46 protein-coding genes are annotated in these 47,651 nt (G+C 55.0%); 31 read left to right on the plus strand and 15 right to left on the minus strand.

All coding sequences use genetic code 11. The annotated features are described in order from the left end of the window. Positions 1-33 precede the first annotated feature (33 nt). The 8 genes from TX82_RS15055 (at position 34) to TX82_RS04440 (ending at position 10,120) form a co-directional block, all read left to right on the plus strand. Positions 34-672, plus strand: coding sequence for a type IV pilus inner membrane component PilO (locus TX82_RS15055; protein WP_005007481.1), 639 nt, complete (start codon positions 34-36; stop codon positions 670-672). Between the two features lie 21 nt (positions 673-693). Then, positions 694-2,247, plus strand: a complete 1,554-nt coding sequence (locus TX82_RS04410; protein ID WP_005007483.1) for a pilus assembly protein PilP — start codon at positions 694-696, stop codon at positions 2,245-2,247. A gap of 10 nt (positions 2,248-2,257) precedes the next feature. Continuing rightward, positions 2,258-4,114 (plus strand): type IV pilus secretin family protein, encoded by a 1,857-nt coding sequence (locus TX82_RS15060; RefSeq protein ID WP_187291906.1) that lies wholly within the window; start codon positions 2,258-2,260, stop codon positions 4,112-4,114. Positions 4,115-4,120: 6 nt separating this feature from the next. Then, positions 4,121-5,200, plus strand: a complete 1,080-nt coding sequence (gene aroB, locus TX82_RS04420) for a 3-dehydroquinate synthase (RefSeq protein WP_005007490.1) — start codon at positions 4,121-4,123, stop codon at positions 5,198-5,200. A gap of 224 nt (positions 5,201-5,424) precedes the next feature. Beyond that, positions 5,425-6,912: an aldehyde dehydrogenase family protein gene (locus tag TX82_RS04425; protein ID WP_005007492.1), complete on the plus strand. Its 1,488-nt coding sequence runs from the start codon at positions 5,425-5,427 to the stop codon at positions 6,910-6,912. A 234-nt stretch (positions 6,913-7,146) separates the two neighbouring features. Then, positions 7,147-7,968, plus strand: a complete 822-nt coding sequence (locus TX82_RS04430; protein ID WP_005007493.1) for an MBL fold metallo-hydrolase — start codon at positions 7,147-7,149, stop codon at positions 7,966-7,968. Positions 7,969-7,997: 29 nt separating this feature from the next. Then, entirely contained in the window at positions 7,998-9,326 is a 1,329-nt protein-coding gene (locus TX82_RS04435) for an ADP-ribosylglycohydrolase family protein (protein ID WP_005007494.1), read from the plus strand. A gap of 221 nt (positions 9,327-9,547) precedes the next feature. Then, positions 9,548-10,120: a hypothetical protein gene (locus tag TX82_RS04440; protein WP_005007496.1), complete on the plus strand. Its 573-nt coding sequence runs from the start codon at positions 9,548-9,550 to the stop codon at positions 10,118-10,120. A gap of 113 nt (positions 10,121-10,233) precedes the next feature. Here TX82_RS04440 and TX82_RS04445 read toward each other — a convergent pair whose 3' ends face one another. From TX82_RS04445 to TX82_RS15945, 5 genes are all read right to left on the minus strand, one after another. After that, complete coding sequence (locus TX82_RS04445) at positions 10,234-11,553, minus strand: tetratricopeptide repeat protein (RefSeq protein ID WP_005007499.1); 1,320 nt, start codon at positions 11,551-11,553, stop codon at positions 10,234-10,236. Positions 11,554-11,605: 52 nt separating this feature from the next. After that, positions 11,606-12,010: a TraR/DksA family transcriptional regulator gene (locus TX82_RS04450; protein ID WP_005007500.1), complete on the minus strand. Its 405-nt coding sequence runs from the start codon at positions 12,008-12,010 to the stop codon at positions 11,606-11,608. Between the two features lie 29 nt (positions 12,011-12,039). After that, the gene (rsfS, locus tag TX82_RS04455) at positions 12,040-12,393 is read right to left on the minus strand and encodes a ribosome silencing factor (RefSeq protein WP_005007501.1); all 354 of its coding nucleotides are present in this window, start codon (positions 12,391-12,393) and stop codon (positions 12,040-12,042) included. Continuing rightward, entirely contained in the window at positions 12,393-13,094 is a 702-nt protein-coding gene (gene nadD / locus TX82_RS04460; protein WP_005007502.1) for a nicotinate-nucleotide adenylyltransferase, read from the minus strand. The genes rsfS and nadD overlap by 1 nt, the downstream gene beginning before the upstream one ends. A 92-nt stretch (positions 13,095-13,186) precedes the next feature. Continuing rightward, on the minus strand, positions 13,187-13,519 hold the full coding sequence (locus TX82_RS15945; protein ID WP_144079080.1) for a hypothetical protein: 333 nt from the start codon (positions 13,517-13,519) through the stop codon (positions 13,187-13,189). Between the two features lie 96 nt (positions 13,520-13,615). On the opposite strand from TX82_RS15945, the gene TX82_RS16965 reads away from it, so the two are divergent. The 11 genes from TX82_RS16965 to TX82_RS15065 all read left to right on the plus strand — a co-directional run bounded on the left by TX82_RS16965 (position 13,616) and on the right by TX82_RS15065 (position 27,245). Next, complete coding sequence (locus tag TX82_RS16965; protein WP_005007504.1) at positions 13,616-13,975, plus strand: prepilin-type N-terminal cleavage/methylation domain-containing protein; 360 nt, start codon at positions 13,616-13,618, stop codon at positions 13,973-13,975. A 240-nt stretch (positions 13,976-14,215) separates the two neighbouring features. Further along, positions 14,216-15,625, plus strand: a complete 1,410-nt coding sequence (locus tag TX82_RS04470; protein ID WP_005007505.1) for a glycosyltransferase family protein — start codon at positions 14,216-14,218, stop codon at positions 15,623-15,625. After that, complete coding sequence (locus TX82_RS04475; protein WP_187291907.1) at positions 15,601-15,951, plus strand: hypothetical protein; 351 nt, start codon at positions 15,601-15,603, stop codon at positions 15,949-15,951. The genes TX82_RS04470 and TX82_RS04475 overlap by 25 nt, the downstream gene beginning before the upstream one ends. Positions 15,952-15,965: 14 nt before the next feature. Then, on the plus strand, positions 15,966-17,072 hold the full coding sequence (locus tag TX82_RS16160; protein ID WP_005007507.1) for a glycosyltransferase family protein: 1,107 nt from the start codon (positions 15,966-15,968) through the stop codon (positions 17,070-17,072). Beyond that, positions 17,069-18,244, plus strand: a complete 1,176-nt coding sequence (locus tag TX82_RS16165) for a YfhO family protein (protein ID WP_005007513.1) — start codon at positions 17,069-17,071, stop codon at positions 18,242-18,244. Before TX82_RS16160 ends, TX82_RS16165 begins: the two co-directional genes overlap by 4 nt. Before the next feature lie 14 nt (positions 18,245-18,258). Continuing rightward, entirely contained in the window at positions 18,259-20,580 is a 2,322-nt protein-coding gene (locus tag TX82_RS04490; RefSeq protein WP_005007514.1) for a YfhO family protein, read from the plus strand. A gap of 48 nt (positions 20,581-20,628) precedes the next feature. After that, a complete protein-coding gene (nadB, locus tag TX82_RS04495; RefSeq protein WP_005007516.1) occupies positions 20,629-22,293 on the plus strand; it encodes an L-aspartate oxidase in 1,665 nt (554 codons plus the stop codon). Continuing rightward, positions 22,290-24,755, plus strand: a complete 2,466-nt coding sequence (locus TX82_RS04500; RefSeq protein WP_005007518.1) for a DNA translocase FtsK — start codon at positions 22,290-22,292, stop codon at positions 24,753-24,755. Before nadB ends, TX82_RS04500 begins: the two co-directional genes overlap by 4 nt. Beyond that, positions 24,730-25,641 carry an aspartyl protease family protein gene (locus TX82_RS04505; RefSeq protein WP_005007520.1) on the plus strand — a complete coding sequence of 304 codons (912 nt, stop codon included), beginning with the start codon at positions 24,730-24,732 and terminating at the stop codon, positions 25,639-25,641. The genes TX82_RS04500 and TX82_RS04505 overlap by 26 nt, the downstream gene beginning before the upstream one ends. Before the next feature lie 2 nt (positions 25,642-25,643). Continuing rightward, positions 25,644-26,444 carry a hypothetical protein gene (locus tag TX82_RS04510; RefSeq protein ID WP_005007522.1) on the plus strand — a complete coding sequence of 267 codons (801 nt, stop codon included), beginning with the start codon at positions 25,644-25,646 and terminating at the stop codon, positions 26,442-26,444. Positions 26,445-26,516: 72 nt separating this feature from the next. Next, positions 26,517-27,245 carry a lysophospholipid acyltransferase family protein gene (locus tag TX82_RS15065; protein WP_187291908.1) on the plus strand — a complete coding sequence of 243 codons (729 nt, stop codon included), beginning with the start codon at positions 26,517-26,519 and terminating at the stop codon, positions 27,243-27,245. On the opposite strand, the gene TX82_RS04520 is transcribed toward TX82_RS15065, so the two are convergent. The 5 genes from TX82_RS04520 to TX82_RS04540 form a co-directional block, all read right to left on the minus strand. Continuing rightward, positions 27,214-28,797 carry a hypothetical protein gene (locus tag TX82_RS04520; RefSeq protein WP_144079082.1) on the minus strand — a complete coding sequence of 528 codons (1,584 nt, stop codon included), beginning with the start codon at positions 28,795-28,797 and terminating at the stop codon, positions 27,214-27,216. The two genes, TX82_RS15065 and TX82_RS04520, sit on opposite strands and share 32 nt — an antisense overlap. 319 nt (positions 28,798-29,116) lie before the next feature. Further along, the gene (locus TX82_RS04525) at positions 29,117-30,955 is read right to left on the minus strand and encodes a glycosyltransferase family 39 protein (RefSeq protein ID WP_005007530.1); all 1,839 of its coding nucleotides are present in this window, start codon (positions 30,953-30,955) and stop codon (positions 29,117-29,119) included. Positions 30,956-30,962: 7 nt separating this feature from the next. Beyond that, positions 30,963-32,861 carry a glycosyltransferase family protein gene (locus TX82_RS04530; RefSeq protein ID WP_005007537.1) on the minus strand — a complete coding sequence of 633 codons (1,899 nt, stop codon included), beginning with the start codon at positions 32,859-32,861 and terminating at the stop codon, positions 30,963-30,965. Beyond that, positions 32,858-34,747, minus strand: coding sequence for a glycosyltransferase family protein (locus TX82_RS04535; protein WP_005007538.1), 1,890 nt, complete (start codon positions 34,745-34,747; stop codon positions 32,858-32,860). Before TX82_RS04535 ends, TX82_RS04530 begins: the two co-directional genes overlap by 4 nt. Then, a complete protein-coding gene (locus TX82_RS04540) occupies positions 34,744-36,585 on the minus strand; it encodes a hypothetical protein (RefSeq protein WP_005007540.1) in 1,842 nt (613 codons plus the stop codon). Before TX82_RS04540 ends, TX82_RS04535 begins: the two co-directional genes overlap by 4 nt. 326 nt (positions 36,586-36,911) lie before the next feature. Between TX82_RS04540 and TX82_RS04545 the strand changes: the two genes are divergently transcribed. After that, complete coding sequence (locus TX82_RS04545) at positions 36,912-37,418, plus strand: gamma carbonic anhydrase family protein (protein WP_005007542.1); 507 nt, start codon at positions 36,912-36,914, stop codon at positions 37,416-37,418. A gap of 25 nt (positions 37,419-37,443) precedes the next feature. Continuing rightward, positions 37,444-38,319, plus strand: coding sequence for an MTAP family purine nucleoside phosphorylase (locus TX82_RS04550; RefSeq protein ID WP_005007545.1), 876 nt, complete (start codon positions 37,444-37,446; stop codon positions 38,317-38,319). A gap of 13 nt (positions 38,320-38,332) precedes the next feature. Here the strand turns inward: TX82_RS04550 and TX82_RS04555 are convergent, their stop codons facing one another. Further along, positions 38,333-39,838, minus strand: a complete 1,506-nt coding sequence (locus TX82_RS04555; RefSeq protein WP_187291909.1) for a hypothetical protein — start codon at positions 39,836-39,838, stop codon at positions 38,333-38,335. 228 nt (positions 39,839-40,066) lie between these two features. On the opposite strand from TX82_RS04555, the gene TX82_RS15955 reads away from it, so the two are divergent. After that, the gene (locus TX82_RS15955; RefSeq protein WP_005007549.1) at positions 40,067-40,603 is read left to right on the plus strand and encodes a YchJ family protein; all 537 of its coding nucleotides are present in this window, start codon (positions 40,067-40,069) and stop codon (positions 40,601-40,603) included. A gap of 14 nt (positions 40,604-40,617) precedes the next feature. Beyond that, complete coding sequence (locus TX82_RS04565; RefSeq protein WP_005007551.1) at positions 40,618-40,815, plus strand: hypothetical protein; 198 nt, start codon at positions 40,618-40,620, stop codon at positions 40,813-40,815. 36 nt (positions 40,816-40,851) lie between these two features. Here the strand turns inward: TX82_RS04565 and TX82_RS16170 are convergent, their stop codons facing one another. Continuing rightward, positions 40,852-41,025, minus strand: coding sequence for a hypothetical protein (locus TX82_RS16170; protein ID WP_005007553.1), 174 nt, complete (start codon positions 41,023-41,025; stop codon positions 40,852-40,854). A 455-nt stretch (positions 41,026-41,480) separates the two neighbouring features. Here TX82_RS16170 and TX82_RS04570 point away from each other — a divergent pair, with 455 nt between their 5' ends. The 5 genes from TX82_RS04570 to TX82_RS04590 all read left to right on the plus strand — a co-directional run bounded on the left by TX82_RS04570 (position 41,481) and on the right by TX82_RS04590 (position 44,590). Beyond that, positions 41,481-42,416, plus strand: a complete 936-nt coding sequence (locus TX82_RS04570) for a hypothetical protein (protein ID WP_005007557.1) — start codon at positions 41,481-41,483, stop codon at positions 42,414-42,416. 164 nt (positions 42,417-42,580) lie between these two features. After that, a complete protein-coding gene (gene bamE, locus TX82_RS04575; protein ID WP_005007559.1) occupies positions 42,581-42,982 on the plus strand; it encodes an outer membrane protein assembly factor BamE domain-containing protein in 402 nt (133 codons plus the stop codon). 34 nt (positions 42,983-43,016) lie between these two features. After that, positions 43,017-43,577: a hypothetical protein gene (locus TX82_RS04580; RefSeq protein WP_222822965.1), complete on the plus strand. Its 561-nt coding sequence runs from the start codon at positions 43,017-43,019 to the stop codon at positions 43,575-43,577. Positions 43,578-43,590: 13 nt separating this feature from the next. Continuing rightward, positions 43,591-44,025, plus strand: coding sequence for a hypothetical protein (locus tag TX82_RS04585; RefSeq protein ID WP_005007562.1), 435 nt, complete (start codon positions 43,591-43,593; stop codon positions 44,023-44,025). A gap of 4 nt (positions 44,026-44,029) precedes the next feature. Then, on the plus strand, positions 44,030-44,590 hold the full coding sequence (locus TX82_RS04590; RefSeq protein WP_005007564.1) for a hypothetical protein: 561 nt from the start codon (positions 44,030-44,032) through the stop codon (positions 44,588-44,590). A gap of 57 nt (positions 44,591-44,647) precedes the next feature. Here the strand turns inward: TX82_RS04590 and TX82_RS04595 are convergent, their stop codons facing one another. Next, positions 44,648-45,487 (minus strand): formylglycine-generating enzyme family protein, encoded by an 840-nt coding sequence (locus TX82_RS04595; RefSeq protein WP_005007565.1) that lies wholly within the window; start codon positions 45,485-45,487, stop codon positions 44,648-44,650. A gap of 187 nt (positions 45,488-45,674) precedes the next feature. Here TX82_RS04595 and TX82_RS04600 point away from each other — a divergent pair, with 187 nt between their 5' ends. Further along, positions 45,675-46,043, plus strand: coding sequence for a SpoIIAA family protein (locus TX82_RS04600; protein WP_005007567.1), 369 nt, complete (start codon positions 45,675-45,677; stop codon positions 46,041-46,043). 22 nt (positions 46,044-46,065) lie between these two features. Further along, complete coding sequence (locus tag TX82_RS04605; RefSeq protein ID WP_005007570.1) at positions 46,066-46,272, plus strand: DUF2905 domain-containing protein; 207 nt, start codon at positions 46,066-46,068, stop codon at positions 46,270-46,272. Positions 46,273-46,314: 42 nt separating this feature from the next. On the opposite strand, the gene TX82_RS04610 is transcribed toward TX82_RS04605, so the two are convergent. Further along, positions 46,315-46,605: a sll1863 family stress response protein gene (locus TX82_RS04610; protein ID WP_005007573.1), complete on the minus strand. Its 291-nt coding sequence runs from the start codon at positions 46,603-46,605 to the stop codon at positions 46,315-46,317. A gap of 216 nt (positions 46,606-46,821) precedes the next feature. On the opposite strand from TX82_RS04610, the gene TX82_RS04615 reads away from it, so the two are divergent. Next, positions 46,822-47,460, plus strand: coding sequence for a class I SAM-dependent methyltransferase (locus TX82_RS04615; RefSeq protein WP_005007575.1), 639 nt, complete (start codon positions 46,822-46,824; stop codon positions 47,458-47,460). A gap of 6 nt (positions 47,461-47,466) precedes the next feature. Here TX82_RS04615 and TX82_RS16480 read toward each other — a convergent pair. Continuing rightward, positions 47,467-47,651 (minus strand): hypothetical protein (locus TX82_RS16480; RefSeq protein ID WP_222822966.1); only part of this gene is annotated, 185 nt, incomplete at its 5' end.

Consider the following 47,651-nt stretch of genomic DNA (forward strand, 5'->3'; position numbering starts at 1 on the left):
CTCAAACTCGAGGCCCCGCAAAAGGGATGATCCATGGATAAAATTTTTGACAAGATTCCATACGACAAACTGGATCGGTTCCAGAAACCCCAGGCCATCATGGTGGGAGCGGCGCTGTGCTTCGGCATTTTTATTGCCTATTACCTTTTAATTTACAGTGCCTACCAGGATGAGTATCGCGAACTGGAAACCAAGTTGAGTAAAACTGAGGACAAGCTGAAACTGTACCAGCAGGAAGTGTCGCAGAAGGAATTGATCACCAAACAGGTCGCCACGCTTTCAGGTACGCTGGTTGAAAAGAAACGCCAGCTTCCGTTGGTTGAGCAATTGCCCACGCTTTTGAACAAAATTTCGGATGTGGGCCGGTTCCTGGACGTGAACATTGTGACGTTCCGGCTGGATGAAGCGTCCGAAAAGAAATTTTACAAGGAAATCCCCATCACAATGACCATCACCGGGGATTACTACCATACGGCCGGATTCTTTGACACGTTGCAGAGCCTGTTGCGCATGGTGAATATTTCCAAGCTCAAAATGGTTCGGGAGACCACTCAGGTTCCGGTGAAGGGTGAAATGGGTGAGGCCCAACGGAAGTCGGTCCTTTTGTTGAAGACGGACATTCAAGCGAAAACGTTTGCATACATTGAAGGCTCCGAGAAAGAGGGTGAATAAAGCCATATGTGGAACGCGACGATGAAAACGCAGACACAATATTTAAACGGATTCCCTGACACCCGCGGTGTGCGCTGGTTCGTGGCGGCCCTGATGGCGGCCTGGATGGTCCTTGCCGTCTGGGTCCCGGAACTCCAGGCGGCCAGAACGCAAAACAAGACTTCACTCGTTCGGCAGTTGTTCGTGCTAAGCGGATCCCAGAAGGAAAAGGCTCTGGTGGCGCGCATGACCATGGAACCTTCCGTGTTCACCAACCCGAACCTGCTGTCATCTTTGGGGCTTTCAAAAGAGCACATCACCCTCATCAATGAAGTGTACGAGGGAGCGTTCAACACCAACGAGTTTTACAATACCAAATTCCGGGCCCTTCGAGATGGTTTCAACCGAACGCACATCCGCCGGGCCATCCGGTTTTTCCGTTCGCCGCTGGGGCGCCGCATCGCTGCATTGGACTCCAGCTATGTGAAGCGATGGGGCGAATACGAAAGCTTTCTCAAGCGCATCACGGCACACCCTCCGGACAAAAAGCGCCTGGAGTTGATGGACCGCCTGGAGAAAGCCAAGTCGCAGGTAGATTACGATATCAAATTCAAGGCATCCATGCTTCGTACGGTGGCGCCGTTGAACGATTTCTTCGCCGTAGGCAGCGCCGAGAAGCTGGTCATGAAGTTGAAGATGGAACTGCGCGACCATCAGCGGTCCTTGCACATCATCGACAACCTTTTCCGCTACAAAGCTCTCAGTGATCGTGATGTCGAACGCATGGTCCGGTTTTATGAATCGCCCGAAGGGCGCTGGTACAACCGTAGGGACCAGGAGGGCAACGCCGCAGGTATCTCCAAAATGAATCGGCGGGCGGAAAGGGCCTTGAAGGAAGTGGTGCGCCGGCTCAAATCCACGAAAGAAGATTTTGACACTCTCAAAGCCGTGTTCGCTCCCGGTCTGCGCTACATGTTCACGGACAAACGGGATCCCTTTGTGCCTCAGATTGATGAAGTGAATATAGAAGCCATACAGAAGCAGATGCAGGAAGACAAGGACCGGCGGAAACGCATGAAGGAAAGAATGGAAGAGAAACAGTTGTTCCGAAGCCGTATGGACCAGGAACTGGGAACCCTTCCGTCGATTCCTTACGAGGTCTACCGCGCAGTCAAACGAACGGACCCGAGACTCCATTCCGACCTCGAATACTATGCGGCGCTGTTTAAAAACAAAAGAGAACTGCGGGACATGAGCAAGGATGAGATCGTAGAGGAAATCAGCAATTACAAGAATCTGATTGAAAAGGCCAGTGGGGTTGGGTCCATGCAGATCGGGTCCGACCTGCAGAATGAACTGGGTCAATTGAAACTGTCCGGTCTCATCTGGAACGGCCAGGAGACCGTTGCCCTGGTGGAGACTCCGGATACTTTTGGACATACCATCCGCGTCGGTTCTCTGCTTGGACCGCGTTATGGTGTGGTCGAAGCCATTGATCAGGAAAAGATCACCATTATTGAACGTATCCGCGATTATCAGGGCAACATCCGGACCCAAACCCGATATCTGGAGTTTACTAAACCGGCCGATGAATGAGGAGCGTGTTGTGAAAACCAAAAACATGAAAATTCATATCTCTTGTTTGACCGCCGTCGTGATGGCTGTGTGCCTGACGGCGTTCCCGGTTTTCGGCGCCACGGGGGACAAGGGCCACGCCTCCGTCAAGCCGGAAAACATGAAGGGGATTTCTGTCACCAAATCCGGGAAAACCATCAATGGAAAAAAAGGCAAGGTTTGGAATGTCGCCCAGATGACCGAAGAGGCGCCCGCTTCGACCATAAATGAAATTCAGAACCTGACCGCAGACCAGCAAGGCGACGAAACCTCCATTCAACTCCAGATCAGCGGCTCGGTGAATTACACTGCCTTCAAACTGGAAAACCCGCTCCGCCTGGTGCTCGACTTTCCGGGTACGTCCCAGGGCATGTTGAGCGGAGCCATCCAGGTCAACAAGGGAGTGGTCAATACGGTCACCCCGACGTACTTTGAAGAAGCCAAAGTGCTGCGCTTGGAGATCGGTCTCAACCAGACCGCCAGTTACGAAATCGTCAAAACCGGACCCAACAGCCTGGACGTCCGCATTCAGGCGGCTTCCATGGAAGCAGGAAACAAGGACACCCGCACGGCCTCCTCGTTTGAGGAAGAAATGGGCATGACCAGTGGGCAACAGGAAGGCTCCCTTTACGAATCGGGATCCAAGGCCAGCGTGGAAGATACCTGCGGCAACCTGCTGGGCGGACAGAAAGAACGCTATACCTTCGACTTCCAGGACGCGAGCCTGAAAAACATTTTCCGTATCATTTCCGATGTCAGCGGGTTCAACGTTGTGTTGTCTCCGGATGTGAGTGGAAACGTCAATGTCCGCCTGGTTGATGTCGGCTGGAATACAGCTCTTGAATTGATACTGGATAACTACGGGCTTGCACGCAAATGCCAGAAAAACATCATTCGCATTGCACCCAAAGCGGCGCTCGAGGAAGCCAAGAAATCCGAACCGCTGGTGACCGAAATGATCCGCATCAGTTACGCGGACATCGAGGAGATGGTGAAAAATCTGGAAAAAATCAAGTCGATTGACCGGGGTCAGATCTCTTCCGACACCCGGACCAACACGCTGATCCTCACCGACATTGAGGACAAGATCGAGGAAATGGTGTCGGTGATCCGGACGCTGGATATCCGAACCCCGCAGGTCATGATCGAGTCCCGTATCATCGAGATCGCCCGGTCGTTCACCCAGGACCTCGGACTGCAATGGACGTTGAACAACAACATCGACGTGGCCAACCCGGGATTCCCGACCACGCTGAACGGCGAATTCCTGGTGGACCTCGCCACTAACGTAGCCACGCCCGCGGGCTTGTACACGTTGACCATGAGCGATGCGGACCACCAGTTGCAGTTGATCCTGGCCGCCGCGGAGAGCGAGGGCAAGTCGCGCACCATCGCCAATCCCAAGGTGACGACACTGGATAACAAGGAAGCCAAGATCCGCAGTGGCCGGGAGATCCCGTATCAGACTTTCTCCGCGAACGAAGGTACCAAGATCGAGTTCGTCGATGCGGAAATCAACCTGACGGTCAAACCCCATATCACGGCGGAAGAGGACGTCTACATGAAGATAACCGCGACCCAGAACCAGGCCGACTTCGGTCAGCAGGTCAACGGCGTACCGACCATCATCACCAAGGAAGCCAATTCCGAAGTGCTGGTGGACAACGGTGCCACGGTGGTGCTGGGCGGCCTTTTCCAGCAGGAAATCAACGAAGCCCGCGTGCGGGTGCCTTACCTGCACCAGATTCCGATTCTCGGATACCTCTTCAAGAATCGTTCGCAAGATGATACCATCTCGGAATTACTGATTTTCGTTACGCCCACCATCGTGCGGGAAAACATCGAATAGGATTCAATGAAAGTTTTGAGGATAGATCTGGCCGACAGGAGTTACGACATCCTGATCGGCCAGAATCTATTTGGCACCCTTGGGGACCGCGTGCCTTCGCTTGCCGGTCTGCGCCGCGCGGTGATCGTCACGCATCCTTCCATCCGCGCTCTGTACGGGCCTGCGCTGGAGGCCGGGTTGAAGCAGGCGGGCATCGAAAGCCGCGTTGTTGAAATTCCGGAGGGCGAGGCGCACAAAACGCTGGCCAGCGCCGAAGTGGTTTATGATCACCTGATGAAGAGCGCCTACGACCGAAACACACTGATGGTCGCTCTGGGGGGCGGGGTGATCGGTGACCTCACCGGCTTCGTCGCCGCAACCTATCAACGGGGCGTGCCCTTCCTGCAGGTGCCCACGACCCTGCTGTCGCAGGTGGACAGCAGTGTCGGCGGCAAAACCGCCGTCAACCACCCGCTCGGCAAAAACATGATCGGCGCGTTCTACCAGCCGCGCGCCGTCATCATCGACCTCAACACCTTGAAGACCCTTCCTCCCGATGAATTCCGCGCCGGCATGGCCGAGATCATCAAGTATGGGGTCATCGAGGACCCGGATCTGTTCCAGTATCTGGAAGACAACGTGGATGCGATCCAGGCGCAGGACCCGCAAACGCTCACCCACATCATCGAAACTTCGTGTGCCATCAAGGCGCGGGTGGTGGAGAAAGACGAGCGCGAAAGCAATTACCGTATGGTTCTGAATTACGGCCACACCGTCGGCCATGCCGTGGAAGCCCTCACCGGATACACGCAATTCAAACACGGCGAGGCCGTGGCAATCGGCATGGTCGCCGCAGCGCGCCTGTCGCACCAGATGGGATACTGCGACGCCGCCACGGTGGAGCGGATCACCAAGCTCATTGACCGCTACGGCCTGCCCACGGCCCTTCCGGAATTTCCCGCCCGCGCTTACATCGAGTCCATGTACCGCGACAAAAAAGCGCGCGAAAAGAAAATCCGCTTCATCCTCGTCCACACACTGGGCAAAGTGGAAATCGTGGATGCCGTCCCCGAGCCGGAACTTGAAAAAGTTTTGATTTCGAAGTGATTCCTCCGCGCAGGGTGGGCCCCTGCCGGTCCGCTTGACTTCCCCCTGCCATTTACCTATATTCCAATTAAGCGGTGTTTTTACCGCATTTTCTTTTCCAGGTCCCGAATTTTCAGTGAACCTGGGTCTTCATCGGTCCCCGGAGGGTTCCGGTCTGTGTCAACGATCGATCTCCTTTCGCTCCGCCAGTCTTATCTCAATGCATTTCCATCCGGAGGTGTTGAATGACTAAGGAATACAAAAACTATATCAACGGCAAATGGGTGGCCTCGTCCAGCGGCGAGATTTTTGAAAACACCAACCCCGCCAACTGCAACGAGGTGCTGGGCCGTTTTCAGAAATCGAACAAGAAGGACGTGGACAAAGCTGTCGCCGCCGCGGCCAAGGCCAAGAAAATGTGGCGGGAAACCCCGGCGCCCAAACGTGGCGAAATCATGTACAAAGTCGCCGAGCTGTTGGTGAAGCACAAGGAATCGCTGGCGCAGGACATGACGAAGGAAATGGGAAAGATCATCGCCGAGACGCGTGGCGACGTGCAGGAGGCGATCGACCTCACCTACTTCGCCGCGGGCGAAGGCCGGCGCATGGCCGGGGAAACGGTTCCTTCCGAACTCAAAAACAAATTCGCCATGTCGGTGAGGATGCCCCTGGGCGTCGTCGCCTGCGTCACGCCGTGGAACTTTCCGCTCGCCATTCCGTCGTGGAAACTGATCCCGGCGCTCATCTGCGGCAACACCGCGGTCATCAAACCGGCGGAGGACACGCCGCTGACCGTGGTCAACTTCATGAACATTTTCGAGAAGGCGGGGCTGCCCCCCGGCGTGGTCAACATGGTCACGGGTTTCGGACCCGATGCGGGTGCGCCGCTGGTCGAGCACAAGGATGTGGACATGGTGTCGTTCACCGGTTCCACGCAGACCGGCGCGGGGATTGCCAGCGCCTGCGCCCAGAGGATGAAGCAGTACTCGCTGGAGATGGGCGGCAAGAACGCCATCATCATCATGGACGACGCCAACCTGAGCCTTGCGCTGGAAGGGGTGATGTTCGGAGCGTTCGGCACCACCGGTCAGCGTTGCACGGCCTGCAGCCGCGTGGTCATTCACAAGAAGGTGGCGAAGAAGTTCACCGACATGCTGGTCGAACGGGCCAAAAAGCTGAAACTGGGCAACGGTCTCGATGAGAAAGTGGACATGGGGCCGCTCATCAACGACAAGGCGCGCGAAAAGGTCCACCGCTATGTGCAGATTGGCAAGGACGAAGGTGCAAAACTGCTGACCGGCGGCAATTACGCCAACGGCAAGGTCCTCAAGAACGGCTGGTTCTACCAGCCCACGGTGTTTGCCGATGTCGATTCCAAAATGCGCATCGCGCAGGAGGAGATTTTCGGTCCTGTGGTCGGTGTCATCGCCTGCAGCAGTTTCGAGGAAGCGGTGGACATCGTCAACGATTCCTCCTACGGGCTGTCTTCGGCGATTTACACGCAGGACGTCAACCGGGCCTTCAAGGCCATCGAAACCCTGGAAACCGGGTTGACCTATGTCAACGCATCGACCATCGGTGCGGAAATCCAGCTCCCGTTTGGCGGCATCAAGGGAACGGGCAACGGCCACCGCGAGGTGGGTATCGCCGCGCTCGAAACCTTCTCGGAATGGAAGTCGGTGTTCGTTGATTACAGCGGCAAACTGCAGAAAGCCCAGATCGACCACGACTAACGGGCGTGGCCCGTGTCAGGTTGGGTAATGCCCGATGGACGGAACGATGGTCGGTGGGCCCAATTTCATGTGGCACACGTTTCCTCCGGACGTAGTCCAGGCGGGCGTGGCCCGCGACAAAAGGTAAACGCGTTTGCGCGGGAAACGTTTACCTGCTTTAATGGTCCCTCCTTGGTAATAAGGGGAAAACTGGAATTCAGAGGGGAATTCCTTTAAGAAAAGTTTTAAAGCGGGGTGACGAAACCACGCGTTTTCTCCGGACGCGGTCCGGGAAAGGGGAGGACCATTCTTAGATTTTCCGTTTTATCCAGCGGCAGCAAGGGCAACGCGCTGTTCGTCGAAAGCGACCGCGCCCGCATCCTCATCGACAACGGCCTGTCCCTGCGCGAATTGAAACTGCGCATGGAGGCGGTTCAGAGGAACGTGACTGACCTCGACGCGGTATTCATCACGCACGAGCATTCCGACCACATCCGCGGCATGAAGTTGCTGCTCAACAAACACGGCGTCCCCGTGTACGCGACCCAGGGCACGTTCGACGGCGCGCGCCGGCACCACGATCCGTTTGACAAGGCGCAGTGCATTGCGCGTGAGGACGAGGTGGCGGTGGGCGACCTGCGTATCGAATCGTTTCCCACCCCGCACGACGCCGCGGAGTCGGTGGCCTACGTCGTGCGGTGCGGATCGATGAAGCTGGGTCACGCCACCGACCTCGGTTCTTCCACGCCCACCGTCGAAGCGCGATTGAAAGGGGTGGACGTGTTGCTGATCGAGGCCAATCACGATCCCGACATGCTGCTCAACGGCTCGTACCCGTGGCCGCTCAAAAAGCGCGTCGCCAGCGACACGGGTCATCTTTCCAACCAGACCTGCGCCGAAATGTTGAGTGTCCTCAATCACGCCAACCTTCAGAAAGTGGTGCTGATGCATCTGAGCGAAAAAAACAACCGGCCGGAGCTGGCGCTGAACCACGCGCACCGTGCGCTCGCCGCTTCACCGGTGCCGGTGGAGGTGGCCAGGCAGGATCGGCCCACTCCCCTGTTTGCCATCCAGTAACCCCCCTCCGTTTTCATGGAACCTTCCGCATGAGTGCCTCCGATGACAAAGCCCTCGGCAGCTGGTACGGCATGGCCGTCGGCGACGCGCTCGGTCAGTCGGTGAAGGGCCTCAAACCCGAAACCGTCAAACAGTATTTCAAAACCGTCGATGCCTATCACGATGTGAAACCTTACATCGGAAAAGGCGTGAAGCGGTACCGCATGAAGGGATTGTACGGCGTGCAGACGCAGACGGCGCTGGCGCTGAGCGAGGTTTTGCTGACCACGAAAAAACCGGAGCCGGAAGCGGTCGCCGATGTGTTGATGCGCATGGGGGCGAACGGACCCGAAGGCTACTTCGGCGTGTTTCGCCGGCCGGAAGGGTGCTTTTACAAGACAGTCGAATCGTTTCCCAACCGCACGGCTGTGGCGAGGTCAAACGAACCGTACGCTTTCGGATCGACGTTCTCTGTCGCCGTACCGATCGCCGCGTACATGAAACGCAATTCCGTCACCTTCCGCAGTCAGTGCGTGGAAGCGGCGCGGCTGTTCAGCCGGCATCCATGGGAAATCGTCGGCACCGTGCTGACCGGGTTTCTGGTGACGCGTTGCCTTGATCTGCAACCCGCATCCAGTCCCGGTGCGTTACAGCATTTGTTTGGCGATGCCGCAGAGTTTTGCGAAGAAATCGAAGCGTTGTTGCAGGCGGAGCACGGCGACGTCTGGCATGCGGTGGAGAAAGACCCGCAGGTGTTCAGCAAAACGTTTCGCGAATTGGAAACGCGATACGAGCCGGGGCAGCGTGACGCACTCGGCAAATGGATCGCTGAGAATGCGTCGCACTTCACCGGTTTGGACATCGTGCACCCGACGCAGGGGCACGCGCTTTCCCTCCTGCCGTTTGGATTGCTGATGCTGGTGGAAATGACGGGTGGTTTCGAGGCGGTGCTCACCACCACACTCAATCATGGACGCGAAGCCGACAAGCTGGGCGCGCTGGTGGGCGCCTGGGCCGGAGCGTTGTACGGGTTCGACGCCATCCCCGACGCCTGGCGGAGCGGGCTGGTCAACGCGAAAGAGATCAAGGCACGCGGCGAAGCGCTGGCACGCCGGAAGAATATGAAAAGTGACAAGGACCTCATTGCGATGGAACTCGGCCTCACCAACAAGGAAGCCGAGGAGCGTAGAAAATTTCTGCCGAAGGAAACGAAGAAAGCGGGGAAGAAATCAACGCCGCTCGACGATCTGTGGATGGAAGAAGAGTCGCGCGATACCATCAGTCAACTGAAAGAGGACCCGTACAAGTGGCGGCAATTCGAACGCGACAAGGCGAAAAAGAAACGGGATCGGCGACGCAAACCGGGATTTTCGGATTAATTTTTGCCCGAATAGCCCCTTAAATTGGCAGTTTTTGGGGAAGTCATTGATTTTTTACAGGAAAATTCAATTATCCGCTTAACCTCGATGTGAAAATCGGCTATAATATTTGTCATAATCCATTGATAGATAAACTGTTATGAGGGGGACCGGGGCCGGTTCCAATCTGAAGGGTGCAGGATTTGACAAGATTAACGGGTCCACTTTTGTAGGAGAGAGTTGTGAAATCCGGAAACTATTTTTTGCTGGTCTTGAGCCTCGTATTTGCGGCGCATCCGGTATTTGCGCAGGACGCGCCCAAGCCTGCCCCGGCACCGGCGCCGGTGCAGGAACAGAAACAGGAGTGTGCGCCGCGCCCCGGTGAAACCCAACCGGCGGACATCGTGGTGGGCAAAAACCTGTCGGTGGACATGCCCCTGCAGGCAGCCGTCGACCTTCTCGGCATTCCCGAATTCATCAAGATCAATCGCGGTACGGATCCGGGTTTGGACAATATCGAGATCACTTATCCCAATCATGATCTCGTGATCCGTGCATTGACTGAAGGCAAGGTGGTGGAAGCCATTGAGATCGGCCCGAACTTCAAAGGCGCGTTCAGTCAGGGAGACATCCGCCTCGGTGCGAAATTCGAGGACGTGGTGGCGAGTTACGGGGTGCCGGCATCGCTGACGGCTCAGGTGGCGCGGTATCCGGACGAGGGTCTGTATTTTCTTTTCAGCGACCGGATTCTTTTGTCGGCGAAAACGTATTCCAAGAATACGCGTCTGCTCGATGCGCGGTTGATGAACCCGTAAGCGCCCGGGCAAAACAGCAAATCTCGCAGCACCGGCGCAATGCCGCAAGGTTATTTGGAGGAGGAGAAACATGGGTCTTCGGACCCATGTTTTTTTTGGCTGGAAGTCGCGAATTAAAGCGAGATTTCCACCTGCAACTGCAGGGTGTTCCAGGCATGGCATTCTGGACAAAAAGCATACCAGGCGTTCCCTTTGTGGTGGCAGGCCGAGCAGATGTACTGTTCGATGGCGATGGAGAGGCGGTTGTGGGTGGCGTGCATGATTTCGTCCACCTGCGCATAATCGTTACGATCCAAAAGGGCTTTGATCTTGTACATCTGCGTAGACAGCGAGGGGTGTTCGATATTGTTGAGCACTTCCATGGCGGTGTCTTTTTCTTCGTGGTGGAAGAGATGGTGTACGTAGAGCATGGAAAACAATTCGCGCCGGTTGTCGCTGGATGCTTTACTGATCGCCTCCTGGTACAGCTTGTAGCTGTCATGGACTTTGTCCATGTCCTCGTAGAGGTTCTGCAGGCGGATCAGGAAAATGGGTGACTGGGTGATGTCGAACCCGTCCTTCCAGAATTTGATCGCGGTTTTGGGGTTGTTGTTTTCCAGGTAAAGCTGGCCGAGGGTGAGGTAAGCGGGAAGACACCTGTTGTTCTCGCGAAGCGCGCGCTTGAGCTCCACAATTGCCGGCTCGATTTTCTTTTCCTGGTAGAGCTGGTAGCCCTTCGAATACGTGATCTGGCTGAACAGCTCCTGTTCCTGCGCGAGCTCGCGGGCGTCGTGGATGAGGGGCATGACGGCCTTCTGCATCTGGTACGCCTGGTCCGGGTTGCCCGCTTTCAAAAACGCATCCCGCAACTGGCGCAGGGTCGGAAGGGAGTTGGGATTGCGGCTGCGGATTTCCTTCAGGGTGGCGATTTCATTTTCCACGTTGCCCAGAGCGGCGTAGTCCTTTGCCAGCGCGAACCGGACCGGCAGGTTGTCCGGGTCCAGCTTGATGGCCCGTTGGTGCATGGTGACGGCGCGTTCGGGGTCGCCTTCCTCCCGCAATTGATCGCCCAGGTGAGCGAGCGCTTCAAAATGCTCCGGCGCCTGGTTCAGGATTTTTTCCAACAGGGCGATGCCTTTGGCCCGCTGTCCACTGGTGATCTCGTTGATCGCTTTCTGGAAAAGTTCTTCCCATTTACGGTGCAGCTTTTCCTGTTTCCGGACCACCCGCTGCCTGCCGTACTGTCGAAGCGAGTTGCGGAACTGCTGGAGCCCCGTCGCCAGCGCCGTGCACACCACTCCGACCAGGATCGAACCCAGCATGAACACCACGATGGGCATTTTCAGGGAAAAGTGCTGGGTGAAATAAACCTCGACGTCGCTGGGATTGAGAAACGTGAAGTAAACGATCAGCAGGACAAAAACGATCAGGGTTGAGATCAGTTTTAAGGTCACGTCGTGTATTCAGGTTGTGAAGTTGTTGATCAAACAGTTTGTGTCGCGGATTTCAGGAAATGGATCCCGGATCGTCTCCGAAGGATTCCATCCGCCTGTTGAGTTTTTCTTCCTTTTCCAGTTTTTCCAGGCATTTTACACAATACCGGGTGAACGGCACCACCTGAAGACGGGCCTCGGGAATTTTACCTTCACATTCCGAGCACACACCGTATTCACCCGCGGTGATTTTTTCGAGCGCCTCTTCCACCAGTTTCAGTTTTTGCCGTTCCTGTTCACCCAGGTTGAGCAGCATCTGCCGGGAGGAGGAACGCGCCGCGTCGTCGGACACATCCGAGACAAGCTTGGTGAATTCTTCATCCTGGCTGGATTTTATGTTTTTTTCCAAGTCTCCCAGAATTTCCGATCGGATCTGGATCAACTGGGACTTCAACTCGGAAACTTTCTTCTTGTCCATGGTTCCGGAATCTCCTCACGTTCACTCGTTCATTCGCTCATCGCTGCAATCACGGGGACATCTCCCCAAAGCCGCTCCAGGTCGAAATGCGTCCGGACTTCCTGCAAAAATATATGAACTATCATGTCTCCAAGATCGAGGATCACCCAGTTGCCCTGCTGGTACCCTTCCTGTGCGACCGCGTCGTAGGGAGTGCCGGAGGTTTTTTCGAGGATGTTGTCCGCGATGGCCTGAACCTGGACTTTGGAATTCCCACTGCATATCAGGAAATAATCCGTCAGGTCCGTGCGGTTTCTCAGATCCAGAAGAATGATATTGGAAGCTTTTTTTTCGGTGGCCGCGTCAACCACCAATTGTTGGAGTTCGCTTAAAGACTCTCTCATCAAGACATCGGATGGGGGTGTGCTTGGTATAAACGATGCGTCATGATATACCCTGATACGGCAGGTGGCAACATCTTTTTGACCGCGTCACCCCGCCTCAATGCATCCCGGATTTCCGTTGAGGATACGGCTTCCGGAGGGATTGGAAAGAGTGCGATGCGGCGTCCGGTTTGCCTGCAGAAAAACGTCCGCCGTGTGTGGTCGGAATCCTCCGGCCGATAGGAAAACGGCAGGTCGGAGATCAGGGTTTTCATGTCTTCGGCGGCTTCGTCGAGCGTGTGGCCGGGGCGTGACGCCACCAGGATGTGACTCGCTTTCAACACGCGGTCGTACTGCTTCCAGGTTGAAAAGTCGCGAAACGTGTCGGCACCCATTATTAAAGAAATCTGGGCGTTGGGCCATCGACTTTGCAGTTCTTCCAACGTGTCCCGCGTGTAAGACACTCCCCCCCTTTCGATTTCAATTTCCGAAATTTCGAATCCGTTTTCATTCTCCAGTGCGCGGCGGAGCATCTCCAGACGGTGGTGCGTCGGAGTGATATCCCGGTCTCGTTTATGCGGGGGAATGGCTGCGGGAATGAACAGCACCCGGTCCAGGGAAAAAGTGGCCCGTGCCTCCCGTGCCAGGCCCAGGTGGCCGTTGTGCACGGGGTCGAAACTGCCGCCCAATATTCCGATTTGTTCGTGGGATGGTGTGTTCATGAAATCGAGTCGGGAAAATGGATGCCGGCCAGAGGAATGTGCCGCTGCCTGCAGCCCCTGTTAATACCGCCATCTTATCGGTTTGATTTCTTTTATTTAAGAAAAAAACGCAGGGGTCGAAAAGGGATAAATGCCCGGTTCTTCTGGCCAATTCTCTGAACGCCTGATTGGGGGTCAACTGGTCCGGTCTGCCCTTCCGGGTGGAGGTTTGGTAAAGGAATGGCACGGCATTCTAATGGAAGGGGACCGCAACCTCTAAAATCAAAAGGGTTTTCACAATTTTTGTCTCCGGGAGTGACAATAATTGTCTTTTTCAGGAGGGAAAGCGGTGAAATTTTTGTTGGACAAACTCCCCCTTTATTTTTTAAATTGTTGTTATTAAATGAATTATTAAAATTATGGAAGAATTTGGGTGTTTTCGGCATATAGCTTGCAATCTACGTGGGCAAACGAATACGACGAGTATCCCAGAAGTCAGGTTTTGTTCCAGAAACTGTTAACTCTCATCAGGAGGAGTAGTAATGATTAGTCGAAACGAAAAAGGTTTTACCTTGATCGAGCTGCTGATCGTAATCGCCATCATCGGTATCCTGGCGGCGATCGCGATTCCTCAGTTCAACCAGTATAAAGCTCGTGCCTACAACTCGGACTCCAAGTCCAACCTGCACAACCTGTACCTGGGTTGTAAAGCTTACTGGGCCGAGCAGGGTTCTTCCCAGGCGTGTAACGTAGCCACGGTTACCGCTGCGGAATACGGTTATGTTCAGTCCACCCGTGTCAGCATCCAGGGTTCCGGTAATGAAACCGGCTTTGCCGCTACGGCTCAGCACCTGGACAGCACGACCAGCTACACCATGGATGCGAACGGCAACATCAACTAATCCATGGGTGTCGTAAGACACACGGGTTTGTGTTGAACCAAACTCACCATCACGCTCCCACCCCGGAATCCGGGGTGGGAGTTTTTTTTGCCCAGACCTTGTCTGCAGGGCCGCATCTGATTGCCGGCCTGCAGGCAGGATTGACATGGGTTCGGTAAGGGAGTCCAATAGCAGGGGAAGTATGACTTCGTTTACCCTTACCGGTTTCGCTGCCTGTTCCTTCTAAACGAGAATCGACTGGTGCCCACCACTCCGAACGACGCCTCCAGACAATCCAGAGACCGCGCTCCTTTTACAGTGGCGTTGCTCAGTTTCCTGGTTTACATCCATTCGCTTCGCAACGGGTTCGTCAATTATGACGACATCGACGAGCGCATCCTGAAAAATCCCTTCATCAATACGCCCTGGGACTGGAGCTTCATCCCGCAGGCCTTCAGCCAGGCGACAGCGGGATATTACGATCCGGTTTATGTTCTTTCCTACGTCCTCGATTACAAGTTGTGGGGCATGAACCCAGCCGGGTTTCACTTCGGCAATCTGCTTCTGCACACCCTCAATTCGCTTCTGGTATTTCATCTGGTGAGGACCATGACGAAACGCCCCAACCTCGCCTGGGTGACAGGAATATTGTTCGCGGTCCATCCGGTGCACGTGGAGTCGGTGGCGTGGGCCACCAGCCGCAAGGACACGCTGTCCCTTTTCCTGGCGCTGCTGTCCATGCTGGTTTACTGGGTCGGAGCAGGGAAGGGCGTCCGGAAGTATGCGGTTTGCGCTGCGGGATCGATTGCCCTTTTGATGCTGGGCATGATGACCAAGCCAACGGTGGCGGTGGTACCCGGGATGATCCTGTTTGCGGAGCTGCTTTTGGGGCCGCGTCCGTTTTCCTGGCGTCGAATGGTTGGGTTCCAGTCCCTGGCATGGGGCGCGGTTCTGGTTTTCGTTGCGGCCACGTATTCAATGACCGTCGGCATCGCCGTCAAGGAAACCATCCACTTCACACCCCTCCAGCACATCGGCCTGTTCTTCGACCTGTATGCCTATTTCATTAAAATCATTCTTTTCCCGGTGAACCTGTGCGCTCTGTACCTGATCGAGGTGAAAGACCGTTTCGATCCATTAACTCTGGTATTGTTCATTCCCGGGTTGCTGTTCCTGGTCGGTTGGATGTTGGTGGAAATCAAACGGTGCGTGGTGGACGCTGACCGGGCTCGCCGGTATGGACCGGAAGTGTGGGGGGCGGTGGTGTTTTTTGCCGGACTCCTGCCCTACACCAACATCATGCCGCGCACCATTTACCTCGCCGACCGCTACCTGTACCTGCCGTCCATCGGCTTCTGTTTGATTGCGGCGTCCATTCTGCTTCGCATCCCTGTGGTGCGGTTGCGCCTGGCAGGCATTATAATGGTCGTGGTGCTGTACGGTGCGTTGACCGTGGGACGCGTCCCGGTGTGGCAGAACAGCGTCATTCTGTGGTCGGATGTCACGAAAAAACGGATATGGACGCAGACCGCCAACATGTTCTCATGGCGCGGGCCTATGGTTTCGAGGGACAGTGGGGAAAGGCGGTTCTGGAATACGAACAGGTGGGCCTGTCTGCGAAACCGGATCCCGGGTTGTGGATGGACGTGGCGAAAGCTTACGTCACCGTGAACCGGCTCGACCGCGCCCGCGGCGTATTGAAGCGCCTCGCCCGATCCTGCCCGCATTACACCATCCCGAGCCTGCGCCTTATCGCACTCGACATCGAACAGGACCGGCTGCAGGCGGCAAGGCAACACAAGCGAACCTTGAGCGAACGGTTGACCGGGGAAGAACGCGCTCTTTTGAATTCTGTCTTTCGGTTGCGTGCAGAAGGTCGAACGGAACCCATGTGGCGTGCGTTCTCACGACTGGACCAGCGTATTGAACAACGCATCGCTCCTCATAAACAGGAGTTGTTCAAACAGTGCAGTGAACAACTGCGCCAGAGGGATTGAAGAGGACTCATTGCATGGACGAAAAAAATAACGAAGGGTTCCGGATACACGCCCTGCCCCTCCTGCTTCTTGCGGGAGTGATGGCCTGGTATTTCCTGCCGGTGCTGTCCCTGGGCCATACGTTTTTTTTTCGCGATGTGATGAAATTCGGGTTGCCTGAAAAATGGTTTCAATGGCACACCTATCTGCAGGGCGCCATGCCCTACTGGAATCCCACCATCTTCAACGGGGTGCCGTTCCTTCCTCTGTTGCACCCCAACGCCGCATACCCGCTGAATATCCTGTTGTTCGCGGGTGACTTCCCTTACGGGTTCAACCTGTTCGTTGTGGTGCACCACGCTGTTCTGGTGTTTTCCGTGTACGCGTTGATGCGCTTCTGGGGGATGTCTGCGGGGGCCGCCACGGCTTCGGCCCTGGTGGCGGGACTGGGTGGTTACTTCCTTTCCATCGTTTCCCTGGGCAACCAACTGGTGTCCACGGTATGGACGCCCCTGGTTCTGCTGGCGGTGCAGAAGTACATGGTGCGGCCGCACTGGGGATGGCTGACAGCGGCGGTGATTTTTGTGGTCCTGCAGATCCTGGGAGGCAGTCCGGAAAGTTGTGTGATGTCCACACTGACGGTGTATTTTGCCTCCGTCTTCATCACCCCCGGGCGTGGCACGCACTGGAAACGTCCCACGCTCGCGGTGGCGGGGTTGTCATTGACGGCGATTGCGCTCACAGCGTTTCAACTTATTCCCACGTACCGGGTCATTCAGCGATCGGTTCGCACGTGGGATTTGGACTCGGCGTTCAACACGAAGTGGTCGCTGGAACCGGAAACCCTGCGTCACCTGTTCGCTGCGCGGAATTTCGACAGGTTCATGACGGCATCGTCGCTGGACGCAGTGCCATATTTCCCCTCGGTGTACATGGGCGTCATTCCGGCTCTGGCGCTGGTGTCGGCGGCGGTCCTGATTCGCCGACGGGAAGTGGTTTTCTGGACGGTCGTGTTTTTCGCAGGGCTTTTCTTTGCTCTGGGCGGAAACAATCCGGTTTACACGCAATTCTTGCCTTTCAATCCGCTTCTGCAGATGTTCCGCTACCCGGAGAAATTTTTCTTTTTTCCGCGTTCGCGATGACGTTCCTGACCGGGTATTTCATCGATCACCTGTTCCAGGCCCGGGCGCGCCATCGTTTGTCTCCCTTCATCCTCGCTTGTCTGATTTTCGGCACGATTCTCGCTTCGATAGCGGTGTACGTCCACGAAGATCGCATCGTTCTTTCCGCAGGCGTGTTTGCGGCGGTGGTGGCACTTGCGGTGATGGTGTTTACGGGGCGCATGGAGCCTCGCTGGGGCCGGGCTTTGCTGGTGCTCGTGGTGTTCATCGACTTATGGACAGCCCATAACCGGCTGGTGCCTTTTATCGACAAAAAGCTCGTCACTCAACCGCCGGAAGTGATGGCAGATCTGCCGGAGTCGCCTCCCCTTTACCGGGTGTACACCGGGGCCCTGGACCGCGAACGGTTTCGTTCCAAAAACCTGTTCCCTCAGGCACCCAATCTGGTGTTGAGCCATATTCTGGAAAAGGAAACCGCCAGTCCCAATCTCGGCACCGTGTTCGGACTCCATTACGCCGATGGGTTGATGGCCATCGAATTGGAAAACGTGTGGTTGTGGACGCAGATGTTCCGTAAGTCTTCCATTGAAAAGAAGCAACGCATGCTGGAGAGGAGCAACGTGCGCTACTGGGTCGCCGGGGGGGACCTGTTCGGACCTGAAAGCCGGTCACACCGTTTTGGTTCGGATTCCATCCGTGAATTTCAAAACGCCCTGCCGCGCGCCTTTCTCGTGCCTGCCATGCGGCAGGGACCGGAAATCAAACTCATCAACACGTTTTTCGCGAAAGACTTCGATCCACGAAAGGAAGTTCTGCTCGACCGACCGGTGGATTTTCAACCATCGGAACGATTCGACGGCACGGTGCAGTCGATCGAGTATTCACCCAACCACGTCACCTTGCGCACACGGCAGGAGGGCAACGGATTTCTGGTTTTACTGGATTCCTACTTTCCCGGTTGGACGGTGCATGTGGATGGCAAACCCGCACCCCTTCTCCGCGCCAACCATTTCTTTCGGGCGGTGCCATTGGAATCGGGCATGCATCTCCTGCAATTCAAGTATGTGCCCGAGGGGTTGGTTGAAGGGCAGGCCGTCACTTTTCTCATGGTTGTGATCTTCCTTGCGGTTTTGCTGGTTCGGGTATTTGCACGTCTCCCGGTCAACCGGTGGGATTCCCTTAAAACTTCCTGAGCCTAAAAGGTTCGATGACGACTCCAAACTCATCATTGCTGTCCCGGATACAAAGCGGTCTCGGGTTGTTGTTGCTCGGGGGCGGGCTGCTGTTTTTTTTCTGGCCCATGTTGTTTCAGGAAAAGGTGCCGTTTGACCGCGACTTCACCCTGGTGACCTATCCCGTCAAGCATCACTTGCATCAGGCTTACCAACAGGGAACGCTGCCGTTCTGGAATCCAAACGTACACATGGGCACACCCTACTTTGCGGAATTGCATCCGGGAGTGTTTTATCCACCCAGCCTTTTTTTCTTCATTGAAGATTTTCCCATCGCACTCAATCTGTACTACATTTTCCATTTCGTCATACTGGCCGTCGGGACGTACCTGCTGCTGCGCCGGTGGGGGGTCTCGCGGACAGGTGCAGTGGCATCGGCGTGGACTGCGGCGCTCAGCGGTTTTATTTTTTCTTCGACCTATCTGAGCAACCTGTTTCTCGGGGCGGTTTGGTTGCCCATTCTGTTCTGGGCATTCGAAAAATTTCGTGCCACGTGCCGGGCGCGCTGGTTTGTGTTCACCGCGTTTCTGGTTGCCTGCCAGACGCTTGCCGCCTGCCCGGAGATCAACATCTTCACCTGTGGTCTTTTGGGATTGTGGACGTTATTTGTGCCCGCAGAACGGGAACATCCCGGTCCCGGGGGGCGCCTGACGGCTATAAGGCACATGGGCATGCTGTTGCTGGCGGTGATTTTAGGGCTTGGCATCATTGCCGTCCAACTTCTGCCAACGTACCAGTTGATGCAGCACAGTCACCGCACCGACGGCATCGATTACACCTTTCACACCGAATGGTCACTGAGTCCGGCCACCTTCGAGACGTTTTTCCTGCCGCACGCAGCGCAGGCAAGCATGACGGGAAACGTGATTCCGGTGGAGCAGAGTGGGTTTCTGGAAAGCGTGTACCTGGGTGTCTTCGCACCTCTGTTCATCGTGGTGGGCCTGCGTTTCTGGCGGGACCGGCGCATCGTGTTCTGGCTGGTGATGTTTGCGGTGGGACTGTTTCTCGCTTTCGGCAAATACAACCCGTTGTACGCATGGGTGTACGAATGGGTGCCGGGCCTGGACCGGTTCCGCTACCCGGAAAAGTATTTTTATGTTTCCGCCATGGCTTCGGTGTTTCTGTTGGGGCTGGTCTGGGACCGACTGGTGGCGGCCACAACCAAACGCAGTCTGGGCGAAAAATTCGTTCCGGGCGCCGTGCTGATCGCCGCCGCGGCCGTGGTCAATACGGCGCTGGCGCCGGAGGTGCGGGATGCAGTGCCATCCCTGCTCATCCTGTTCGCCTTCGGAATCACGCATACGCTGTTCTACTTTCGCAAGATCGGAATCGGGTTGTTCAGGGCGGTTTTTCTTGGTTCGCTGTTCCTCGATCTGGTAGTGCGAAATTTCGGCCTCTTCCCGCTGATCGACAAGGAATACTATTTGAACCAACCGGTGATGGCTTCCACCATCCAGTCGGATCCGGAACCGTACCGCCTGTATTCGGGGCGGGTGGTGGAGAACCCCGACCGATTTCGCCTGCCCAACGGCCCCACCCGCCTCGCCGCGCTCATTGCCATGAAAGAATACATGTACCCGTTTCTCGGCACCGTGTACGGAATGCAGTACGCCGACGGCATGCCGGGCCTCGCCATGGGATTGAAGGATCACTTCCTGTGGTATCGGGCCCTCCTGCACGCCCAGCCGGAAACACGGTTCCGCATTCTCAAGCGCAGCAACGTGAAGTACTGGATCGACGTCGATCGGCCCACGGCGTATGTGAATGGTATTCCGCTGATCCTGCCGGACCGCCTGCACGTGTTCGATGACTCCCTGCCGCGGGCCTTCTGGGTGCCTCGTGCGCGGCAGGTGTCGGATGAACGCCTGCTGGGTCTTTATTACGGCCAGGGATTCGATCCGTTGCGTGAGGTGCTGTTGACCCAGGCGCCTCCGCTGAAAAACGTTCCCGCCTCCACCGGCTGGGTGAAATCGCTGAAGTATGCGCCCAACCGCGTAACCGTTCGCACCCAGCAGACGGGCAACGGTTACCTGGTCCTGCTTGATTCGTGGATGCCCGGCTGGCGGGTGACCGTCGACGGCGAACCGGGAATCGTGATTCGGGCGAACCGGTTTTATCGCGCCGTGCCGCTGGGCCCGGGACCGCACAGGGTCGAATTCACGTTCACGCCCGCCGGGTGGCGCGAGGGACTCGTCATCAGCGCCGCCTCCACAGTATTTCTCTTCCTGGGGGCACTCTGGCTGCGCCGCCGGAACCGGTCGGTTTCAACCCAGCAGCAAGTCCAAAAGTCACTGTAAAATCAACATCTTATTGATTTTTTTGGGTTTTGGCGGTACAATTTCTTCATGAGAATCACGCGCGATTTCATAGTCGTGGGCAGTGGCCTTGCCGGGCTCACTTTCGCCCTCAAAATTTCCGAATTCGGTTCGGTGGCGCTCATCACCAAGGATGCGCTGGACGAATCGGCGACCAAGTACGCGCAGGGCGGCATTGCGTCCGTCATGGCGGCGGACGATTCGATCGACCTGCACGTCGCCGACACGCTGGAAGCGGGGCGCGGCCTGTGCCGCAAGGACGTGGTGCGCTGCATCGTGCAGGAAGGTCCCACTTTGGTGCGCGAACTGGTGAACCTGGGTGCGCGTTTCACCCGCACGCCGGAAGATGCCTATCATCTCACCCGTGAAGGCGGCCACTCCAAGCACCGTATCCTGCACGCCGACGACATGACCGGCTGGGAAATCGAGCGTACGCTGATCGACGCCATAAAGGGCCGGAAAAACATCGATGTCTATACCTACCACATGGCGGTGGACCTGATCACCCGCGCCAACCTCGATGCGTCCGTCATCCCCGGCAGCGCGGAGGACGAAGCGCTGGGTCTCTACGCACTCAACGAAAACACAGGCGAAGTGAACACGTTTCTCGGCAAGGGAGTTCTGCTTGCCACCGGCGGGGCGGGCAAGGTGTATCTCTACACTTCCAACCCGGATACGGCGACCGGCGACGGTGTGGCGGTGGCCTACCGCGCGGGGGCAAAGGTCGCCAATATGGAATTCTTCCAGTTTCATCCGACGTGCCTGTTTCACCCGCAGGCGAAATCGTTTTTGATTTCCGAAGCAGTGCGTGGGGAAGGCGGCATCCTGCGCCTCAAGAACGGTGAAACTTTCATGGAAAAGTACCACCCGCTCGGATGCCTGGCGCCACGCGATGTGGTGGCGCGCGCCATCGACTACGAAATGAAAAAGAGCGGCGACGACTGTGTGTACCTCGATGTGACGCATCTCGAGGGTTACCTGACGCGCGAACGTTTTCCGAATATTTACAAGACCTGCATGTCGTTCGGCTTCGACATGACGCGCGAACCCCTGCCCGTGGTGCCGGCGGCGCATTACATGTGCGGCGGAGTGGTGACCGACCTCAACGGGCAGACCAACATCCGCCGCCTGTTCGTCTCGGGGGAGGTCGGGTATTCCGGCCTGCACGGTGCCAACCGCCTGGCGAGCAATTCGTTGCTGGAAGGCCTGGTGCTGTCGCACCGTGCGGTTTTCAAGGCGCGGGAGTTGCTCCCTGAGTCGCAGGAGAGGATCGTGTTGCAGGAAGAGATTCCGGAGTGGGACCCGGGCGACGCCGTTGAAAGCGACGAGTCGGTTGTGGTGTCGCACAACTGGGATGAAATCCGCCGCCTCATGTGGAACTACGTCGGCATCGTGCGCACCGACAAGCGCCTGCACCGGGCGCACCGTCGCATCTCCATGTTGCTGGAGGAGATACAGGAATATTACTGGAGTTTCAATATCACCAGGGACACGCTGGAGTTGCGCAACATCGCCATCACCGCGCGCCTGATCATTGAAGGTGCGCTGAAACGCAAGGAAAGCCGGGGTCTGCATTACAACCTGGATTACCCCGAACCGGACGAGACCCGGCTGTCGGTGGAGACGTTGTTGCAGGACACGACCCAGCGCCTGTTGAGCCAAACACGAACCCGGAAACGAGCCAACCCATCATGAGTGGAACGCAAAACAACAAACCCGAATCGAAAATCCTGTCGAAGGATACCGCCGCGCCCACGCGCCTGCATCCGTTGCGCGATGTGTTTGGCGTGATGCTGATCGGCTTCACCGTATTTGCACTTTATTCGCTGCTCACTTACACACCGAAGGATCCGTCTCTTCACAGCCAGGTGATACAGGCGGTGGAGGTGCAGAACAATGGCGGCATTGTCGGTGCGTACCTGGCAGACCTGCTGGTACAAACCTTCGGCACCGGGGCCTTCGTGTTTCCGTTGATCACGTTCATCGTTAGCTGGGGACTCATCCGGGGCAAGGAGTTTTCCCGCTGGCCCGCCATGCTGAGCTTCGGCTTCCTGTTCTGGGTGGTGTTGTGCGGCCTGCTCACCATGAGTTTCGATCCTGATCCTTATTTCGGTCATGCCACCGTTTCAGGCGGTATAGCGGGCGGATACATTTCTTCCTACCTGGTCTTGTGGCTGAATGCGTGGGGCGCGCGACTGGTGCTGGTGACGATGATGTTCATCGCCATCATGGGGATGGTGGGCGTGCCGATGGACACGATGATTCGTGGAACCGGCAACCTGTTCCGCTTTGCAGTGCGCATGGCAGTGAAAGGATGCACGCAACTGCTGGCGCTCGGTGCGGCATTGATTGCGCTGGTGCAGGAAGGTACGAAAGGGTTATGGCGGTTCCTGAAAATGATCCGCAAAACCATGCGCGACAACCGGCCGAAGCTGAGCGAACCGGTCATCGTATCCAGCGAGGCTTTCGTGCCGAACGAAATCATGACCCCGGTTACCAAGCAGCCGGAGCCATCGGCAATCCGTTCCAAAAAGAAAAAGGAAGAGGAGCCGGAAGAAAAACCCGCGTTCGCGACGCAGGAGGATTTTCCCTTCGTTCATGAGACAGGCGATTACCGTGTGCCGCCGGTGGATCTTCTGGACGAGCCCGTCCACATCAAAAACGTGGAAAAACTGCGCGAGGAGATCATGCTGAATTCGACCATCCTCGAGCGCAAGCTTTCGGATTTCGGCATCGCGGGCAAGGTGGTGCAGGTTCTGCCTGGCCCGGTGATCACGCTTTATGAATACGAACCCGCGCCGGGGGTGAAGGTGAGCCGCATCCTTTCCTTGACCGACGACCTTGCGCTCGCCATGCGCGCGCCCAGTGTTCGCATTCTTGCACCGGTGCCCGGGAAATCGGTGGTGGGGATTGAACTGCCGAATCCGAAACGCGACACGGTTCCTATTAAAGAGATCATTCAGTCGGACGCGTTCCAGAGCTCGCCGTCGAAACTGACCCTGGCAGTAGGCAAGGACAACATTGGTGTGCCCATGGTGCAGGACCTGGCACAGGTGCCGCATTTGTTGATTGCAGGTTCGACCGGGTCCGGCAAGTCTGTCGGCATCAACTCCATGATCATCAGCCTCCTTCTCAATGCCAACCCGGAGGAAGTGAAAATGATCATGATCGATCCGAAGATGCTGGAGCTTTCGATGTATGACGGCATCCCGCATCTCATAGCGCCGGTGGTGACCAATCCGAAAAAGGCCGCGGCGGCCCTGCAGTGGGCGGTGGCGGAGATGGAGCGGCGCTACAAGATGATGGCGGAAAAAGGTGTGCGCAATATCACAGGTTACAACGAACTTGTTGCCAAACTGGAACGTCAGCGCGAGGAAGAAGAAAGAAAAAATAAAAAAGCGAAAAAGAAAGCGGCCCCGGTGGAAGAAACGTTTGTCGAAGAAAATTTGGATGAAAATGCGGAAACCGGAAAGGAGGCCGAACCGGAGGTGCTCCAGAAACTGCCTTATGTCGTGATCATCATTGACGAGTTGGCGGACCTCATGATGGTGGCGTCGAAGGGTGTGGAGGATTCGCTGACGCGCCTGGCCCAGATGGCGCGCGCCGCGGGCATTCATTTGATTGTGGCGACGCAACGGCCTTCGGTGGACGTGCTGACAGGCATCATCAAGGCTAATTTCCCGGCGCGCATTTCGTTCCAGGTGACGTCGCGTGTCGACTCGCGCACCATTCTGGACAGCGTCGGCGCGGAAAAACTTCTGGGCAAGGGAGACATGCTGTTTCTGCCTCCGGGGACGTCGCGCCTCAAGCGCATCCACGGTTGCATGGTGAGCGATGAAGAGATCAACCGCATCCTGAAATTCATCAAGGACCAGCCGAAGGAAGCGGAGTTGCGCGAAGACGTGTTCGAGGAAGTAGTGGAAGCGGAGAAACAGCGCGCCGAAGAGGAAGAGGAATTTGATGAGCTGTATGACGACGCGGTGGCGATCGTCGCCAAAGAAAAACAGGCGTCGATCTCCATGCTCCAGCGGCGCCTTCGGGTGGGCTACAACCGTGCGGCGCGTATGATCGAAATCATGGAACGCGAAGGTGTGGTGGGGCCCTCCGACGGCATCAAACCCCGGGAAGTGTATGTCAAACCAATTCCTTTCGATTAAGCCAAGAACAAGCGTCGTGCTGGCGACTGTCCTGGCTTTAGCCGTATGGCTGGCCATGAGCCTTTCTGCACCTGAAGCGGTTGCCAAGATTTATAAATGGCGCGACGATAAAGGCAAATTGCACTTCACCGACAATCCTTCAAAAATTCCCCTGAAATACCGGGAAGAACAGAAAATCCAAACTTACGAAACCCCTCCGGAAACCACCAACCCTGTGAAACTGAAAGTTCCGGAGCCAGTCCCAAAAAACCACGTAGTTCCACTGACTCCCATCGGAAACGGCAATTATATTGTTGAGGTGATGATCAACGGCCGGATACCGGGTAGATTTGTTGTGGATACGGGCGCGTCCAGCGTGACTCTTTCAGAGGAATTGGGACGCAAGGTGCATCGAAACCTTGGGGCCTTACCCAAGCTGCAGGTCCAGACAGGTGGCGGCATGGTGGATTCTCCTTTGCTCCTTCTCCGGTCTCTTAAAGTTGGAAGTGCCAAGGTGGAAAATGTGGAAGCCAATGTGAACCCGTTTTTGGGGGAAGGGTTTGACGGCCTTCTGGGTATGAGCTTTCTTGGTGATTTCCAGGTCCGGGTGGACAGTACGGACGATGCATTGATTCTCGACCCGCTGGGAAAAAAGGGGGAAGCCACCTGGGGAGGCAAGCCGTCAATATGGTGGCAACGCAGGTATGAGGCCTATATCAGCAAAATGCTGGGCTATCGAATGATGGCGGAAAGAAACAAGAATGATTTCCGCGCCAGGAACAATTTTAATAAGCTTTCCCAATTTTATGAAGAACTTTATCAGTCGCTGGACAAGCGGGCCACGCGGGTGGACCTTCCTCAGGAATTTCGTATGGATCCAAAGAACATGCGCGTTCAGCTCCCTTGATTATGAATGGCGACTCCGGAATTCCCTCTCCTTCAACTTCTCTCATTGGCGAAAATGAATTTCATATTTGCGTATTGCTCGGAGCCAGCAATCTGGCCCGGGGCTACAGCGCGCTTGCAAATTATCTGACCCGGAATTTGAAGCCGGAAGCGGTGAAAATATATACGGCTTGTGGGCCGGGTCGCGGCTATGGTTGTTGGGGAGGCATGTTCAACATTTCGTACCCGCCCATTGCTGAAAGCCCGTTGTTCGAACGCGTTCGGAAACAGGCCCGGGATGGAAATCGAATTGTTGCCTTAATTACAGATATTGGGAATGATTTGTTATACGGAATGGATGGGGACTCCTTGATTGCGACCATGAAAAACCTGTTTGGGCGGCTGGAGGATCTGAATGCGGAAATTTACGCAACCACTCTGCCGGTATATTTTGAAGGCAATGTGCCTGCAATGGTATACTATCCCATCCGAACATTTTTATACCCCAAGTCCCGCATCTCCCGGGAAGAAGCCATTAAAAGGGTGCGGCGGGTCAATGCTTTTTTAAAAGAATATAAAAGCTCTCACTTTCATTTGATTCCCCCTTTGGACGACTACCTGGGATGGGACCACGTACATTTTGGGTTGGTCCGTTCGGCGGAGGTGTGGAATCGCATAGGCGAATGTCTGCTTGACGGATTGGGGAGGCGACCCCACCGCCCGATTCGTTTTCCTAGGATGCTGCTTTCGTACAGGGATTGTTTTATCCGTCTGGTGTTCATGGAAATGTTTAGATGCATACGTCGCTCCAAAAACCTGTTTTAAAGGAATTTTATGCCTTTCCTGCGTATGGGATATCGCCTTGTTCTGATAACTTCAGTGGTCATCCTCTCTTTCTTGACATCCATAGTGTTGTGGCTGTTGTTTCGTAATAACCAGAAATCCCATTGCAAGTGGGTGGGATGGTTTGCCCGTTTCTGGGGCCGCCGAGCATGTGCTGCTATCGGACTGAGTTATACCGTGGAGGGGGATCTCAATATTCCCGCGGGATCGATGATCGTCGCCAATCATGTGGGGGCAGTGGATATTTTTTTGATGGCGGCCAACTTCAAATTGTTTTTTGTTTCCAAAGCGGAGGTGAATGGCTGGCCAGTGGTGGGGCAAATGGCGCAGTTGGGAAAAACCATTTTTGTGGATCGAAGCCGCCGCCACCAGGTGACGGGCATGATCGACAGCATCCGGAAGCGCATGCGCGACGGTTTCAATGTCGCCTGGTTTCCGGAGGGCAGTGTCACCAAGGGAGATGATGTGTATCCGTTCAAACCGTCCGCATTCGAGGCCGCGGTGCAGGAAAAAAGGCCGGTGGTTCCGGTGTTGATCCGTTACGAGGGAGGAGGGGAGCCCTACGTGGCCAGTTGGACGGGGACCCTGGGTGAGCACATGATCCGGGTTTTGAAGTCCAAGGGGTTGCGTGCAAAAGTCCGGGTGTTCCCTCCAATCCCCCCTGCAAAAACAAGACAGGAGCTTTCCCGAGCGAGCCACGACCTCCTATATCACGCGTTCCACAATAACCCGAACGAAAAAAACTCCCATGTCACTGAAGTCGGGGCCCCTTCTGAATATTAGAAATTCCTTCCGAATCTTTGAGTTTGAGAACTTGAACTCCAAATCTTTTGCTTTGAAACGGTGTGCCCCCAAACTGCCGCATGGGAGTGTACCGGGCTTCAATCCAATTCTTTAGTCCACTGGCATAGTCTTTTCCAAAAACGGGGCTTCCAAAAATGGTGAAGTCGATGTTGACGTATACCACATAGTCGGGGGGGTGATCCTCCATTAATTGGATCATTGCAGGATCGCCACGAATGATCCACACCAGGGGATTGAAAATAGTGTCGCGTGTTGGGAACCGGCGGCGGAGCAGGTAGTTGATCATCATGGAATCGGGTAGAGATAAAATGGTCTCGTTGGACTTCACCTCTTTTTCCAGGAAACTCAATGCATGGCTTAAAATCTCCGCCCGGTCCAGCGGGGTTCCGTCGAAACGAACCGCGTTGGGTGGGAAATCATAGATCATGTCCGCACCGCTACCCACGGGGTAAGTTTTAATCTGGTATTGGTTGTACGAGATGCTGGTCCAGATGAGTACCGTCACTGCAACCAGCCCATAAGTTCCGCAACGAAAAAGCCAGGCGGTTTTGTTCCCGGATTCAATAAATTTCGGAAGGAAGTGGAGAAGCCCGGTAACCATGACCAGCGTGGCAGGAAGGGCGAGGACAAACCCCAGATGGGATGTATTTAAGTTGAAAAATACTTTCAAGGTGAGGACCAGGGCAAATACGCCCAGCATGAAAAAGGAAAGGAGCTGAACTCTTTTCCGAAGTGATGGAAGATTTTTGACAAGGAAAATGCCCACCCCCAGACAAAAAATCACCAGAATGGCAGGAAAGGATCGTGGAAGATGCCGCCAGGGAATCTGCGGATATAAAAGAATGAGTCCCGTGGCAACTGCCAGCCCAAAGTACAGCCCCGCACGGGGTGAGTTCTTGCCATGTTTCTCAAGCCATAAATTTAAACCGATCAGGATTGCCAGCAGGAGTGCGTATACCAGAAGATGGACGGAGATTTTAAGAAGGTTGGCCTCCAGAAACATCGTGCCAGAAACAAATCTGTAATAAAACAGGGAATGAATATTCAAGTTGAGCCCATGAATCCATTGGCTGAAAAGATGATGGGCAGCTTCCTCCATCGGCATTTTGAAAGCGAAATAAAAGAAGAAAAAAAGAGGAAACACAAAGATGGGACCAACAAACAAAAGAACCCTCAGAAGGGTTTTTCGCACCGGTTCATCCCTCCCGCGCAAATCCACGAGAAGGGTTATTCCCACAGCGGAAATGACGGCGGCAAACATTTCCGCTTTGGTCAAAAACACGAGTCCCAACAAAAGACCAACCCCCAGAAGACGGGCAGGTTCGCGAAATTCCAAATAGCGTCCGCACTGGTAAAGGGCGACGCACCCCAGCATGAATCCGTAGGTCAGGTCATAAACATAAGGGCAGACAAAGTTCAGCAGCCCCATTCCCCAATAGTAGGCAAAAGCGAAGGCCAGAACAAAAGTGACACCCGCCAGGGTGGCGCAGATGGTATCGCTGATCTGCTTCATCCAGTAGAAAAGAAACAACGAAAACCCGTAAACCAAAAACAGGTTGGCGAGGGCGAGGTGGATCATGCCCGGCCCAAGGAAATAAAATAAGGCGGCGTTGATATACGATGCAAGGGGGCCGTGAAAATACACAACGTCACGATAGAGAACCTGCCCTTCGGAAAGCATCCAGGGGACATACAACTGCTGGCCAAAGTCCATGATTATATCGGGCCAGCGGCGCCAACTGATCCACGTCATGAAAGCGTATGAAAGTGTGATGAGCAGAGGACCCAGGGCGTTCCACTGAACCTGGATGAGTCTGGTGGAAGGCTTGGATTGATTGAAGGTCATAAACTCAGGACTTTCCTGGAAGTGAACGTTTGAAAATTTGAACGCCAAATTCCCTGCCCTCAAATGGCGTTGCCCCGATCTGGCGAACCAGGACGTAATCGCGTTGTATCCATTCCATTACAGAGCGGGCATAATCGGTTCCGAAATGACGTTGACCGAACCATTGGTAATCCGCATGCACCATGAGGATATGGGAGGGTGGGGCGGCCTGCAACCGGGTCGATACTCCATTTTCATCCTGGGTGCGCATGGTGAGAGGGCTGAACAACGTGTCCCTGGTTGGAAAGGACTTGCGTAAAAGGTAATTGAAAATCATGGCGTCAGGAAGGGTGAGCAGGTCAGTTTTTTCTCCCATTTCTTTTTTCAGTAGTTCCAGTGTTTCGTTAACAATGAGACCACGGGAAAATATCCGTCCGTCCGGGTACTGCACAAGAGGCTGAAAATCGAAAATCCGGTCCACTCCTTCGCCAACGGGGTAAGTTTTGTTCTGGTAGGCAAAAAAACTGTTCATGCCGATGACAGCAATGAAATACAAAACAGCGCTAATGGAAACGGATCGAATGATAACGGCATTACCGGAGATCCGTTCCGCAATGCGGGGTAGAGAATGCAATGCAAAAAACAGCATGACCAGAGTGGCGGGCATCGCCAGAGCAAACCCCAAGTCGGAAAGACGCAGGTTGTAAAACGCCTTGAATGTGAGAGTCAGGGAAAAAACAATAAGAGTGAGGAAAATAATTCTACGCCGGGTAATCTGAATTAGCCGCTGTCCCCGCCCGATTCGAATGGCCAGATAAAAACCTGTAATAAATAAAATGATTGGAAAGGCGCGGGTGATTTCCAGCCAGGGAATGGTGTCCGTAAGAGCCCAGAGAGCCACCAGAGTTAATAATCCCAATAGCAGCCCGGTCAATCTGTTATTGGTTCGGTTGCGGAAAAAAATATAATTGAGATAACTTACCAGCCCACCGAGGCACAGAAAAATCAATGCGTGCAAACCCATTCGTTTCAGGTTGTCTTCGAGGTGCATCCAGCCCAGGGTGAATTGATAATAGGGCATGGTGCGAATGACGGGATCTGCGGCATTAAGGTACTGACCCAATATATGGGAAAAAGCACGGGTCACCGGCATGAAGAAAGAAAAATAAAGGGCAAAGGCCAAAATGGGTAAAAGTGAACACCCTGCAAAAACCGCAGCGTTGAGCAAAATGGTTTTTGAGTGCAAGCGGCGTTGCGACCAGAAAATAAAAAGACCTCCCCCCAGACTGAGAGAAACGGCGAGAAAAACCTCGACCTTGGTGAGAAAAACCAGGCCAAGCAACACTCCGAGGGCGCAAAGGGTTTGCAAGCGCGGCGATTTCAGATAGCGGTAAAAAAGAAACAGAGTAAAAATCCCGAGCAGGATCCCATGCGTGAGATCGTATGTGTATGGGGCGATGAAGTTGAAACTACCAAATCCCATATGATGTGCGAAGACAAAAACGGTAATAAATGACAGGCAAATGAGGGTTGCGTTCAGGCGATTGCTGAAATAATGGCAGAGCCGAAAAATAAGAAAAGAGACAAGCGATACCAAAGCCAAATTGAAAAGGGCCAGTTGCAGGATTCCAGGCCCGAATATAAGAAAAACAAGAGTGTGGATATAAGAAGACAGGGGGCCATGAAAATAAGCGACATCGCGATAAAGGATTTGGCCTTGCGACAACGCCCAGGGAACATAAGCCTGCTGACCAAAATCCACCAGGAGGTCCGGCCAGCGTTGCCAGCTGACCATCGTCCAGACAATCAAAGCTGAACCGATCGGCAGGCCTCCGGTATACCAAAAATGAAGTCTTTGGATCATTGGAAACTCAGGAAGAAGAGCTGTTTGAATGCTCTTTCATTTTATAAACCAAGGCACCGAACCCACTCTTGGTAAATGGAATGGCGCCAATTTTTTTTTCACGAGAGTAATTTTCCATAATCCACTGATAAACGGTTTGGGCAAAATCCTTCCCAAAATGCTCCATTCCCCATTCTGGGTATTGCCGCTCAACTAAAACGATGTAGTCCGGAGGATTGGCTTTCAATTGCTCCAGTAGCGGCGGATCGCCTCCGATTAGGATCCAGGTCAGTGGATTGACTAAAAACCCTTTAATGGGATCCTTGTGCCGCGTGAGGTAATTGATCATGACCGAATCGGGAAACACCGCGACTTTGGCCTCGGGCTCTAGATTCTCCTCCATGTATTCAAGCAGGTACCGGGTTACGATGGGTTCCATGTAGGGACGCCCGAAATGAGGGCGGCTGTTTGGGGCGTATTCATAAAAACGATCGACGCCCTCCCCGACGGGGATCACCTTTTTTGAATAATACAGGTAAGAGTCGTAAACCATAACGAAGAGGTAAACCGCAAAAAGAGACGCTGTGGTCATGGTATAAAAAAATGTGGATACGTTATCCCTTCGTATCCAGTCTGGAAGGAGATCGGTGACGAGTATGATCACCATGAGGGACGCGGGGAACGTGAGAGCGAAACCATAATGATATATCACTGTGTTAAAAAAGATCTTAGACAGCAGGAACAGGGAAAATAAAGTAAGTACCAGAAGAAAAATATATTTTTGGTGTTCCCGGTCAGAAAGTGATCGTGATTTGACGTGCCAGATGATAGCAATAAAAATACCGATCATGATGAAGGGCAGGGGATTCAATATCCATTTCCAGGGGATGGCCCAGAAAAAATACCAAGAAAGCAGGGGAATTAAAACCGCGGTTGGCAAACCGAATCTCCAATCATTCCTGCCTGATTCATCCAGTTTCTGATTGATAAAAACGATTCCGCTCACCATAAGAATAAAAACCATTAAATACAAAAACATGAAAATCAGATTGCGGCCAAGCGCATTGGTTCCCATGAGCAACTTGTAATAAGGAAGGTTTTTGACCTCCGGATTTAACGAATATTCAATGGGAAGAAGCAGGTTGGAAAAGGCATCGGCAAGAGGCATCAGGGTAGCGAAATAACAGAGGGCCAGAAGAGCAGGGAGGAAAAAAGCTGTTGAGAGGGCAAGCAGATTCATTGCAATGCGTCGCCCATCCATCCTGTGAAAACGGAACACGATTCCCAAACCTGCTGCCCCCGCCAGTCCGAGCGCAAACATCACTTCGATTTTGGTCAGCAAAGTCAGTCCGGAAAGAAAACCGATCGCCAGAAGCCTTTTGGTGGTAGGGAACTTGATGTATTCAAGAAAAACAGCCAACGTGATGAAGGCCAACAGAATTCCATGGGTCAGATCGTAGGAGTATGGTTGAATGAAGTTGAAATTTGCAAGGTAACGGTGATGGCCAAGAGCATGGATTACGAGAAACAAGAGGGCGCCCAGGGTCGCAGTCCACGCACTGCAAATTGAACTCACCATGCGATAAAGCACCACGGTGAGTGCGATTGTCAGCCCGATATTGAAAAGGGAAATATACAAGGCTCCCGGCCCGGCGAGTTTGAAAATCAAGGCATGTAGGTAGGGAGACAGAACCCCGAAAACATAAAAAAGATCGCGGTATAAAACTTCTCCTTCAGCGATGCGCCAGGGGATATATAGCTGGTTTCCAAAATCGATCAGTACGTCGGCCCATCTTTGCCAACTCAGCCAGAGCATGAGTCCCCCCCCGATAAAAACAACCACCGGTCCGACCCATGCCATGACTGTTTGAAAGCGTTCCGAGGGCCCTTTGGTACTGGGAGGGGGATGAGGGGAAGTCGATTTCATGAATTCTTCCTTTGCCTGTAAATTTGAATCCCGAATCCCGATACCGTGAAGGGTTCTGCACCGATCTGTTTGATCAAGCCGTAATTTTCCTGGATCCAGCGGTTTATGAATACGCCGTAATCCCGGCCGAAGAGGGGAAGGTCGAATTCGAAATAACTCCGGTCCACCATCACAATGTAATCAGGAGGTTCGTTCCTTAGCAGGCGCAATAGATGATCGTCTTTTTCAAACAAAACCCAGGTGACGGGGTTCAACAGAAATCCCTTGGCGGGGTCGCGATGGCGTGAAAGGTAATTGAATATGACAGCATCCGGCATCACTGTCATTGTGGCATCTGGAGGAATTTCCTTTTCGATGTATTCCAATGCAAATTTCGTGAGCATGCCTTTCACAAAGGGTTTGCCTCCCTCAATCCGGCTCATGGGATGGTAGTCGTACATGAGATCCGGACCCCGCCCGATTGCCAGTTGCTTTTTGTTGAAGAACAGATAAGAGTCGAAGCACATCGCTCCAATATAAATAATGAGCAACACGGATGCAGTAAAACGGTAGGTATATTGCGGACCCCAATGCTTTTGAATAGCTCCCGGCAGGATGTGAGTCAGTGCGATTACGGTCACCAGGACCGCCGGGACGGACAGGGCGAATCCGTAGTGCATTATGACAACTCGAAAAAACACCTTGAGGAGGAGTGCCAGGGCAAACACCGTTAGAACAAACAATCCCGCATCTCGAACGAAACGACGGTTTGGTGTAAAGTTTTTTTGAATCTCAAAGATCAAAAACACGCCGACAAGAAGCATCAGAAGGGGCAGAGGTTTTAGAAAGTACCGCCAGGGAATTTGCTGGAACCCGGCAAGGACAGCGGCGGCAAGCAATGCCGACAAAATCAGCGCCGGTCTCCAGGTGTTTTTGTTTTTCTTATTGAGAAACCGGTTGCAGGCCAGAAGACCGGCGAGAATGACTGCCAGAATGCCGGTGTATAAAAAAATCTGGTACAGGTTGTGACCCAGAAAAGCGAGGCCTTTCATTTTCTTGAAATAGAAAAAATCGTGCACCTCCGGAGCGAGGGCCAGTTTCCACGGCAGTATTAGGCTGTGCCATGCTTCGGCAGGGGACATGTGCAGGGAAAAGAAGATGAGGAAAACAATCAAAGGCGTGGAGGCGGCCATCAGGAAAATAAAAACATGGCGTGCAATGGCCTTTCCCGGCAGGCGATGAGCCCACACTGCCAGAACTAGGCCCGTTGGCACTGCCAGACCCGCCGCCAGCATGACTTCAATCTTGGTCAAGAACACCAGGCCCAGCAGCAGGCCAATGGTGAGAACCCGGTTTGATGTCGGTCGTTCGAGATACTTCAATACCTGGTGCAGGGAGAGGAAGCTGAGCAGGATTCCGTGAGTCAGGTCATACGAATAAGGCTGGATGAAGTTGTAGTTTCCAAGGAATTTATGCTGACCCAACGCATGCACCAAAAGGAATACAAGGGACGCCAAAGTTGCCGTCCAAGGGTTGGAAAGACGAAGCACCAGGCTGTAAATGAGGGCGGTCAACACCGCTGTGAGGAAGATATTGAACAGGCTGAGATAATGGGCCCCTGGACCCAGAAGAGAAAACAAACCCGCGTGCAGGTAGGAAGAGAGTGGACCGAAAACATAAAAAAGGTCCCGATAGAGCACGTCTCCTTCCGCGATGCGCCAGGGAACGTATAGCTGGTTTCCATAATCGACCAGCAGGTCCGCCCACCGGCGCCATCCCCAGGCGATCATCACCGCCCCCGCCAGAAACACGGGAATCAGTCCGGCATACCGGGCTAGCCCGGTGGATGCCCGGTCGTCACTCACCGTGCGGGTCGAATTTAATTTGGCGTCCTGTGAGATCTTCACGATGGATTATCGGTGGTTGCGGATGAATGCTTCATAATCCGGACCCCGTAGCCCTTCCCGCTAAACGGCAATTCCCCAAACAGCGCGTCCTGGTGATAATTTGCAATCACCCACGCGTACAGATCCCGTGCATAGTCCCGGCCAAAGTAGGGTGCACCCAGCCAGGAGTGGTCCATTTCCACGAATACGATGTAGGGTGGTGGGCGGGATTGAAGTCGTTTGAGGTAAGTCTCTTCTCCGAAAAAATGTACTTCCGGAGGGGTAAAGAAAATAAAGGGAAACGGATTCGGATGGCGCGACAGGTAGTTCAACATGTTGCCGGCAGGGAAAACGGGGAACCCCGCCTGCGGATCCATTTTTTCCCGCATGTAATGCAGAGCCTGGTTCACGATCTCTCCCCGTGGATTCAGAAAAGGGTAGTACTCCATTATTGTGTCAGAGCCGGAACCGACGGGATAATTTTTTAATGGGTACAATTTGTAGGACACATTCCCATGCGCCACGATAAATACAAGGATCAAGCCGGCGAACGCCAAGCGAGCGAAGGGAAAACGATTTGGTGCCGTGGGCAACCATCCCGGTAAATCATAGAGGGCAAAGCGAAGAAACAGCAAGAAGGCGGGTAGCGCGAGTGCAAAGCCGTAATGGTACACATGCACGTTGAAGACAATCTTGAGCATAAGAACGAACGCGTACACGGAAAACACGAGAAGGAACAAAGGTTGTCCCCTTTCCGCGGCAGAAGCCCGCATGAACCGCCTTGCCTGATAGAAGCCGTAACCCAATACGAAAAGGGGGAGAGGACGGCCCAACTCCAGCCACGGTACAGAAACCCACCAGGCTGTGAGCATAAGCAGGATAACCAGCGCTCCCCCAGTAAATGATGTCACCACGTCTGGATTCCCGCGTTGGAACAATCGGTGAATCCCGGCCACCATCACCAGCACTGCGGCCCATCCCAGCGCAAACCCCAATCCCTGGACCAGGTTTCCGGAAAGATCGTTTATGCCGCGTATCCACTGGTAAAGGGGAAGGGTGCGCGTGAACGGATCCAGCACGTGCAGCCAGGGACCGATCAATCCCTCGAAAGCCTTTTGTGCGGGCATCCTCAATGAAAGATAGACCCAGAACAGAAAGGGTGCCGCGAAAAACGACGCGACCCACACCAGCGCATTGAACAGTTTGACGCGACAAGACTCGGTTCGAAAGTACAGTGCCAGCGGCAGGCCGACGATCATTGTCGCAAACAATGCCAGGAAGGCCTCCGGCTTGGTGAGGAAGACCATGCCGGTGAGAACCCCCAGCGTCATAAGAGTCCAGACCGCAGGCCGCCTTACATAAGAATGAAACACGAGCAGGGTGACAATCCCGAGGATGACGCCGTGCGTCAATTCATAATTATAAGGTGCAACGAAGTTGAAATTGCCCCCACCCTGGTATTGCGCTAAAGCGAAAACGACGACAAAGGACAAAGCGCAAAGCGAAGCGGTCAGCGCATCCGCAATGCGTCGGAACAGAACAAAAATAACCCCGGCGAGCCCCGCAGTCAGCAGAAGATTGAACCAAACAAGAACGCGAAAACTCGTTCCGAAAATCAAAAACAATAGAGCGTGCGCGTGACTGGATAGCGGGCCATACAGATAAAAAAGGTCGCGGTAGAGAACGCGTCCTTCGGTGATCTGCCAGGGAAGATAAAGCTGTGCGCCGTAATCGATCATCAGGTCCGGCCACCTGAGCCACCCGATGGATACCATGAAAACACCGGCGGCCGTCGCCAGAAGGGGGCCCCATACTCTGGCCCGTTGTTCCAGAACACGTTCCCGGGAAGAGCGCTCCATAAGAGGCGGGCTTCCGAAGGGGCTCCCTTCTGAAGTTCCGGAAGTCCCTTCGGCCACAACGTCGGATGAATTGGAGAACGATTCTGTTTTCAATGCCGGATATATATAATGTATAGATTCCAGAAAAGAGGCGGCCCGAGTGGCCGGAATGCTTGCCGCCGACAGCCCTCAAGGAATTGGAATAACAGGTGTTTCCTTAAATATCAGGTTAAGGGTATACTACCCGAATTGCAACCGGCCCCCTTCGGTCCTGCCGGGACCCCGGAAACCAAACCAGTTTGAAAAACGGAAGATACACGAAGCCAAATACGAGTCGGAACCCTATCATGATCCAAACTTTCATCGACAAAACACCTCAAGTTCATTCCTCCGCGTGGGTTGCGGACAACGCCCGGGTGATCGGCGATGTCGTCATCGGCGAATCCAGCAGTGTCTGGTTCAACGCCACCGTCCGCGGGGACATCAATCACATCCGCATCGGCAAGCGCACCAACATTCAGGATGGATGCGTTCTGCATGTCGCCCGCAAAACCCTGCCGCTCATCATCGGTGACGAAGTGACCGTCGGCCACAATGCGGTTCTTCATGCCTGCACCATACAGAACCAGTGCCTGATCGGTATGAGCGCAACGGTCATGGACGGTGCGGAGGTCGGCGAAAACAGCATCGTCGGTGCCGGCGCGCTGGTGACCCCCGGTACCAAAATCCCGCCGCGAAGCCTTGCCGTCGGTTCGCCCGCGCGGGTGAAGCGCGAATTGACGGACGAGGAAATCCGCAGCATCCGCGAGTCCGCCGCGCATTACGTTGCGGACCTCGAACATTATTTCGAGTGACCGGCTTCTTCCAAGGTGCAAGCCCATGCAAGCTAACCTCGCAGTCATCGGTGGCAGTGGCGCTTATCACCTGTTGACCCGGAACCTGCTGGGCGAGGAAGCTTCCTGTTCATCGAAATCCACCCCGTTCGGCGAAAGCGCCCCTCTGCATGAATTCCGTTTCGGCGAAACAACGTTTCTGTTTCTGTCCCGGCACGGAGAGACCGACTACTCCCTCACCGCACCGTTTGTCAATTACCGTGCCAATATTTACGCGCTGAAAGAATGCGGGGTGCAACGCATCATTGCGTGGAGCGGACCCGGAATCATCAATCGTGCCTACCGTCCCGGCGAGTTCGTCCTGCCTCACGATGTGATCGACGAAACCCGTAACCGCGAATCCACATTTTTTAAGGGCCGGGGAGTGGGATTCATCCGTCAAAGCCATCCCTTCTGCCCTGAGGTGCGCGACGCCCTGCACGAAAGCATGCATCTCTCGGGGTTGACCCACCACGATAAAGCCGTGTACGTGTGCACGCAGGGGCCGCGGCTGGAATCGCCCGCCGAAATCAGAAAATTCCGCATTGTCGGTGCGGACCTTGTCGGCATGACGCTGTGCCCGGAGGCGTTTCTGGCGCGCGAGCTCGAAATCTGCTACGCGCCGGTCTGTTACCTCACCAACTACGCGGAAGGTGTGGTCGAGCGGGATTTTAAAAAAGGGGAACTGTTCGAAGGCATGCAAAGCAGTGAAGAGAAGACGCAGGTGGAGGCGGCGGTGCAGCGTTTCCCGTCCATTATCGCCGGGGCCTTCACCCAACTGATGGATCGGACCCCGCAGTGCAACTGCCCGCACGCTCTCCAACGTTACCGGGACAAGGGCATGATCGGCGACGACTGGCGCGAATGGGTGGGCCCACCCTGATGCCCTTGTTCGCTCAGGGGAATCGCAGGGGTATGGGATCCGGGTTGTATTTCAAGAGTTGATTCCGGTGTTTGAAGTAAGCCGGGTGCCAGGGGCGGCTGGTCCGTGCAAACACCCGCGCACGGGGTCCTTCAAATATTTTCACCCAGCCCGGGGTTTTTTCCAGTTCCCGGTTCTCTTTGCCGGTCAGTATGATCTCGTGCGGATAAAATTTCAGAAAATACTGCCAGCCCTGCCAGCCTTTATGAAACACCATGTTCTGCCTGACCAGCTTCGGCTCGTACACGGTCCAGTAGCGTCCATCGCTGGAAACTTTTGAATGTGGAAGGTGGAAAATAACGTACTGGCCCCAGTTGGTCGGCACCAGGATATTGCCATGGATGCGATTCTCTTTCAGGAAACGCACGGCGTGGATCGGAAAGTATCCCGGGTCCACCTTCAATTCGAATCCCGTACGCTTGAGTTTGAATGCCTGCACGTTTACCTGGAACGCCGCGAAGGCAATGATGATCACGGCCATCAGGGCGTGGGCCAGGCGCGGCAGGGCAGGGGAGAAAGAGGTGCGTGAACGGAAACGGCCCATGATCGCCGCAAGCTGCAGGGGCAGGTACGGCGTCATCAGCAGCCCCGTCAACACCGTATGGCGCACGTGCTTGATGCCGAAGTAAATCCCGAACAGAATGATCGCCACCTCCCACCAGCGTTTGGGTACCGGGAAAAGCAGGGTTGCTGCAAACAGCAGGACCATGATTTTAAAATGCAGGTGGCTGGCATCGAACAGGTTGAGACCGTACCATTCCGTCACGTCGCGTGCCTGCGGGATGGTTTTCAGGAAAAAGGTGAGCAGGTCGATGCCGTAGGGATTGACCAGCATCGCGAGACAGGACCCGACCCACGCGGCCAGCAGGTATTTCCAGTTCGATCCCCCGGTGAACGCGTTGCGTATTGTTTCCACCGCCACGATCATCGAGAAGATGCCGAGTCCGGCCACCACGCCGCCATGACAGTTCACCCACAGCACGAACACGGGTGGAATGAGGATCAGCGCGCTCCGGTTGCCATCGAAAAAATCATAAACGAGGTATAGGAGGGCCGGCAGGAAAAAATACGTCGCCAGTTGCGGGCGCATTGCGAAGCCGAACGCCAGCACGTGCGTCAGCAGGATGAAATGAAGCGCGTATGCAAGAAGGTTGTTCGAGCGTGAAAAGTAAAGGTCGGTCAGAAGGTGGATGATCGACAGGCCAAGCACGAGGCGAAACATCAACAGGCCGGAGGAACCCCACGCATCGTACAGGAGGTAGAACACCACTTCCATCAGCCATTCGTGGTTGATCCACGGGCCTTGGGACGTGTAGGCGTACGGGTCGGTGAGGGGAATTTGCCCGGAGTTCCAGATCTCGCCGCCGTAGGTGATGTGGCCGAACAGGTCCGGGTCGGCGTACACAAAGGTGAACGCATTCAACGCGTAAGCGTAAACGAGGACCTGAACGAGAGGACGATAGAATCGGGAGTAATCCATTGTCGGTGTGTTTCGATTCGGGTTTTCGATCGGCAGGCCGTCGCGGTTCGCCCGGTGCGCCACGCCGCCGGTTTCGGGCGACGGTGCTTTATCTTACCGGAAACATCATCCTGAAAACACCATCGATTCTGATTTCAATCCGTGTCCGCAAGCATGTAAACTAAGCGCAAAAATTTTGGATCCCAACCGGCGGGCGACCGCTTTGGGATTGCATCCCGGGAGACACCGATGAAAGACTGCCCCTGCGGGCTCGATTCCCCGTACACCGACTGTTGCGGCCGGTTGATCCGCGGATCGGGCTACGCCGATACGGCCGAAGACCTGATGCGTGCCCGCTACAGCGCGTTCGTCATGAAGGAATGGAAGTTCCTCGTCAATACCTTGTGCGCCGAAGAGCGGGCGGACAAATCCCCCAAAGATTTTGAAGAAGGGCTGGGCCCCGTCACGTGGCGACGGCTGGATGTGCATGGTTCCCGGAAAGGGGGCGTCGGCGACGACACCGGCACCGTCGAGTACGTCGCGCATTTCACCGAAGACGGTGCGGACAAATCCCTGCACGAGACCGCGTCCTTTGTAAAAGAAGCGGGGCGGTGGGTGTACAGTGAGGCCAAGTCAAAATCGCACGTGCATGCCGAGGGACAAAGTTGCGGCCACGAACCCGCCGAGCCGAAGAAACCCTTCGTCCGCGACCAGCCGAAAGTGGGCCGGAACGATCCGTGTCCCTGCGGCAGTGGAAAGAAGTACAAGAAATGTTGCAGCAAGTGAGCACGGGATAGGCCATGCCCGGATTCGGCTGGAACATTCCCCTGCCTTACATCACCGGCGCGGTGTTCCTGGTTTTTCTTTTGGCGTTTGTGGTGTCGCCGTTCAGCCCGCGCTGGGAGAACATCCTGTTCAAAACCGGCGCCGCCCTGTTCTGGGCCGTCCTCGCCCTGTGGGCCATCAAGGGCCTCCTGCACGCGTTCTTCCAGAATTAAAAACCGGGTTTCTTTTGCGTGTTTTATGGATGAGCGTTATTTTCGCTGCGCGAGTTCTTCCGGCAGGCGGTCGAAGCGGCGCCGGGCGCGCTCGTGTTTTTCCTGCTGGGCGGCGATGCGGTCCAGCAGCTCCTGCCGGGCCTGGAGTTCTTTCAGCTGATCGATCAGGTATCCCAGATGATCGGGTGTGGGTTCGTAGCGAAATGTCATGACACTTCCTTCCCCCCTTTGAAGGACGAGGTCTTGAGGTGGGAGGCGGGGAGCCTCCGTGAGACAGAAATATTATCATAATATTGAAAAATAAGGAGTTGTTTTATTGCTGGGGCAAATTTTCGGCCCTCCTATCCGGCCTGAAACAGGGGGTGTGGCGGGAGAGAGCGTATTTAAGGGAGTTTGAGGAGGGGCCTCCTTTCAGCATGGATGGGAACGGGTGTTCAGCCGTCCCCACCCGGAAATGCCCCTTAACATGGGAAGAATTCCGAACCCATCGGTCAGCGGCAATGCAATATTTATTTAAAACATTTCTGGTTGGTATCGGATTTTCTAAAACCAATGACCTTTCCCTGTAATGAGAATTAAATAATTCCATGCCAGTCTCAATCCCTTTTTGACCAATTGCATCTCAATCCAAGTTGGTAACAGAATTTGATACATACGGGAATGAAATGAAATCGAAATCTTTTATCCTGGCAGGTTTGCTGTTCGGAATGATTTTGGCCGGTCCCACTCACGCCGCCTCACTGGACGTGCCACACCCGCGTTACGGTTTGAGCTTCGGCAATTCGGAGACGTTTCACGGACTCAGGTTCAACCTCGCAGACGAAGACGTGAAGACGGTTCGCGGCATGAACTTCACCGTGTTTAACTGGGACGCCCATTACGAACAGCCGTACACGTTGACCGCCGACCGCATCGACGGCCTCGCGCTGGGATTGATGGGCCCGCGCGCCCGGGAGATCAACGGCCTCGCCCTCGGCTGCTGGCTGACGAACGTGGACACCCTGCGCGGCATCAACATTGCGCCTATTCACGTGATCGGCGGTACCAACACCGGGTTCACCTTCAGCCTCGTGCACACGCTGAGGAAAATGAACGGCATCAGCATTGGCATGGTGAGCAATATCGAAAAGGAATCGAACGGCATCCTCATCGGCCTGCTGTACCTCACCTCGCCCAAGGTCAACGGGCTGGTGATCCAGGGCCTGTTCAGCGGGAAGGTCCGGGAAATTCGTGGCGTGTCGCTGGAGTGGGGCAGTCTCGCCTTTCTCGCTTCCGGCATCCTCGCCGGACTGGCTGTGGGCCCGGCTCCAGAGGCTACGGCGTCGCCTTCGTTTTCCCCCGTGGGATCGAAAAAACTGACGGGCCTGATGATCGGCGGTTACAACCTGGTCGAGGAACAACAGGGTGTTCTTCTGGGCCTGTTCGGCAACAGCATCAAGAAGGGTTCGGGATTGCAGGTCGGCACGCTGTTCAACACGGCGGAATCGTTCGACGGCGTGCAGATCGGTTTCATCAACCACATCGAGGAAAACCCGTTTCTGTTTCGCTGGATGCCGGGCATCAACTTCCACTTCGGCGGCGACGAAGAAGAAACCAAATGACCCGCCCTCGATTCTTCCCTTTCTATTTTTCCTCCTGTTCACACTCTTTTTTGGTTTGATAATACGGAAATTGCATGACTGATTGCGTTTTTCAGGAACATTAAGAGTCCGGATTTTTGGAATCCCTGATATTATTTGAAGGAATTTTGAATTGGGAGTGAGACATGAATTGGAAACGCGTAATGGCAACGGTGACGGTGAGCGCTTTGGTTTTCTCCGGCTGTGCGAGCTCCGGTGCGCAGGGTCAGGGAAACGTGAAGCAGATGACCATCGGCACCGTGCAAAGCGAGATCAAGATGGGTATGTCGGCGGCGCAGGTGGCGGAAGCGCTGGGTTCGCCCAACATTGTCACCACCGACGAAAAGCGGCGCGAGGTGTGGATTTACGACAAGGTGTCCTCCAACCGCGTGGACACCAGCAGTTCGGCGTACGGGACCCTCATCATTCTTGGCGGGAGCACCCGTTCCGGTTCCAGCACCAGCACGCAAAAGACCATGACCATCATCATCAAGTTCGATGAAAACAAAATGGTACGGGACTTTGCCTACAACTTCACTCAGTTCTGATTCCTCTCTTCCCCGCCGCGCCCGGCTCTGGTGCGTGTTTTTGATCTGCGCGGTGATGGGAAGCGGATGCGTCACCCGGGTGGATGACCCGGCGACGCTGTTCAACCTCACCCCCGAAAGCGCGCAACACCGCGCCCTGCAAACCCGTTATTTTGAAACCACCGACGAACAGGCGCTGCTCTCCGCCTCCGCCGCGGTGCTTCAGGACCTCGGCTTTCAGGTCCAGGAAAGTGTGCACGACCTCGCCCTGCTTCGCGCCTCCAAGGAACGGAGCGCTTACGAATACGGACAGCACATCACCCGCTTTTTCATGGCCGCGCTGGGTGCGTTCGGGCAAACCATCATCCTGGTGCCCATCGACCTGCACCAGAAGATCGGCGCGACACTGGCGATGCGTCCCGTGGATTCGCAGGGCAAACGCTATTCCGTCCGGATCACCTTCTACCGCGTCATCTGGGAAAGCGACGGGCAAAGCGGCGATCATTATATCCCTCCCGGCAGTCAACGGATGGAAATGATCCACGACGCGACCATTTACCAGCAGTTCTTCGCCAAATTATCCAAAAGCGTGTTTCTGGAAGCTCACAAAATTTAGAACGAGGACCGTCATGCGCCCACGACCTTCTGTCATTTTATTAGCGTTCCTGTTGCTGACCCTGACGGCCTGCGGACCCCGCGCCGTGCCCACGGAACTGCTGGCGCCTTCCGCCCAGCAGTTGAAACTGCGCAGTTTCCAGACGCGTAGTTTTGAAGTCAAAGACCGGCAGGAAGCGGTGCGGGCGGTGATCGCGGCGCTGCAGGATCTGGGTTTCATCGTCGAACGGGCGAACGGGCCTCTGGGACTCGTCACCGCCGGCAAGTTCGCCGAACCCAGCTACGTGGACCTGATTGAACTCACGGTCACCGTGCGGCCGAAGACGCAGACGCAAATGGAGTTCCGCGTGAACGCGGTGTTCAACACCAAGCCCATAGAAGACCCCAAGGTGTACCAGAACTTTTTCACCGTTCTGCAACGGGCGTTGTTCGCCAATCCGCAAGGATGACAGGATGAGTATCCACTGGTATTCAAACCGCCGCGTGTTTTCCATGATGGTTGCGGCGTTTGTGTTTTCCGGTTGCGCCATGTACTCGGTGGAGCGGCAATGGAACTCCAAGGGCCAGATCCTGATGTCCGAGGCCAGCCAGGTGAAACTGCGATCCCAGCAGACGCAGGTGTTCGACACCACGGACCGGGATGGAGTGATGCAGGCGGTGGTCGCCACCCTGCAGGACCTCGATTTCACGCTGGAGGTGGCGGATCAGGAACTCGGCGTGTTCTCGGCGAGCAAACTGCACCACGACGGCAACGACAGCAACAAGGATATTTACTACACTTTGTATGACGGCGACGAACTGTTGATGTTCGCGCGGAATTACCGGACGTGGGGACCCTTCCAGCACCGGCGTGACCTGGTGCGGCTCACCGTCACCGTGCGGCCGAAAAGCGCCTCGCAATTGATGGTGCGCGCCAGCATGCAGTACGACCTGCGGGCGGTCGAGGATCCCGTCATCTACCAGAAATTTTTCAAATCGCTCCGCCAGTCGATGTTCCTCTCCTCCAATCAATAGCGGTATGCCCGCGACATTCCTTCCTTAATTTTTTAAACAGAGGTGATGAGGTGTTGCTCAACGCGGCCGCGCGCAACGGAACCCGGCGAAAGGAAGCCGGTCTTCCGGGTCGGCGGGAGTGCGGTCGGCGGGACGCACGCCGGTGGAATAATTCACCCACGAACCGCCGCGCATGATTTTCATTCCGTCCCGGCCGGAAACCCTGGGATTGCGACGCGGCCCTTTCCGGTAGGCGTCGTAGGCGTAGTCATCCTGCACCCATTCGTATACATTGCCCGCCATGTCGAACAGACCGTATCCGTTCGGCGGAAACGATCCTACCGGCGCGGTGTGTTCGTATCCGTCCTGAAACTGGTTTTCCTTCCAGCGTTCGTCGCAGGCGGCGTCGCAGAAATTGGCTTTGCCTGATTCCATGCGGTTGCCCCATTGGTAGATGGTATTGACGCCGCCCTTCGCCGCCTTCTCCCACTCAGCCTCGGTCGGCAGGCGTTTGCCCACTTTGCGGCAGTAAGTATCTGCTTCCTGCCATGTGACGTTTTCCACGGGCAGGTTGTCGCCTTTGAATTTTGACGGATTGGCGCCCATCACTTTCTTAAATTCGGCCTGCGTCACTTCGTGGGTATCGATCTCGTAGGTGTTGAGATGAATGCGGCGCGGCGGTGCTTCGTCGCGGAACCATTTTCTCTCGCAGTGGTCGTTGTGCTCGACGCACAGGCGAAAACCGATCTGCGGGTTTCCGCCCTGTACGAACTCGCCCGCCGGGATGAGGGCCATGCCGGGGGAGGCTCCGCCTTTACCCTGCGCCTGGGCGCAGGGCGCTATTGCGAACATCAAAAACAGGACCACTCCCGAAATCGAAAACCGCTCGTAAAAAGGTGAGAGTTTGCTGGTATCCATACCGTCCGGTTTGGGGTTGCGTGCAGGGGTTAAAATCAGGCAAAGCCATTGGATATTATACCCGTTGCACGAAGGTGGAAAAACCGGAACAAAACCCGATCCGTCTGCATCTTAAATTATGGGAACCCTCAAGCGGAAAAGAGAAGAAGACACCGATCGAGGTTTCTAAAGGAAAGGAGAGGGTGTCATGATTGCGGTCGAAAAACTGGGTGAGAACCGCGTGTCCCTGACGTTGCCGGAGAAGATCGAGGCCAGCGATTTTCCCGCCGCCGCGCCGGAGGTGGATGGACTGATTGAACGGTACGGGCACATCCGTCTTTTGCTCAACCTGGCATCGCTTCGCCGCTGGGACGGATGGCAGGCGCTCAAGGAACACATTTCATTTGTGCGTGCGCATCATCAGCATATTCAGCGCATCGCAGTGGTGGTGGGTCCCCTTTGGCAGAGGATTGCCGTGCGCGTAATGCGTGTCATTCTACATGCGCGGGTGCGCGTGTTTGAAGTGACGGAGCTGGAGGCGGCCCGCGCCTGGCTGCAGGGAGACGGCGGTAAATAATGGAGAAACCGGTGGCACGGTCATGAACGTGCAACGTTTGTTGATCGTAGCCGGCGTGGTGTTGCTTGCGGTGGGACTGCTGTGGCCGTGGATCGGTAAGCTCGGCCTCGGCCGCCTGCCCGGCGACATCACCATCCGCCGCGACAACTTCAGTTTTTATTTTCCCCTCACCACCTGCATCGTGCTGAGCGCAGTGGCAACGTTGATCTTCTGGCTGTTCCGAAAATGACCCGGGGGGAAACCGAGTTTGCCTTCCGAACCGCGCATCTCCTTAGCCTTTGAAACGCGACCAGGCCGACTCGATCCCCGTTTTCAGTTCGTTCCATGACTTGTCGAGCCCGGTTTTCATATCCTCCCACGCGCCCTCGCTGGCCGTCTGTACGTCTTTTAATTTCGCCTGCATGTCCGCCTTTTTCTTCCGCATCGCTTCCACTTCATCCAGGTATTTCATCTGCGCTTCCGCCTCTGCCTGGTTGGCCTTGGCCTTCAGCTTGTCGATGTCCGCAGAGACCTCATCGAGTTTGGACTGCATCCAGTTGATGTATTCTTCCTTCTTGCCCATTTGCATCTCCTTTTTTATTTTCCACTATACGTTTCTGTGGATTGAGATGCAGGAAACCCATGCCGCGTTGCAAAAATCGGGAATCGAAAGTATCTGAATTTGCTCGTGAAAGGGAATGTAATTTTGTTGACTTGCCGATACCCGGTTTTCACAATTGACCGCGGGCGGGATCCGGAATTAATGTAAGAGACTACTTAATTTTAAGGGAGGTGGACGATGGAGTTGCAAAAGAGGGGAGCGGCGGCTTTCACGTGGCGGTGGATCGGGCTGGCTGCGCTCCTGCTGGGGCTGGTGGCGTGTGGCCATTCGCATTCCCACGGCGGCAAACGTTACTGGAGTGCGGACCGCGACCAGTGGCAGAAACCGGAAGCGGTGATCGCCGCCCTTCAACTGCAACCCGGCATGGCCGTCGCCGACCTCGGTTCCGGCACCGGTTACTTCACGCACCGGCTCGCGGGGGCGGTGGGTGCGGGTGGACGGGTGTATGCCGTCGATGTCGACCGCGACCTGCTGGCGGAAGTGGGCCTGCTCGCGCGGAAGAAAAACCTTAACAACGTCCAGCTGGTGCGCGCGGCCAAACACGATCCCCAGCTCCCCGAACCGGTGGACATGATTTTTTCCTCCAACGTTTACCACCACCTCGAAGACCGCGCCGCGTATTTTGAAAGCGTGAAGAAGTATCTGAAACCCGGCGGGCGGGTGGCGATTCTCGATTTCCGCGAAGGCGCGTTCCGTCACTTCACGCGGCGGGCCACGATGATCGAGGAGTTCGAACTGGCGGGATACGCGCTGGTGGAAGAACACACCTTCCTGCCGCGGCAGAACTTTCTGGTATTCGAGCCGCAAACCCCTTAACGCTATTCACATTCCAGATTCATCGGGCCCCTTTCCCGGGAAGCGTACCGGACTGGCGAGCCCGGACAGCGCCCGGTTTCGGGTTCCATTTGCATTCCGCATTGGGAAATAATTCCCTCCCTTTCTTTGGGTAGCCGGGAACCCTTTAAAATTCAATGCCAAAAAATTTAAAAAATCGGTTGACAGGAACT

This window comes from Nitrospina gracilis 3/211 (assembly GCF_000341545.2).
GTDB classification, from domain to species: Bacteria; Nitrospinota; Nitrospinia; order Nitrospinales; family Nitrospinaceae; genus Nitrospina; species Nitrospina gracilis.

Excerpts from the sequence above, each read along its gene's own strand:
- TX82_RS04490 (WP_005007514.1), top strand. The coding sequence starts at position 18,259 with ATGACGACTCCAAACTCATCATTGCTGTCCCGGATACAAAGCGGTCTC.
- bamE (WP_005007559.1), top strand. The coding sequence starts at position 42,581 with ATGAATTGGAAACGCGTAATGGCAACGGTGACGGTGAGCGCTTTGGTT.
- TX82_RS04510 (WP_005007522.1), top strand. The coding sequence starts at position 25,644 with ATGAATGGCGACTCCGGAATTCCCTCTCCTTCAACTTCTCTCATTGGC.
- TX82_RS04545 (WP_005007542.1), top strand. The coding sequence starts at position 36,912 with ATGATCCAAACTTTCATCGACAAAACACCTCAAGTTCATTCCTCCGCG.
- TX82_RS04450 (WP_005007500.1), bottom strand. The coding sequence starts at position 12,010 with ATGGACAAGAAGAAAGTTTCCGAGTTGAAGTCCCAGTTGATCCAGATC.
- TX82_RS15055 (WP_005007481.1), top strand. The coding sequence starts at position 34 with ATGGATAAAATTTTTGACAAGATTCCATACGACAAACTGGATCGGTTC.
- TX82_RS04550 (WP_005007545.1), top strand. The coding sequence starts at position 37,444 with ATGCAAGCTAACCTCGCAGTCATCGGTGGCAGTGGCGCTTATCACCTG.
- TX82_RS16965 (WP_005007504.1), top strand. The coding sequence starts at position 13,616 with ATGATTAGTCGAAACGAAAAAGGTTTTACCTTGATCGAGCTGCTGATC.
- TX82_RS04505 (WP_005007520.1), top strand. The coding sequence starts at position 24,730 with ATGTCAAACCAATTCCTTTCGATTAAGCCAAGAACAAGCGTCGTGCTG.
- nadB (WP_005007516.1), top strand. The coding sequence starts at position 20,629 with ATGAGAATCACGCGCGATTTCATAGTCGTGGGCAGTGGCCTTGCCGGG.
- TX82_RS04570 (WP_005007557.1), top strand. The coding sequence starts at position 41,481 with ATGAAATCGAAATCTTTTATCCTGGCAGGTTTGCTGTTCGGAATGATT.
- TX82_RS04540 (WP_005007540.1), bottom strand. The coding sequence starts at position 36,585 with ATGGAGCGCTCTTCCCGGGAACGTGTTCTGGAACAACGGGCCAGAGTA.
- TX82_RS04555 (WP_187291909.1), bottom strand. The coding sequence starts at position 39,838 with ATGGATTACTCCCGATTCTATCGTCCTCTCGTTCAGGTCCTCGTTTAC.
- TX82_RS16165 (WP_005007513.1), top strand. The coding sequence starts at position 17,069 with ATGACGTTCCTGACCGGGTATTTCATCGATCACCTGTTCCAGGCCCGG.
- TX82_RS15955 (WP_005007549.1), top strand. The coding sequence starts at position 40,067 with ATGAAAGACTGCCCCTGCGGGCTCGATTCCCCGTACACCGACTGTTGC.
- rsfS (WP_005007501.1), bottom strand. The coding sequence starts at position 12,393 with ATGAGAGAGTCTTTAAGCGAACTCCAACAATTGGTGGTTGACGCGGCC.
- TX82_RS04585 (WP_005007562.1), top strand. The coding sequence starts at position 43,591 with ATGCGCCCACGACCTTCTGTCATTTTATTAGCGTTCCTGTTGCTGACC.
- TX82_RS04425 (WP_005007492.1), top strand. The coding sequence starts at position 5,425 with ATGACTAAGGAATACAAAAACTATATCAACGGCAAATGGGTGGCCTCG.
- TX82_RS16160 (WP_005007507.1), top strand. The coding sequence starts at position 15,966 with ATGGACGAAAAAAATAACGAAGGGTTCCGGATACACGCCCTGCCCCTC.
- TX82_RS04525 (WP_005007530.1), bottom strand. The coding sequence starts at position 30,955 with ATGATCCAAAGACTTCATTTTTGGTATACCGGAGGCCTGCCGATCGGT.
- aroB (WP_005007490.1), top strand. The coding sequence starts at position 4,121 with ATGAAAGTTTTGAGGATAGATCTGGCCGACAGGAGTTACGACATCCTG.
- TX82_RS04595 (WP_005007565.1), bottom strand. The coding sequence starts at position 45,487 with ATGGATACCAGCAAACTCTCACCTTTTTACGAGCGGTTTTCGATTTCG.
- TX82_RS04605 (WP_005007570.1), top strand. The coding sequence starts at position 46,066 with ATGAACGTGCAACGTTTGTTGATCGTAGCCGGCGTGGTGTTGCTTGCG.
- TX82_RS04530 (WP_005007537.1), bottom strand. The coding sequence starts at position 32,861 with ATGAAATCGACTTCCCCTCATCCCCCTCCCAGTACCAAAGGGCCCTCG.
- TX82_RS04615 (WP_005007575.1), top strand. The coding sequence starts at position 46,822 with ATGGAGTTGCAAAAGAGGGGAGCGGCGGCTTTCACGTGGCGGTGGATC.
- TX82_RS15945 (WP_144079080.1), bottom strand. The coding sequence starts at position 13,519 with ATGCCGAAAACACCCAAATTCTTCCATAATTTTAATAATTCATTTAAT.
- TX82_RS04410 (WP_005007483.1), top strand. The coding sequence starts at position 694 with ATGAAAACGCAGACACAATATTTAAACGGATTCCCTGACACCCGCGGT.
- nadD (WP_005007502.1), bottom strand. The coding sequence starts at position 13,094 with ATGAACACACCATCCCACGAACAAATCGGAATATTGGGCGGCAGTTTC.
- TX82_RS04565 (WP_005007551.1), top strand. The coding sequence starts at position 40,618 with ATGCCCGGATTCGGCTGGAACATTCCCCTGCCTTACATCACCGGCGCG.
- TX82_RS04610 (WP_005007573.1), bottom strand. The coding sequence starts at position 46,605 with ATGGGCAAGAAGGAAGAATACATCAACTGGATGCAGTCCAAACTCGAT.
- TX82_RS04500 (WP_005007518.1), top strand. The coding sequence starts at position 22,290 with ATGAGTGGAACGCAAAACAACAAACCCGAATCGAAAATCCTGTCGAAG.
- TX82_RS16170 (WP_005007553.1), bottom strand. The coding sequence starts at position 41,025 with ATGACATTTCGCTACGAACCCACACCCGATCATCTGGGATACCTGATC.
- TX82_RS04600 (WP_005007567.1), top strand. The coding sequence starts at position 45,675 with ATGATTGCGGTCGAAAAACTGGGTGAGAACCGCGTGTCCCTGACGTTG.
- TX82_RS04435 (WP_005007494.1), top strand. The coding sequence starts at position 7,998 with ATGAGTGCCTCCGATGACAAAGCCCTCGGCAGCTGGTACGGCATGGCC.
- TX82_RS04590 (WP_005007564.1), top strand. The coding sequence starts at position 44,030 with ATGAGTATCCACTGGTATTCAAACCGCCGCGTGTTTTCCATGATGGTT.